This is a genomic window from Staphylococcus sp. AC872 (assembly GCF_979255425.1).
On sequence record NZ_CEEDKW010000002.1, the window covers coordinates 288,358 to 346,028 of the forward strand.

52 protein-coding genes (2 of these 52 only partly in view) are annotated in these 57,671 nt (G+C 32.7%); 5 read left to right on the forward strand and 47 right to left on the reverse strand.

The window, feature by feature from the left end:
• Positions 1-829: the 5' portion of a ribosome biogenesis GTPase YlqF gene (gene ylqF, locus ACZ267_RS04250; protein ID WP_002466050.1), read on the reverse strand. 47 nt of this gene lie to the left of the window's left edge; only the first 829 of its 876 coding nucleotides appear in the window; it begins with the start codon at positions 827-829; its stop codon lies beyond the left edge, outside the window.
• A gap of 299 nt (positions 830-1,128) precedes the next feature.
• On the opposite strand from ylqF, the gene ACZ267_RS04255 reads away from it, so the two are divergent.
• Both ACZ267_RS04255 and ACZ267_RS04260 read left to right on the forward strand, forming a co-directional pair.
• Positions 1,129-3,729 (forward strand): YfhO family protein, encoded by a 2,601-nt coding sequence (locus ACZ267_RS04255; protein WP_002466048.1) that lies wholly within the window; start codon positions 1,129-1,131, stop codon positions 3,727-3,729.
• Entirely contained in the window at positions 3,722-6,331 is a 2,610-nt protein-coding gene (locus ACZ267_RS04260) for a YfhO family protein (protein ID WP_047210775.1), read from the forward strand. Before ACZ267_RS04255 ends, ACZ267_RS04260 begins: the two co-directional genes overlap by 8 nt.
• 165 nt (positions 6,332-6,496) lie before the next feature.
• On the opposite strand, the gene rplS is transcribed toward ACZ267_RS04260, so the two are convergent.
• From rplS to ACZ267_RS04345, 17 genes are all read right to left on the reverse strand, one after another.
• Positions 6,497-6,847 carry a 50S ribosomal protein L19 gene (gene rplS, locus ACZ267_RS04265; RefSeq protein WP_002450570.1) on the reverse strand — a complete coding sequence of 117 codons (351 nt, stop codon included), beginning with the start codon at positions 6,845-6,847 and terminating at the stop codon, positions 6,497-6,499.
• A gap of 105 nt (positions 6,848-6,952) precedes the next feature.
• On the reverse strand, positions 6,953-7,690 hold the full coding sequence (gene trmD / locus ACZ267_RS04270; protein ID WP_002466037.1) for a tRNA (guanosine(37)-N1)-methyltransferase TrmD: 738 nt from the start codon (positions 7,688-7,690) through the stop codon (positions 6,953-6,955).
• Positions 7,690-8,193, reverse strand: a complete 504-nt coding sequence (gene rimM, locus ACZ267_RS04275; protein ID WP_002466057.1) for a ribosome maturation factor RimM — start codon at positions 8,191-8,193, stop codon at positions 7,690-7,692. The genes trmD and rimM overlap by 1 nt, the downstream gene beginning before the upstream one ends.
• Positions 8,194-8,360: 167 nt before the next feature.
• Entirely contained in the window at positions 8,361-8,636 is a 276-nt protein-coding gene (gene rpsP, locus ACZ267_RS04280) for a 30S ribosomal protein S16 (RefSeq protein WP_002466054.1), read from the reverse strand.
• A gap of 537 nt (positions 8,637-9,173) precedes the next feature.
• On the reverse strand, positions 9,174-10,541 hold the full coding sequence (ffh, locus tag ACZ267_RS04285; protein WP_002450574.1) for a signal recognition particle protein: 1,368 nt from the start codon (positions 10,539-10,541) through the stop codon (positions 9,174-9,176).
• Positions 10,542-10,565: 24 nt separating this feature from the next.
• On the reverse strand, positions 10,566-10,898 hold the full coding sequence (locus tag ACZ267_RS04290; RefSeq protein ID WP_002466066.1) for a putative DNA-binding protein: 333 nt from the start codon (positions 10,896-10,898) through the stop codon (positions 10,566-10,568).
• The gene (gene ftsY / locus ACZ267_RS04295) at positions 10,885-12,129 is read right to left on the reverse strand and encodes a signal recognition particle-docking protein FtsY (RefSeq protein ID WP_015365083.1); all 1,245 of its coding nucleotides are present in this window, start codon (positions 12,127-12,129) and stop codon (positions 10,885-10,887) included. The genes ACZ267_RS04290 and ftsY overlap by 14 nt, the downstream gene beginning before the upstream one ends.
• A complete protein-coding gene (smc, locus tag ACZ267_RS04300; RefSeq protein WP_079449103.1) occupies positions 12,126-15,695 on the reverse strand; it encodes a chromosome segregation protein SMC in 3,570 nt (1,189 codons plus the stop codon). Before smc ends, ftsY begins: the two co-directional genes overlap by 4 nt.
• A 152-nt stretch (positions 15,696-15,847) precedes the next feature.
• Positions 15,848-16,576, reverse strand: a complete 729-nt coding sequence (gene rnc / locus ACZ267_RS04305; protein WP_015365085.1) for a ribonuclease III — start codon at positions 16,574-16,576, stop codon at positions 15,848-15,850.
• 110 nt (positions 16,577-16,686) lie between these two features.
• On the reverse strand, positions 16,687-16,920 hold the full coding sequence (locus ACZ267_RS04310; RefSeq protein ID WP_001830184.1) for an acyl carrier protein: 234 nt from the start codon (positions 16,918-16,920) through the stop codon (positions 16,687-16,689).
• A gap of 212 nt (positions 16,921-17,132) precedes the next feature.
• Positions 17,133-17,867 (reverse strand): 3-oxoacyl-[acyl-carrier-protein] reductase, encoded by a 735-nt coding sequence (gene fabG, locus ACZ267_RS04315; protein ID WP_015365086.1) that lies wholly within the window; start codon positions 17,865-17,867, stop codon positions 17,133-17,135.
• Positions 17,867-18,787 (reverse strand): ACP S-malonyltransferase, encoded by a 921-nt coding sequence (fabD, locus tag ACZ267_RS04320; RefSeq protein WP_002466912.1) that lies wholly within the window; start codon positions 18,785-18,787, stop codon positions 17,867-17,869. Before fabD ends, fabG begins: the two co-directional genes overlap by 1 nt.
• Positions 18,780-19,766 (reverse strand): phosphate acyltransferase PlsX, encoded by a 987-nt coding sequence (gene plsX / locus ACZ267_RS04325; protein WP_015365088.1) that lies wholly within the window; start codon positions 19,764-19,766, stop codon positions 18,780-18,782. The genes fabD and plsX overlap by 8 nt, the downstream gene beginning before the upstream one ends.
• A complete protein-coding gene (gene fapR, locus ACZ267_RS04330; protein ID WP_002466907.1) occupies positions 19,759-20,328 on the reverse strand; it encodes a transcription factor FapR in 570 nt (189 codons plus the stop codon). Before fapR ends, plsX begins: the two co-directional genes overlap by 8 nt.
• Before the next feature lie 149 nt (positions 20,329-20,477).
• A complete protein-coding gene (recG, locus tag ACZ267_RS04335; protein WP_002466919.1) occupies positions 20,478-22,526 on the reverse strand; it encodes an ATP-dependent DNA helicase RecG in 2,049 nt (682 codons plus the stop codon).
• Between the two features lie 249 nt (positions 22,527-22,775).
• Entirely contained in the window at positions 22,776-24,425 is a 1,650-nt protein-coding gene (gene fakA, locus ACZ267_RS04340; RefSeq protein ID WP_047210771.1) for a fatty acid kinase catalytic subunit FakA, read from the reverse strand.
• Positions 24,426-24,439: 14 nt separating this feature from the next.
• A complete protein-coding gene (locus ACZ267_RS04345; RefSeq protein WP_002466916.1) occupies positions 24,440-24,814 on the reverse strand; it encodes an Asp23/Gls24 family envelope stress response protein in 375 nt (124 codons plus the stop codon).
• 307 nt (positions 24,815-25,121) lie between these two features.
• Here ACZ267_RS04345 and rpmB point away from each other — a divergent pair, with 307 nt between their 5' ends.
• On the forward strand, positions 25,122-25,310 hold the full coding sequence (gene rpmB / locus ACZ267_RS04350) for a 50S ribosomal protein L28 (RefSeq protein WP_002435210.1): 189 nt from the start codon (positions 25,122-25,124) through the stop codon (positions 25,308-25,310).
• An 87-nt stretch (positions 25,311-25,397) separates the two neighbouring features.
• Here the strand turns inward: rpmB and ACZ267_RS04355 are convergent, their stop codons facing one another.
• The 9 genes from ACZ267_RS04355 to ACZ267_RS04395 form a co-directional block, all read right to left on the reverse strand.
• Positions 25,398-26,036, reverse strand: a complete 639-nt coding sequence (locus ACZ267_RS04355; protein WP_002466909.1) for a thiamine diphosphokinase — start codon at positions 26,034-26,036, stop codon at positions 25,398-25,400.
• A gap of 5 nt (positions 26,037-26,041) precedes the next feature.
• Positions 26,042-26,686, reverse strand: a complete 645-nt coding sequence (gene rpe / locus ACZ267_RS04360) for a ribulose-phosphate 3-epimerase (RefSeq protein ID WP_002466915.1) — start codon at positions 26,684-26,686, stop codon at positions 26,042-26,044.
• Positions 26,687-27,562, reverse strand: coding sequence for a ribosome small subunit-dependent GTPase A (gene rsgA, locus ACZ267_RS04365; RefSeq protein WP_002466914.1), 876 nt, complete (start codon positions 27,560-27,562; stop codon positions 26,687-26,689). It abuts the gene before it with no gap.
• 139 nt (positions 27,563-27,701) lie between these two features.
• Positions 27,702-29,738: a Stk1 family PASTA domain-containing Ser/Thr kinase gene (gene pknB, locus ACZ267_RS04370; RefSeq protein ID WP_002466906.1), complete on the reverse strand. Its 2,037-nt coding sequence runs from the start codon at positions 29,736-29,738 to the stop codon at positions 27,702-27,704.
• Entirely contained in the window at positions 29,735-30,478 is a 744-nt protein-coding gene (locus tag ACZ267_RS04375) for a Stp1/IreP family PP2C-type Ser/Thr phosphatase (protein WP_015365092.1), read from the reverse strand. The genes pknB and ACZ267_RS04375 overlap by 4 nt, the downstream gene beginning before the upstream one ends.
• Before the next feature lie 5 nt (positions 30,479-30,483).
• Entirely contained in the window at positions 30,484-31,578 is a 1,095-nt protein-coding gene (gene rlmN / locus ACZ267_RS04380) for a dual-specificity RNA methyltransferase RlmN (RefSeq protein WP_002450591.1), read from the reverse strand.
• A gap of 1 nt (position 31,579) precedes the next feature.
• Entirely contained in the window at positions 31,580-32,887 is a 1,308-nt protein-coding gene (gene rsmB / locus ACZ267_RS04385) for a 16S rRNA (cytosine(967)-C(5))-methyltransferase RsmB (protein ID WP_015365093.1), read from the reverse strand.
• Positions 32,884-33,816, reverse strand: a complete 933-nt coding sequence (gene fmt, locus ACZ267_RS04390; protein WP_002466201.1) for a methionyl-tRNA formyltransferase — start codon at positions 33,814-33,816, stop codon at positions 32,884-32,886. The genes rsmB and fmt overlap by 4 nt, the downstream gene beginning before the upstream one ends.
• Positions 33,809-34,297 carry a peptide deformylase gene (locus tag ACZ267_RS04395; protein ID WP_002466196.1) on the reverse strand — a complete coding sequence of 163 codons (489 nt, stop codon included), beginning with the start codon at positions 34,295-34,297 and terminating at the stop codon, positions 33,809-33,811. The genes fmt and ACZ267_RS04395 overlap by 8 nt, the downstream gene beginning before the upstream one ends.
• 209 nt (positions 34,298-34,506) lie before the next feature.
• On the opposite strand from ACZ267_RS04395, the gene ACZ267_RS04400 reads away from it, so the two are divergent.
• Positions 34,507-34,710, forward strand: coding sequence for a TM2 domain-containing protein (locus ACZ267_RS04400; protein WP_002450595.1), 204 nt, complete (start codon positions 34,507-34,509; stop codon positions 34,708-34,710).
• A 65-nt stretch (positions 34,711-34,775) separates the two neighbouring features.
• Here the strand turns inward: ACZ267_RS04400 and priA are convergent, their stop codons facing one another.
• The 4 genes from priA to gmk form a co-directional block, all read right to left on the reverse strand.
• Positions 34,776-37,184: a primosomal protein N' gene (gene priA, locus ACZ267_RS04405; protein ID WP_002466190.1), complete on the reverse strand. Its 2,409-nt coding sequence runs from the start codon at positions 37,182-37,184 to the stop codon at positions 34,776-34,778.
• Positions 37,184-38,383, reverse strand: a complete 1,200-nt coding sequence (gene coaBC, locus ACZ267_RS04410) for a bifunctional phosphopantothenoylcysteine decarboxylase/phosphopantothenate--cysteine ligase CoaBC (protein ID WP_002466197.1) — start codon at positions 38,381-38,383, stop codon at positions 37,184-37,186. Before coaBC ends, priA begins: the two co-directional genes overlap by 1 nt.
• A gap of 216 nt (positions 38,384-38,599) precedes the next feature.
• A complete protein-coding gene (gene rpoZ, locus ACZ267_RS04415; RefSeq protein WP_002466202.1) occupies positions 38,600-38,812 on the reverse strand; it encodes a DNA-directed RNA polymerase subunit omega in 213 nt (70 codons plus the stop codon).
• A complete protein-coding gene (gene gmk, locus ACZ267_RS04420) occupies positions 38,812-39,435 on the reverse strand; it encodes a guanylate kinase (RefSeq protein WP_002466189.1) in 624 nt (207 codons plus the stop codon). Before gmk ends, rpoZ begins: the two co-directional genes overlap by 1 nt.
• A 192-nt stretch (positions 39,436-39,627) precedes the next feature.
• Here gmk and ACZ267_RS04425 point away from each other — a divergent pair, with 192 nt between their 5' ends.
• Positions 39,628-41,334, forward strand: a complete 1,707-nt coding sequence (locus ACZ267_RS04425; RefSeq protein WP_002466206.1) for an Rqc2 family fibronectin-binding protein — start codon at positions 39,628-39,630, stop codon at positions 41,332-41,334.
• A gap of 64 nt (positions 41,335-41,398) precedes the next feature.
• Here ACZ267_RS04425 and ACZ267_RS04430 read toward each other — a convergent pair whose 3' ends face one another.
• The 16 genes from ACZ267_RS04430 to ileS all read right to left on the reverse strand — a co-directional run.
• Positions 41,399-41,806 carry a VOC family protein gene (locus ACZ267_RS04430; protein ID WP_002450601.1) on the reverse strand — a complete coding sequence of 136 codons (408 nt, stop codon included), beginning with the start codon at positions 41,804-41,806 and terminating at the stop codon, positions 41,399-41,401.
• A gap of 367 nt (positions 41,807-42,173) precedes the next feature.
• Complete coding sequence (locus ACZ267_RS04435; RefSeq protein ID WP_002466188.1) at positions 42,174-42,398, reverse strand: hypothetical protein; 225 nt, start codon at positions 42,396-42,398, stop codon at positions 42,174-42,176.
• Between the two features lie 24 nt (positions 42,399-42,422).
• Positions 42,423-43,034, reverse strand: coding sequence for an orotate phosphoribosyltransferase (gene pyrE / locus ACZ267_RS04440; protein ID WP_002466194.1), 612 nt, complete (start codon positions 43,032-43,034; stop codon positions 42,423-42,425).
• Positions 43,035-43,727, reverse strand: a complete 693-nt coding sequence (gene pyrF, locus ACZ267_RS04445) for an orotidine-5'-phosphate decarboxylase (RefSeq protein ID WP_002466199.1) — start codon at positions 43,725-43,727, stop codon at positions 43,035-43,037.
• Positions 43,728-43,835: 108 nt separating this feature from the next.
• Positions 43,836-47,009, reverse strand: coding sequence for a carbamoyl-phosphate synthase large subunit (carB, locus tag ACZ267_RS04450; protein WP_002466186.1), 3,174 nt, complete (start codon positions 47,007-47,009; stop codon positions 43,836-43,838).
• Positions 47,002-48,102, reverse strand: coding sequence for a carbamoyl phosphate synthase small subunit (locus ACZ267_RS04455; protein WP_015365095.1), 1,101 nt, complete (start codon positions 48,100-48,102; stop codon positions 47,002-47,004). Before ACZ267_RS04455 ends, carB begins: the two co-directional genes overlap by 8 nt.
• Positions 48,103-49,380, reverse strand: coding sequence for a dihydroorotase (locus ACZ267_RS04460; protein ID WP_002466208.1), 1,278 nt, complete (start codon positions 49,378-49,380; stop codon positions 48,103-48,105).
• Positions 49,381-49,398: 18 nt separating this feature from the next.
• Positions 49,399-50,280, reverse strand: coding sequence for an aspartate carbamoyltransferase catalytic subunit (locus ACZ267_RS04465; protein WP_079449104.1), 882 nt, complete (start codon positions 50,278-50,280; stop codon positions 49,399-49,401).
• A 24-nt stretch (positions 50,281-50,304) separates the two neighbouring features.
• On the reverse strand, positions 50,305-51,597 hold the full coding sequence (locus tag ACZ267_RS04470) for a uracil-xanthine permease family protein (RefSeq protein ID WP_002466191.1): 1,293 nt from the start codon (positions 51,595-51,597) through the stop codon (positions 50,305-50,307).
• Between the two features lie 184 nt (positions 51,598-51,781).
• Complete coding sequence (gene pyrR / locus ACZ267_RS04475; RefSeq protein ID WP_002466195.1) at positions 51,782-52,309, reverse strand: bifunctional pyr operon transcriptional regulator/uracil phosphoribosyltransferase PyrR; 528 nt, start codon at positions 52,307-52,309, stop codon at positions 51,782-51,784.
• 399 nt (positions 52,310-52,708) lie between these two features.
• Complete coding sequence (locus ACZ267_RS04480; protein WP_047210765.1) at positions 52,709-53,836, reverse strand: low temperature requirement protein A; 1,128 nt, start codon at positions 53,834-53,836, stop codon at positions 52,709-52,711.
• 222 nt (positions 53,837-54,058) lie between these two features.
• Entirely contained in the window at positions 54,059-54,976 is a 918-nt protein-coding gene (locus tag ACZ267_RS04485; protein ID WP_015365098.1) for an RluA family pseudouridine synthase, read from the reverse strand.
• 11 nt (positions 54,977-54,987) lie between these two features.
• On the reverse strand, positions 54,988-55,464 hold the full coding sequence (lspA, locus tag ACZ267_RS04490) for a signal peptidase II (protein WP_002466200.1): 477 nt from the start codon (positions 55,462-55,464) through the stop codon (positions 54,988-54,990).
• Positions 55,465-56,019: 555 nt separating this feature from the next.
• Positions 56,020-56,496: a CHAP domain-containing protein gene (locus ACZ267_RS04495; RefSeq protein WP_015365099.1), complete on the reverse strand. Its 477-nt coding sequence runs from the start codon at positions 56,494-56,496 to the stop codon at positions 56,020-56,022.
• A 4-nt stretch (positions 56,497-56,500) separates the two neighbouring features.
• A complete protein-coding gene (locus ACZ267_RS04500; protein WP_002465494.1) occupies positions 56,501-57,295 on the reverse strand; it encodes a VOC family protein in 795 nt (264 codons plus the stop codon).
• 280 nt (positions 57,296-57,575) lie between these two features.
• Positions 57,576-57,671, reverse strand: partial view of an isoleucine--tRNA ligase gene (gene ileS / locus ACZ267_RS04505; RefSeq protein WP_079449105.1) — the 3' portion only. It continues 2,655 nt past the right edge of the window; 96 of the gene's 2,751 nt are visible here — the last part of the coding sequence; the start codon falls outside the window, past its right edge — the gene reads right to left on this strand; it ends in the stop codon at positions 57,576-57,578.

Sequence of the window (57,671 nt, forward strand, 5' to 3'; positions counted from 1 at the left end):
AATATGTGCCAATTTTAGCGTTACGGATTTCATAAATAATAAGTTCAATAACTGCTTCATAATCCACTTCGTTACCCTTTTGTAAAAGACCCCTACGACGACCAATCGCATCAAACCATTCCAATATTCCAGCTTCTTCATCAACATCAATATTGTAATGCTTTTTTAATCCTTCTAAATCTTTTTCAATCATAAATTGAAGACCATAAATAGCTACTTCGTCTAGATGAACAATGCTATCTTTAATTGCACCGGTTAGGCTTAATTTTTTACCTACCTCTTCATCTTCGAATTTTGGCCATAAAATCCCTGGTGTATCTAACAATTGTAAAGAAGTACCTACTTTAATCCATTGTTGTTGTTTCGTAACACCTGGTTTATTACCAGTTTGTGCAATACTACGATTTGCGAGCTTATTAATGAGCGTTGATTTACCAACATTAGGTATACCAACAATCATTGCACGTATCGCTCTTGGTCTTAACCCTTTTGCTTTTTCACGATCAAATTTTTCTTTAGTAGCTTGTATAGCTGCTTTCTCAACATCTTTTAAATTTTTACCATGCTTCGCATCTACAGCAACTGGATAATACCCTTTCTCTTCGAAATATTGTTCCCATTTTTCTAGTTCTTTTAAGTTTGTCATATCTTTTTTATTTAAAATAACCACTCTAGGTTTTTGTTTAATTACTTCATCAATCATTGGATTTCTTGAGCTATACGGAATACGAGCATCGACAAGTTCAAACACTACGTCAACTTTTTTTAATTGCTCACTTACTTCCCTTTTGGCTTTAGCCATATGTCCTGGATACCATTGAATTGCCATCGTTATCACCTTTCGTTACTATCAATTTTTCTAAAATACATATTGTTCAAATTATACGCTAACATCTTCATCTAGACTAGGTTTAGTTTAACACGATAAGCTTGTTAGACCATTTTACTTCATATTTTATATTTTAAGATTTTGTAAAATATCTTAAACAAAAGCATAAATACTTTTCATCATTCTTGCTATCACATACAATTTGATAATAAGCATGACTTTAAACTAACATATAAACCAGTTTGATTTTGGTAGTGTAAAACATGCTTATGTTATATATATGCAATTAGGAGTAAGACATGAAAAAATCACTTAAATACATATTCATATTCGTACTTTTATCACTTGTTGGTCATAGCTACGTTATATATAAATTTTATCATGATGGCATACTTTTTACCGGACCTAATGATGGTATGGAACAAATGGTTCCTATCCAAATGTTTCTATTCAATCAATGGAGTCACGGTAACTGGTTTTATTCATCAGATTTTGGATTAGGTGGCGACTTCTTCACCGATTTAAGCTATTACTTTTCTACAAATATACTTTTTATTATCAACGCATTAGTCATTATGTTGTTAAAGTTAGTTATTCATTTAGACACATCTCAACTATTATTTTGGATGAATAACGCACTTATCGTTTCAATTATCAAAGCAAGTATTGCACTTTATTGTACATATTTATTTGCAAAGCACCTGACAAAACATCATCTTATTAGTCTACTCATGGCCTTTTTATTTGTGATCTCACCCTTATATTTTAGATTCACCGTATATTGGCCATTTTTCAGTGATGTTTTTATTTTCATGCCTTTGTTACTTTTATCTATTGAACGATTTTTAAAAATGAAAAAATTAGGCTTATTTATTGTAACCATGTCGCTCATATTGATTAACAATTTTTATTTTGCCTATTACTTACTCATTATAGGCGCAGGTTATATCATTCTTAGAATCATCTTTAGACACCCTAACGATCTAGCCAGTCGTAAACAAGCGTTATTCATCTTTGGTATCAGTGGATTTTTATCGTTAGGTAATAGCCTGTTTATTTTTTACCATAGTGTTCAAAGTTATTTAAATAATCGTAGAGCGCCATTCTCTGGTAAAGTACCTAACTTCGAACATCTAGATGCAAATACAAATTTATTTTTTGATAATTACTTAATCGTCATTTTATTTATAACTATCCAAGCTATTTTAAGTTTCAAATTATATAAACATTTTTATTATCGACTTTTTGCCATTTTAACAATTATATTTATATGTTTTAATTTCATTCCATTTATAGACCAATTATTTAATGGATTTTCTGCACCTCAAAAAAGATGGCATTTTATCATTGCATTTAACTCAGCAATTCTCATAGGCCTTTATGTAAAATATTTTAAAACTTTATCGATTAAATCCTATCTCATAACTAATCTATTGGCTCAAAGTACTATATTTATTAGTGCAATTGCATATCATACATATGTTGCATGGATTATCTTGGTACCTATCGTATCTATCATTGGTTTATGTATTTTAATTCTAAACGATAGAACGAGTCGTACTAAATTGACTTATCTATTTATCATTGCCATTTCATTACTTAATGTGATGGTGTCGTTTGTTTTTATAAAGAATCAGATATACTTTGAAGATCATAAAGATAGAGCAAATACGTTCTACCTTAATTCCAATATGTATAGTTCCGAATTACAACGTGCATTAGTTAAGCAAATGAATCATTCTAAACGTAATGATGAGCGAATTGATTGGCGTGTCAATGAGCAAGACAACACACCTATGTACCAACATTTCAAAGGTTTAAGTTTGTATTCAAGTATCTTCCATCACAATATCCTCGATGATTATTATGATGATTTAAAGATTAACTTGGCTGAAGAATCACTGAGTCGTTATCAATCAACGAACGGTAGACAAAACATTGCCAGTCTATTTTCTATTAGATATGTCATGTTGAAAGATTATCAACATAATATTCCTAGTTACTTTAAAAAGGTGAAATCTGCAGGTCAATATTCAATTTACGAAAATACACTTAACCTACCTTCAGTTAAAGTTACAAATCATATTTATGATAAGGGATCTTTAAAGACACCTATTGATAGAGAGCATGCAATGTTAGATGGAGTCGTATTAGATAATAAAGGGGCAAATTATAATCAAAGGGCAAAAAATTTGTTAAATCAAGTTGATATATCGAGTCAAAACATTGTTAAATTAAATAAGCATCGTATTAAAGTAACTCAATCTTCAGGCAAAGTTAAGCTTCATTTACCTAAGAAATTACAAAAACGATACACTGATTTTTATTTAACGATGAAAATTAAAAGAGGTTTACCTGATAGTAATTATACGGTGAATATTAATCAATATAGTAACAATCGTCTGTACAATGATTCTGTTTATAGAATTGGCGTCGATACACAACTTTACCGAACACAACCTGATAAGAATGGTGATATTACGATTCAACTATCACCAAAAGGCACTTTCGATTTACAATTATTGAACCTAAATGGTGAAAATTATGATACGCTCAAAAAAGCACATCAATCCGCAAACTTTAATATGACATATCATGATATTAAAAATGGCGTTAAAGTTAATTTAGATAAACATTCCAAAGGCATGGCAACCATTAACATTCCTTATCGAAGCGGTATGAAAGCCTTTGTTGATGGAGAACAAGAAAAAGTTTATAAAGCCAATGGCATGATGACAGCAGTACCAGTAGATAAAAATGCAAAAACAATAGTCATAAAATATCAACCACCATTTTGGAATACAATGATATTCATTTCGATTTCAAGCATTTTTATAAGTTGGTTATTCGTTAAATACATTTATCCTAAAAAGAGAAAGAAGAGGACACATAGTGTTTAAAAAAATTGTTTCTAAGCCATTCTTATTATTAGCTTCAATTATTATTTTAAGTTGCATCTTATCATTATTCATATACATTCCATTCATTTACCGTTTCATCACTCAAGGCGTTGTCTTTAGTGGTGAGGGTGATGGCTTTAGGCAAATGATGCCTTTTCAAATGTATCTATATGAGCACTTCACACAATTCAAAGGATTTTATGATGAATCTTTTGGATTAGGTGGAGATTATGTTAAGGGGCTAGCATATTATTATTCCATGTCACCTTTAATGTGGTTAAACTTTTTAACGATATGGATATTAGAAAAAATTGGATTAGCACACCCTCACGATATTAGTTATTGGCCAGCTAATCAGCTCATAATGGCCTATGTTAGAACGGTTATTACATTTGTCTGTACGTTTTATTTCTTTAAATATATAAAGTTAAAACCAATAGCAGTTATAATGGCAACGATAATGTATGGTATGTCGACAGTAGTTCTCTACTATAACTTTACATGGTCATTTTACGGTAATTTATTAATCTTATTACCGCTTTCATTATTGGCTATGGAACGCTTCTTCAGAGAGAAGAAAATCGGGTTATTTATCTTTGTCATAGCTTTAACTTTATTTATGAACTTCTATTTTAGCTATTATCAAGCGATTGTGTTGGGCTTTTATTTTATGTATAGAGTCATTGTCATTCACCCTAAAGATATCGTAAATAGATGGCAAAAATGCTATCTACTCATCATAGGGGTTTTATTAAGCGTAATGAGTAGTATTTTAGGCTTATATACTGGATTGTCGTCATTTTTTAATAATGACCGAGCGCAAAATCCTAAACTTGAAACACCACTCTTTACAGATCTTGTTAATACTAATTTTAATATTTTTTCAGATGGCTTTTATATAACCATTACCTTTATTACTATTATTGCTTTATTTTCATTCAAATTATATCGTCATTATTATTTTAAATTATTTGCGATTGTAACTTGGATATTACTTATTGGTTCTCTATCTCAATATTTTGATAGTGCTTTTAATGGTTTTTCAATGCCGCAAAGACGTTGGGTATACGCTTTAACTCTATCTTCAAGTGCTTTAGTCGCATTATTCATTCAACATATCAGTGAGTTATCTCTTAAAAGATATAATCTCATTGCTATCCCTATTACAATTTATGGAATTGTTTATTTTGTATTAGCTGAAAAAACAATATATTGGATTCCAGTGTCTATCGTGTTGATATGTTTATTAGCTATATTGATTAAGAAACCACAACTTCAATCAAAAAAATGGATTCAAATCGCACTCGTATTAATGATTTTCATACAACAACTTGGAATTGAACATATCACAATCAAAAATACCATTGAACCGTATCAAACTACAATGAAAACAATTGACGATCCTAGCTACCGAGGTAAAGTATTAAATAAAACCATTCAAAATATCAAAAATTCTCAATCAAATCCACTATCACGAATTGATTATATGTCATTTTATGGTTTGAATTCACCATTTATTTACCACTATAATGGCATCTCACTCTATTCAAGTATATTTGATGGAGGCATATTGAAATATTACGATAAAATGATGCAAATCAATATGCCAGTGGATAAAAACAGTACCTACCGCTATTTAGGCAATCGAGCCAATTTAATGGCTATTTGGGGTGTGGAAGATCGCCTTAGACACCCTAAAGATTTAAATATGCCTTATGGTTTTGAAAAGAAAAAGCTAATCAAAGATAAAGGTGATCAATGGATTCATTCTCATAATACGATTAATTATCCAGCAGCACATGTCACAAATAAAATTTATGATTCAAGTGATTTAAAATCACCTTTAGATCGTGAACAAGCTATGATTCAAGGTATTGTATTGAATGATAAAAGTTCAAAACCGAATACATCGTTTAAACGAAATCCTAATCTTTTATCTCATGCTGACATTAAATTAAATCATGCTAAACAAATCAAAAATCATCAAATAGAAGTTACTAAAAATAATGGTGGTATGCAGCTTCAACTACCAAAATCTTTTACTCAACGTTATAAAGATTTATATATAGAAATGGATGTTGAGTTATTAGCACCTGACAAGAATCATCGTGTTAGTGTTAATGAATATAGTCAAGATAGGAATCCTCTTACTTATAAATATCGTAGATTTGTTAGTCCTGTCACTATGAGGGTAAAATCATCAAATCTATTAAATATCAAGCTATCGCCAGGTAAATATCGTCTTAAAGTTAACGGTATTTATGGAGAAAACTATCAAACTTTACGCAAATCAGAGAAGCACTTGAAAAAAGTGGATATCCATAAACAAAGAAATGGATATATGATTAAAAAAGATAAAAAAGAAGATGGCTATTTAGTCATGCCTATTCCTTATGCCAAAGGGATGAAGGCAAGTATTGATGGTCACGCAGTGGAAGTTAAAAAAGCAAATGGTATTATGACAGCTATACCTGTTAAAAAAGGCCAAGAACTGATTCGATTAACATACACTCCACCACACTTTTATTTATTAATTGTTATCTCAATTGTAGGTATTATCATTAGTATGATATTTGCTAGAAGTATTAAAAAGAATCATTAAATTATTGATAAATAGTTGGTCGAAGGGCACAATAATGAGTCCTTCGACCATCTTTTTTATATAAAAATAAATAAAAAAAGCATTAAACTGTGTCTGAAATGACAACAGTTTAATGCTTTATGATTGAATCTGATATGATTCAATTTTATTGATCGAATTGGCTGATTAACGAATTTCTTGAATTCTAGCAGCTTTACCACGTAAATTACGTAAGTAGTATAATTTAGCACGACGTACTTTACCGCGACGTTTAACTTCAATTTTTTCGATTTTTGGAGTGTGTAATGGGAATGTACGTTCCACACCTACACCTGAAGAAATTTTACGAACTGTGAAAGTTTCTGAAATTCCTCCACCACGGCGTTTAATTACAACACCTTCGAATACTTGGATACGTTCACGTGAACCTTCAATGATACGAACGTGTACACGTAAAGTGTCACCTGGACGGAATGAAGGTAAATCTGTACGTAATTGTGATTTAGTTACTGCTTCGATTAACTTATGATTACTCATTATAAATTCTCCTCTTCAACCTATGTTCTTGCCTAGACAAATGTATAGCAGCGGATCATAGTGATTTTTAGTGTTTTTTCACACTTAAATTATGTTAGCACAACGTTAGTCTTTTTTCAATTGGTTTTTGTATGTTTGTATTATTTTTTTATCTTTATCCGATAAATCATATTGCTCTAATAAATCGGGTCTCTTGTTCAAAGTACGGATTAATTTTTGTTCATGACGCCATTGATCAATATGAGCATGATTTCCAGATAATAAAACATCTGGCACTTTCATTCCATTATATTCACGTGGTCTAGTATATTGTGGAAATTCTAATAACCCATCAGAGAATGAATCATCTTGGTGTGACTGTTCGTTTCCAAGTACACCTGGAATTAATCTAACAATAGCATCAGTCATCGTCATTGCAGGTAATTCCCCACCTGTTAATACATAATCGCCCATGGAAATTTCGTCAGTTACTAAATGTTCTCTTATACGTTCATCATAACCTTCATAGTGACCACATATAAACACAATATGTTTGGCTTCACTTAATTCTTGAGCAATGTCTTGCGTAAATGGACGGCCTTGAGGGCACATTAATATAACGCGAGTATCATCGGTCCTATTGATGTCTTCCATCGCATTAAACACTGGCTCAGGTTTCAATACCATACCTTGACCTCCGCCAAAAGGATAATCATCTACTTGATTATGTTTATTTACTGAATAATCCCTAAAATTGATAGTATTCACATTTATAATATCTTTGTCTTGTGCTCTTTTTAAAATAGAATGATTTAATACCCCGTCAAACATTTCTGGAAATAAAGTTAAATAATCGATTTTCATTAATCTAACAATCCTTCCATTGGTGTGATGATAACTGTTTTATTTTCTACATCCACTTCTTTAACAACATCTGCTATGTAAGGAATTAAATATTCTTTATCCCCTTTAACAACCCACACATCATTAGCACCAGTTTCAAAAATACTAGTGATGCGACCGATTGGCTGTTGTTCATCGTCAAATACAGTACAACCTATAATATCTGAATAATAAAATTCATTTTCTTCAAGTTCAATGTCTTCATGATCTCGTTCTTGATATAATAAAGCACCTTTAAGATATTCTATATCATTGATGTTATCGATACCTTCAAACTTCAACATATGAAATCCTTTGTGTGTACGATAAGACGTCACAGTTAATTCTTTTTCTATTTGATTTAATTTTGCTGTTAACACTTCACCTGGTTGAAAACGTGTATCAGTAAAATCTGAGTTAGATTTTACTTTAACTTCTCCTTTGATTCCATGGGTATTGACGATTTGTCCTACTTCGACTTCCATAATGACTAACCTCCTTATATATTTATATATTGTTAATTAATGGTTTTACTATATCATTGATTAATATGTTATACATGCATTTTTATCATTCTGTTAAAAATAAAAAAGGACACCAATATATGGCGCCCTTTCAACTAAATATATAAACACATCACAAGTGACTATGATTATTTAGCGTATTTTTGGTCATCGAATTTTTTCAAAATACCTTCTCTTGATAAGATATTATGAACTGTATCAGTTGGTTTTGCACCGTCTTTTAACCATTTTAATGCTAATTCTTCGTCAATTTTAACTTCTGGAGCATTAACGTGTGCTGGATTGTAAGTACCGATTTGTTCGATGATACGACCATCACGTGGTGAACGAGCATCTGCAACTACGATACGATAGAATGGATTTCTTTTTGAACCTAAACGAGTTAAACGAATTTTAACTGCCATTATAAAACTCTCCTTTAAACATTTCAATTTTTATTTTCTACAAGAATAAATAATAACAGGAATACTAAACTTTGTAAAGACATTTTGCTTTACCAACACTTTTTTCTTTCAGAAAAATTAGTGTTGGTTATGCTTGAGCCTTGGTCTCAAGCGTTTCATCTTTATTAAATTAATGGAATGAATTGTAGATTTGGTTATGCATTAGCTTTAGCTTTAGCTAAGGCGTTCCCTCCCTTTCAGAAAAATTAGTGTTGGTTATGGGAGTGAGACAGAAATAATAATTTTTATTTCGATGTCTCACCCCGGCAAGGCTGACTAGGATAGAAAATCGTTTTGAATAAGCGTATTTTCTTCCAGTCAGCTACTGCAATATATAAATTTAGTCCATGATATTTATCTCAAGCGTTTCATTTTCATTAATCTCACGAAATGAATTGTTTTTTAGTTACTAACTTAAATTTTATTAAGTAAGTCGTTCTTTCTTATAAAAAGAAAAAATTCCAACAGACGTATATCTGTTGGAACCACAATATTATATTAGAAAGGTAAGTTCATACCTTTTAACATATTTTCCATCTGGCTACGTTTGGCTTTCTTACCTTTACCGCCACCAGTAAATTGTTTCATCATTTTCTTCATGTCATTAAATTGCTTCATTAAACGATTGACTTCTTGTAAAGAACGCCCTGAACCTTTTGCGATACGTTTTTTACGAGAAACGTTCAACATCGCTGGATTCGCTCTTTCACTAGGTGTCATTGATTGAATGATAGCTTTAATATGATCGATTTGTTTATCACTCATATTAAGTTGATCTAAGCCTTTCATCTTATTCATACCAGGAATCATTTTCATGATGTCGTCTAATGGCCCAAGATTTTTAACTTGATCAAGTTGTTCTAAGAAATCATCCAATGTGAAAGAAGAGTCTCTCATTTTCTTTTCTAAATCTTTAGCTTTGTCTTGGTCAACATCTTGTTGCGCTTTTTCAATTAAACTTAAAACATCACCCATACCTAAAATACGAGAAGCCATACGTTCTGGATGGAATAATTCTAAACCATCAAGTTTTTCACTCATACCTACAAATTTAATTGGTTTTTGAGTTACTGAACGTATAGATAATGCAGCACCACCACGAGTGTCACCATCTAACTTAGTTAATGTCACACCCGTTACATCTAATTGTTCATCAAATGATTGTGCAACATTAACCGCATCTTGACCAGTCATTGCATCGACAACCAACATAATTTCATCTGGTTTAGCAATTTCTTTAACTTCTTGTAATTCATTCATTAATGCTTCATCAATATGCAAACGACCTGCTGTATCGATAATGACAAAGTCTAAATGTTCTTCTTTAGCATGTGCTAATGCATTTTGAACGATTTGTTGTGGTTTAACTTGATCTCCTTCACTATAAACAGGAACATCTAGTTGCTTACCTACTGTTTGTAACTGATCAATGGCAGCTGGTCGATAAATATCACCAGCAACTAACATTGGTTTTTTATTATATTTTTTTCGCATTAAAAGTGCTAATTTACCTGCAGTTGTAGTTTTACCTGCACCTTGCAGACCAACCATCATAACAACTGTTGGTGGTTTGTTAGCCATTTTAATCGTAGAATTTTCGCCACCCATTAAATTCGTTAATTCATCTTGAACAATTTTAATCACTTGTTGTCCGGGTGTTAATGACTGCATCACATCTGAGCCTAATGCTCGTTCTGATACAGTTTTGACGAAATCCTTTACGACTTTAAAGTTAACGTCGGCTTCTAATAACGCAAGACGAACTTCTCGCATCATTGCCTTGATATCTGCTTCTGTAACTTTACCCTTACCACGCATTCTTTGCATTGATGCCTGTAAGCGATCCGACAATCCTTCAAATGCCATAATTATTCCCTCCTCTTTTTATCACTATTCTAATTCTTCTAATTGATCTATATATTGCTTTAATAATTCTGGTTTATCAAGAGATTGTTTCATTTTGTCATAAATATCTCGTCGTTGTTCAAACCTTTTGTATAATCCTAATTTAGTTTCATAATCTTCTACTAAATCGCCAGTTCTTCTTATATTATCATAAACTGCTTGTCTACTCACATTAAAAGTATCAGCAATTTCACTTAATGCATAATCTTGTAAGTAAAATAATTCTAAGTAGTTTCTTTGTTTATCAGTCAGCAAAGATTGATAAAAATCAAAAAGATAATTCATTCGTAGTGTTTTTACTAAATCATTTTGGCTCATGAGATGCATCTCCATTATCAGATGGAGATTCTGCTAATTCATCTGGAATCTCTTCATTTTGTTCAATCATATCAGCAAATAATCCATAAACATAGCTTTCTGGGTTGAATGGTTGTAAATCATCTAACTTCTCACCTAAACCTACATATTTAACAGGTATTTTAAGTTCGTTTCTGATTGCTAATACGATACCACCTTTAGCAGTACCATCTAATTTAGTTAATACGATACCAGAAACATTCGTTACTTCTTTGAATGTACGAGCTTGTGATAATGCATTTTGACCTGTTGTAGCGTCTAAGCAAAGTAATGCTTCATGCGGTGCGTCTGGAACAGCTCTACCAATAACACGTTTTACTTTTTCTAATTCTTGCATTAAATTAGATTTATTTTGTAAACGACCTGCAGTATCACAAATTAAAATATCTACTTGTTTATTTTTAGCAGCATTGATTGCATCATACATTACAGCGGCTGGATCTGAACCTTCACTTTGACTTATAACTTCTACGCCAACTCGTTCTCCCCAAACTTTTAATTGTTCGATAGCACCTGCTCTAAATGTGTCACCTGCAGCAAGCATGACTTTTTTACCTTCCATTTTGTAACGGTAAGCTAATTTACCAATCGTCGTCGTTTTACCTACACCATTAACACCGACCATTAAAATAACATTTAAACGTCCATCTTCAAGATTCATTGCTTCTGATTTATCATCTTCTTGGTGATAAATTTCGACAATTTTTTCAACGATAACTTCACGTAAATCTTCTGTTTCTTGAATGTTACGACGTTGTGCTTCAGCACGAAGTTCTTCAGTTAATTGCATCACTGTATTAAAACCAACATCGGCTGTAATTAACATCTCTTCTAATGCTTCGAAGAATTCTTCGTCAACTTTTCTATATCGCGCTATTAAATTATTTAACTGTTCTTGGAAATTTTCTCTAGATTTTTCTAAACCAGCTTTAAATTTCGCACCAATTTTTTGTGCTTCTATCTCTTCAAAGTCTTCAATCGAAATTAAGCCATCTTCATCAAAATCCGCTTCACTTAATTTTCTAGGTTTCTTTTTAGGTTTATCTTCTTCTAGTTCATGTTGAGATGTATGTTGTTCCTCATCCATCTGTTTGGAAGGGTCATCTGAAACCTCTTCACTAGATAATTCCTTTTCAATATCTTCTTCTCTTGGTCCTGAAAATTTATCTTTTAAGCGTTTAAAAAAGCTCATGCTTCTTCCTCCTTCATAACCTCATCTATTGTATTTAGGTTAACACTCACTAACTTTGATACTCCTGATTCTTGCATTGTTACACCGTAAAGTCGATCTGAAAATTCCATCGTGCCTTTACGATGTGTAATAACGATAAATTGTGTTTGATCAGATAATTCATTGAGGTATTGTGCGTATCGAATCACATTGGCTTCATCAAGTGCCGCTTCTACCTCATCTAATATAACAAATGGTGCAGATCTTACTTTTAATATAGCAAATAATAAAGCAATTGCACTTAATGCGCGCTCTCCACCACTTAATAAAGATAAATGTTGTAGTTTCTTACCTGGAGGTTGAACAATAATATCGACACCCGCTGCTAAATAATCATTTTCTGTTAATTGTAATTCAGCTTGCCCACCACCAAATAGTTGTTTAAAGACATCACTAAAGTGACTTTGAACAGCATGGAACGTTTCTTTAAATCTGTCTTCTACTTCTTTATCCATTTCATTGATAATCTGTTCTAAAGTGGATTTAGCTTCTCTTAAATCTGTTCTTTGATCATTTAAAAATGTATATCGTTCATTTAATTCTTCAAATTGCTCAATCGCATTCAAATTAACAGGACCTAATTCGTCAATTGACATTTTAGTTAGTTTAACCTTTTTACGTAGCTGATCAATATCGTCTTCATTGTCATAGAGCGAACGTGCACGCTCAACAGTAAGTTGATATTCATCATTCAAATGATCAATCGCATGATTAATGAGTACATCTAATTTAGATTGATTAGCTTTAATATCTTGATAGTGATTTTCGATAGATAATAAATCTTGATGACATTCTTGTAGCTTACTATCATTGTCTTCAATCATCTGATTTAAGTCAACTCGTTGTTGCTTCATTTGATCAAGTTGTTCTTTTAATTCAGAGCGTGTTCGTTCTTTATCAGCAATTTGTGACTTGATTTTATCAAAAGCTTGTTCACCCATCATTTCATCTGAATTGAATAATTGAATTTTCTCTTTAACTGTATCAAGTTGTTGTTCTGTACTTTCCAATTGTTTATCTAAGCGTTCGATTTCTTGCTGTTGTCCTTTAATTCGTTCTTTGACAACTGCTAGATCGGATTGCTTTTGATGTAATTGTTGCTGAGTTTGAGTCGTCGTTTCTTTTCCTTCTTTAGATAGCTTGGTATATTTTTCTATATCTTCTTCTAAATGTTTAAGTTGTGCTTGAATTTCTGAAAGATGATGCTGTTTTTGCTCAAGTGTTGCTTTACTTTTATCACTTTGATAACCATCATTTTTTTCAAATTCAAACTCTTCATGTTCATCTTTTAAATGCGTTTCTTGTTTCTTCAAACGATCAAGCTCTAACTCATAGCCATGTGCTTTTTCCTTTAAATTATTATAACTTTGACTTAACTCAAAGTATGTTTCACTTAACTTTTCAGATTGCGCTTGATGTGTTTGGAATTGTTTCTCAAACTCGTGTGTCTGCTTCTGATAATCTTTTAATTGGTGACGCATAGTTGTGAGCTCATCTTTTTGTGTTAAGATGCTTTTAGTTTTGCGGGCACCCCCACCAGTCATGGAACCACCTGGATTAACAACATCGCCTTCAAGTGTCACAATTCTTGTACGATAACGAATCGATCTTGCTAAATCATTCGCATGTTTTAAATCATCTACAATAATAGTATTACCTAGTAAATTTTCTACGATATTTTTATATTTAGAAGATACTTTTACAGCATCTGAAGCAATGTTAACAAAGCCCTCAGAAGCTTGTGCTGTTGATTTAATATCTGTAGCCAAATATCTAGGTTGAATAACATTTAAAGGTAGGAAAGTGGCACGCCCTAAACTACGTTGTTTTAAAAATTGTATCGCCTGACGACCATCTTTTTCATCTTCTACAATGACATGTTGTAATGATGCGCCCAAAGCAGTTTCAATCGCTTGTGTTAATTGAGAAGGAACGTCTATAATTTCCGCAACTGCACCGTGAATACCATTTAATTCTTTATCTTTAGCTTTAAGTATATGTTTAACGCCATTAAAGAAGTAAGTGTAATCTTCTTCCTGAGTAGCGAGGCTATCAATTCGCGATTTTAACTTTTCATTATATCGATACGCTTGATACAATTTATTTTCGAATTCTGTTTGAAGTTGCTTTGATTCAGTTAATTGTTTTTCGATATTTTTAATTTGTTGTTCAGTATTATGCATGTCTTTCTGAACTTGTTGATATTCTTTATCGGTATTTGAAATATTATTTTGAATATCTTTTAATTGATTAAATGCTTCAACTAATCTGGAATCTAAACGCGATTTTTTCGCTTCGTTTTCATTAATTGTATGTTCTAAAAAGCGTATATCATTATTGACATCTGATTGTTCGGACATTAACGTATAATATTTATTTTTAATTTCTTCTAATTTCTCATCATGTTGTTCATCGGAAACATATAGCTTTGATTCTAACGCTTGTATCGTTTTATTTAATTCTTTTTGCTTTTGTTTTAGCTGGTCTAATGTTTGTATAGCTTGGTCTTTTTCGGATTTTAGATTGTCTAATTGAGACATTAAATTGTCTTGTTCTTCTTCAAACCTTGCATTTGTTTCAGATTGGTTCTTTTTTCTTTCCTCAAGCACATTAAGTTGACCAGAATACTTCTCAAATTCTTCAGTAGCTTTTACTAAATGATAATTTAATTGTTCTATATTTTGATCTAGTTCTTGTCTTTGACCTTTATACTTTTGTAACAATTGGTTAATTTGACTTTGTTCAGCCTCTTTATTCGCTTGCTTACTTTTTAAATCATTGAGTTGTTCATCTAACTGACCATTATCCTGTGTATATTGATCAATATCATGAACAGTCACAATCACATCGCTTTTTTTCATTTCAGATGACAATTGTTTATATTCTTTGGCAATCGCTGCTTCCTCTTTTAAAGGTTCAACTCTTCCTTCTAAATCATAAAGAATATCCTCTACACGTGACAAATTATCTTCAGTTTGATCTAATTTTTGCACAGATTCTGCTTTCCGTTTTTTATATTTTAAAACGCCTGCTGATTCTTCAATAATCTGTCTACGATCAATCGGTTTAGCATTTAAAATCTCATCCACTCTACCTTGAGATATGATTGAGAACGCTTCTTTACCTAAACCAGAATCTAAAAATAAATCAATGATATCTTTTAAACGAGCACGATCATTATTTAAATAGTATTCACTTTCGCCACTTCTATAAAGACGTCGCGTAACCTCTACCACTTCTGCATCTATTTGTAATTTCTTTGAATGATTATCTAACTTTAATTTTACTTCTGCAAAATTTTGAGGTTTACGATGTTCAGCACCTGAAAAGATAATATCTTCCATTTTAGAACCACGAAGTGATTTCGCTGATTGTTCGCCTAATACCCATTTGATTGCATCCGTAATATTACTTTTACCGCTACCATTTGGACCAACAATAGCTGTTACGCCTTTATCAAACTGCACATCAGTATGGTCTGCAAATGATTTAAATCCTACGGCGTCTATTGATTTTAAATAAACCATGTTATTCTCCTTATCCAAATCCTAGTTGATCCATATCTGTACAATCAACTTAATATATGATGCAAAGTTATTAACGTTACATCTTCCTTTAAAGTTTAATCTTAATTGATATTAATGATTTCAATTAAGACGATATGTTAATTTATAAATTACTATTTATTCTTCATTTGTTTATAAGCACGTTCAGCTGCCTTTTGTTCAGACTCCTTCTTAGTTTTACCTTGTCCTTCTGCAACAGCTTGCTTTTCTAAAATAACTTCTGATGTGAATAAACGGTGGTGTGCTGGACCTTCTTCTTTGATTAAGCGATAAGTAACATCACCTTTATTTTGTCTGTGCACAAATTCTTGGAACTGTGTTTTAAAATCGACTACACCATCTAATTCATCATCTTCTACATATGGGAATATAATTTTTTCTGCAAAGTCCCACACTATATCTAATCCTTGATCTAAATATAAGGCGCCAACGAATGCTTCAAATGCATCAGAAATAAGTGAAGGTCGTGTTCTACCACCTGTCTTCTCTTCACCTTTTCCTAATAAAATCAGCTCATTTAACTTTATTTTATTTGCAAATATTACAAGTGAAGGCTCACATACGATAGTTGCTCTCATCTTTGTTAAATTACCCTCAGGTAAATCTGGGTGTTTATCAAATAGATAACGTGAGACCGTCAATTCTAATACCGCATCACCTAAAAATTCTAATCTTTCATTATGGTCTAAGCGATCCATATTAAAATCATTAATAAAGCTAGAATGAGAAAATGCCTGTTGGTACAATTCTATATTATTATATTCAAAACCTAGTTCATGCATTTTCTGTGCAAATTGCTCTCGAAAACGGTTAATCATTTCTGTCTTTTTATGATTGGTCATTAAATATACCTCCTTAATTTATGATATGTTAACTCTAATTTTACGTGAAATCGCACCAAAACAAAAGAAAAAATCTGAGCCGACACAATGACGACTCAGATATAGGTTTATTATTTTTCAAGACTATTGATATACTTAACAGCATCACCAACAGTGTTGATTTTTTCAGCTTCTTCATCTGGAATTTCAGTACCAAATTCATCTTCTAATTCCATTACTAATTCAGCGATATCAAGTGAGTCAGCGCCTAAATCATCTTTGAAAGATGCATCTTCAGTTACTTTATCAGCATCAACACCTAAACGGTCAACGATGATATCCTTTACTTTATCGAAGTTTTCCACGTCGATTCACCTCCTTTAAAAGCGTCTATCCATAGACTACTATATTTTCCCATTTTAGAATATAAAATACAAGTAGAATTTGGTTGCAAGACAGAAATTCTATAGATTTCGTTGTCTTGCACCCGCAAGGTTGACTAGTTCAATCATGGCTTTTGACATGAGTGGACAGTCAACTGCTAGATCCTGTACATTCGCAACATGTAGGTATTCTCCTACATGTACATACCGCCATTTACATGAATCGTTTGACCAGTAATGTATTTTGCTTTTTCTGAAGCTAAGAATGCAACAGTATGAGCGATATCCGTATCTTCACCAAAACGTGATAAAGGAATTTGATCTAACATTTGTTCTTTCAACTCATCACTTAAAGCATCAGTCATATCAGAAACAATAAAACCAGGTGCAACAGCATTTACAGTAATCCCTCGTGATGCTAATTCACGTGCAGCAGATTTAGTTAATCCTACCACACCTGCTTTAGTAGCTACATAGTTCGCTTGGCCTGGATTACCAACCGCTCCTACTACGCTTGATAAATTAATAATTGAACCACTACGTTGTCTTAACATTTGAGGCGTAACCTTTTGGATACAATTGAATACACCTTTTAAGTTAGTATCAATCACATCATCCCATTCTTGTTCTTTCATACGCATTAATAAATTATCACGTGTAATACCTGCATTATTAACTAATACATCAATAGAACCAAATTGACTCACAACTTCTTTAATCATTGCTTTTACTTCGTCACCGTTAGCAACATTCGCTTGAATCGCAAAGCTTTCGACACCTTTTTCTTTAATTTCTGAAACGACTGCCTCTGCTTTATCTTGGTTACCTGCATAATTGACTGCAACATTATAACCTTCTTCAGCTAATTGAATTGCAATACTACGACCAATACCTCGTGAAGCCCCTGTTACTAAAGCATTTTTAGCCATTATTCATTCCATCCTTTCACATCTTCAAGTGTTTGAATTGATGTTAATTTTACGTCTCTATTAATTTTTTTAATTAAACCAGATAATACTTTTCCTGGACCAATTTCAATAAAGTGATCCACACCTTGTTCGATTAACCATTCAGTTGATTTGATAAATTGAACTGGTGAGTATAATTGTTTTACCATATGGTATTTGATAACCTCAGCATCCGTTTCGCCTTCAGCATTGTAATTTTGAACGACTGGAAACTTAGCATCATGCCATTCAAATTGATTAATATATGCCGCAAAATCTTCTTCTATAACATTCATCATTGAAGAATGGAACGGTCCAGAAACAGCTAATGGTAATACACGTTTTGCACCTAATGATTTACCTTTTTCAACTAATTCATCAATTAATGTTTTATGACCTGAGACAACGATTTGACCAGGTGAATTTATATTAGCTGGTTCAATTAATTGGTCTTCTGTTGATAAATCTTTACAAATTTTATCAACGTCATCAAAGTCTAAACCTAAAACAGCAGCCATACTACCTACACCATTAGGGAATGCTTGTGCCATAAGCTCACCACGTTTACGAACAATCTTAACGGCATCTTCAAATGATAAAACACCGCTTGCCACTAAACTTGAATATTCACCTAAACTATGACCCATAGTATAATCTGCATCGATATGATTTAAAGCTTCTAATAATGCAATACTGTGCGTTAATAAAGCTGGTTGTGTATTTTCAGTTTCACCTAATTTACCTTCTTCATCTGTAAACATAGTTTCCAATAAATCAAAATCTACTGATTCTTGTGCTTTATTTAATACTTCTGTAGCTTTTCCATCTACATTATATAAATCTTGTGCCATTCCGACTTTTTGTGCACCTTGACCTGGGAAAATAATTGCTGTTTTACCCATTAGTTCCACCTACCGTTTCTCTCATTGTTTGTACAATTTGTTGTTCTCCCGCAATTTTAGCCTGACGGATAGCTGAATAAAACGCTTTAGCATTTGAACTTCCATGTGCTTTAACAACTGTACCATCTAAACCTAATAATACTGAACCACCATACTCTGAGTAATCCATTTTTTGAGAGAATTGATTTAAGTCTTTTTTTAGTACTAAGGCAGCTATTTTATTTTTGAAGCTACTAAGTAATGTTTCTTTTAACATTTTACCAATTGATTTAGCAGTACCCTCTAAGTTCTTAAGAACCATATTTCCTGTAAAACCATCTGTAACGACGACGTCTACGTTACCATCCATTAAAGTTTTTGCTTCAACATTACCAGTAAAATTAAAGTCATTTTGCGCTTCCATTAACTCATAAGTTTTCTTAGTTAACGTATTACCTTTAGCTGCTTCTGTACCAATATTCAATAATGAGACTGATGGTTGTTTGATACCTCTAATTTTTTGTGCATAGATATTACCCAACTGTGCATATTGTAATAAATGTTCTGGTTTAGCATCTGCATTAGCACCTACGTCTAAGAATACAAACCCTTTACCATCTATCGTAGGTAAAGTAACCACTAGTGCTGGTCTTGATACACCTTTAATACGTCCAACAATGAATAAACCTGCTGACATTAATGCACCTGTATTACCAGCTGATACACATCCATCCGCTTCACCAGATTTAACTGCTTCGGCCATTTTAACCATTGAACTATCTTTTTTACGTTTAATTGCACGTACTGGTTCATCTTCCATTTCGATTTTTTCAGTGCAATGTCTAAAATCGATGCGTCCATGATTTAATGTATATTGCTCTTGATCACCGAATAAGATGATTTCTAAATCTTTAAAATCGTCAACAGCTTTTTTAACAGCTTCAAGTACGATTCCAGGTGCGTCATCTCCGCCCATCATATCTACTGCAATTTTAACCATTTAATTCATCCTCACTTATATAGAACATTTTAAATTTACCATTAAAAACTAATTTATCTTTCACATAAGAATTTACTTCTATTAAATAATGTTTGTTCGTTTGATTGATTACGTTTGCTACTGCTTTCACTGTATCATTTAATTTAACTTTATCCAGAAATTTAACATCGCTTTCTTGTGTTAAAACCGTCGGATTATGTATAAGTGCGACACACAAGGAATTTGCCTGTGCAAATAAAACGTGGCCACGCGCGATTTGTGATTTAGAGAAAACGGAATCGCTTGTAATTTCAATCATCGAAGTAGCTGTATCATTGGGTTTCAATTGAACTAAATCACCTATAATTTCATTAGCCTCAATCGATTTAATTTGATCATAATTATGTTCTGCTACTAATTTTACTCGTTTTCTTAATTCTGGAATATTCAGATGTGTTCGATCAAGTCGAATTGTTTGAATACTCACTTGGAACATTTCACACAGTTCATTGTCTGTGATAAAGGGGTTGTTTTCAATGGCTTGCTGAATCGCCTGTCTACGTTCATTTTTCTTTAATTTCACTTTCTCACCCCTCATTTTAGTACCAAGTCTTAAACATTCCTCACATATCATAACACTTCCTATTTCAATCCCTCAACAATTAACTATAATACATATATAAATTTATTTATTGCTAATTAAATTCCTCATTTTTGAAAGGAAGAATTCTATCAATCAAAGCTCATATCAAGTAAATTATCTTCGATAAAATGTCTGAGATGATCATAATTGGAATTGAAAAATTCACCCGATTGAATTAATTCACCAGCTTCATCTCTTGCTACTTCTAACATTCGATAATCTTCCACAATGTTCGCAACTAAGAAATCTGGTAAACCACTTTGCTTTACACCGAAGAAATCGCCAGGTCCTCGCATTTCTAAATCTCGTTCACTCAATTCAAATCCATCTGTTGTTTGAGTCATAATTGTCATTCTTTCGATTCCAGTTTCAGTTTTGGGTGAAGCAATCAGTACACAATAACTTTGATGTTCGCTTCTTCCTACTCGTCCACGTAATTGATGTAAAGTTGATAACCCGAAGCGGTCCGCATCATAAATCATCATAAATGTTGCATTTGGTACGTTAACGCCTACTTCAACCACTGTTGTTGAAACTAAAATATCAATCTCATGTTCACTAAAACGGTGCATGACTTCATCTTTTTCTTCATTGCTTAGTTTACCGTGTAATAGACCTACTTTATTTTCACCATAATATTGTTGTAAAGATTCAAATAGTTCTACCACATTCTGTACATCTTCTAAATGTTCTGAGCTCTCAATAAGCGGACAAATAACATATGCTTGTCTTCCTTTTTTTAATTCATTTGTCATTTGAGTTAACACTTGTTCATATTGCTCATGCTTAGCCCAACTCGTAATAATTGGTTTTCTACCTTTAGGTAACTGTTTAATAGATGAAACGTCCATTTCTCCAAACACTGATATTGCTAAAGTTCTAGGAATGGGTGTTGCCGTCATAAACAAGACATTGGTCATTGCACCTTTTTCTCTTAATCGCTGACGTTGATTCACACCGAAACGATGTTGCTCATCTGTAATCACTAAACCTACATTATCAAAGGTAACATCGTCTTGTATTAAAGCATGTGTCCCAATTAAACAATCAATCGTTCCATTTTCAAGTTGTTCTAATAAAATACGACGCTTTTTACCTTTTACTGAACCTGTTAATAAAGCAACATTCATTGTGTCACCAAATAATTGAATTAAACTTTCAGCATGTTGTTCGGCAAGTATTTCTGTCGGTACCATAAGTGCTGATTGATATCCTGCTGTTTTTAAAGCATACATACAAATCGCAGCTACAACCGTTTTGCCTGATCCTACATCTCCTTGTAATAATCTATGCATGCGAATAGGTGCTTTTAAATCTCTAAATATTTCATTAACACTCGTCTTTTGGGCATCCGTTAATTCGAACGGTAGACTATCAATAAATGCTTTTACCTTTTGAATATCATACTCAATTTCTATAGCATCGTCTGACGCCTTTTCTAGACGATTCAACCATTGCATGCGTAATTCAAACATAAATAATTCTGTAAATGCATAAGTACGTCTTGCTCTAAGCAAGTCTTGTTTACCTTGGGGATGATGTAGATGATTAAGTGTGAATTCTAAAGTTTCTAATTTATACTTATTTCTGAGCTCATCTGATAACCATTCATGTATCACCACATCATTTAAAGACTGACGAATATGATCACGCAATTGTTTTTGTTTAATACCTTCTTTAATACGGTAAACAGGCTCTAATTGGGTATCGTTAAGATTGTCCTGTTGATTAAAGAACATTCTATTGCCGTTTATTTCTTGTTTTGAACGATTCCATTTTCCTTTAACTGTCACAGTACCATGTAATTCAATTTTCTTTTTTAAATAAGGTTGATTAAAAAAGACGCATTTGACTGCTATTTGATTTACCATAATATGTACGGTTAGTTTAGATTTGTTTCTACCAAAAAATGCTACTGTTGGTGAGGAATAAACTTCACCTTGAACAGTTACAGTACTTTGATCTTCTGCCTCGTTTAAATCTATTACAGTATTGTCCTCATAACGCGTTGGTAGATATAGTATGAGATCTTCTACAGTATTAATATTTAATTCTTGTAATACAGCTAAACGCTTTGGTCCTATCCCTTTAATTTGATTCAACGGATAAGGACTTTCTATTAAATTGACTTTCGCCATATTCGATCACCTTATTATGTATTAATCTTTAATATGTTACGTTATTTAAATAATACATTCATTCTACCATTTAGTTACTTCATTGGTTGATTAAAACGCTTTGGAGTTTTTAAGTTAACATAATTATTTTATAGACACCAAACTAATGATTCTCTATGTTTTGATTATTAACAAAAATAAAACGAGATAGAAGTAATCAGAGTATCCTTCTGATTATACTTTCAATCTCGTCTTATTTATGAAATATATTTATTCAACAGCAAATAAATACTGATATATAGGTTGTTGACCGTTATGATTTTCAATTTCAACATCTGGATACGTAGATTCTATCCATTCAACAAGTTGATTTGTTGTTTGTTGATTTGCATCTTCACCAGCAATAATTGTTAAAATCTCACTATCTTCAGAAAGCATTGCTTCTAACAATTGTTTAGTAGCGGTAAATTGATCAGCATCACTTGTTATAATTTTATCTTCTGCAAGCCCCATAAATTCATCTTTTTTAATTTCAACACCATCAATTTTAGTGTCTCTAACTGCAAATGTAACTGAGCCAGATTTAACGACATCTAGTGCAGTAACCATATGACTCTTATTATCTTCTAATGATGAACCTTCGTCATATTGGAATAAAGCTGCAATACCTTGAGGAACAGACTTAGTAGGAATCACTACTGCTTCTGCGTCAACGATTTCTGCGGCTTGTTCACTTGCCATTAAAATGTTTTTATTATTAGGTAATATAATCGCACGCTTACATTCTGATTGTTCTATGACTTTTACTATATCCTCTGTAGACGGGTTCATTGTTTGCCCACCACTGATAATATGTGTAGCACCCATTGATTTGAATAAATCCGAGATTCCATCTCCCATAGAAATAGTAATAATAGCTGTTTCTACAGTTTGTGGCTCATCATTTTTATGATTATTTGCCTCTTTTTTAATTACTTCGCGATGTTGCTCTCTCATATTTTCAACTTTAAGTTTAATTAATTCACCGTATTGTTGACCATAATTAAATACTTGTCCAGGATACTCAGTATGAACATGTACTTTCACAATCTCATCATCATTAATCACTAATAATGAATCTCCAAATTCGCTCATATCTTGACGGAATTCGTCTTCTTCAAATTCTTTCTTGTCTTTACCAAAACGTACCATCATTTCTGTACAATATCCGTATACTATATCTTCTGTATTAATTACACCATGAAAATCATGTTCGTCATTAACCAATGTATCTGTATCTAATTTAGGCTTACTAGCTTCAACCGTTTCACCGTTTAAACCTTTTAAGAATCCTTCGTAAACAGATAATAGTCCTTTACCACCACTATCAACAACACCTACTTCTTTTAATACTGCAAGTAGGTTTGGTGTATTGTCTAATGATTTCTCAGCAGCTTCAATCGTCGCTTCCATGATTTCAACACAGTCCTTTGATGACTCAGCTTTATTCATAGCTGCTTGCGCTGCATCTTTAGCAACGGTTAAAATTGTCCCTTCAACTGGTTTCATTACAGCCTTGTAAGCTGTCTCAACACCTGCTTGAAGACTTTCAGCTAACTGTTGTGCATCAATTTCAGATTCTGTCTCGATATTTTTACAGAATCCTCTAAATAATTGAGATAAAATAACGCCAGAGTTCCCTCTTGCACCCATTAATAAACCTTTGGAGAAAGTTTTGCCTAGTTCTCCAATGTTTTGAGATAAATTATTTTCAACTTCTTCACGACCAGAAGTGATTGTGAGATTCATATTTGTCCCTGTATCTCCATCTGGAACTGGATATACATTAAGCGAATCCACTAAATCTGCATTATTAGATAAATTTTGTGCCCCTTGTATAATCATATCGGCAAATAATTTACCATTGATTTTGCTAATCATTTCACGTTGTCCTCCTAAATCTTTTTGCCCGTTTGGTTTAATCTAACACCTTGTACAAAGATATTAACTGAATTCACTTTTACATTAAGCGTTGACTCTAATGTATATTTAACAGTTGACTGAACATTGTTCGCCACTTCTGAAATTTTCACACCATAACTTACTATAATATACATGTCTATATCAACATTTCCGTCCTCTTCACGAACTTTAATGCCTCTTGCATAATTCTCATGGCCTAAAATTTCTGCGATGCCATCTCTTACTTGCTGTCTAGATGCCATACCAACAATGCCGTAACATTCAACAGCTTTTCCACCTACAACTGAGGCGATGACTTCATTCGAAATATCAATTTTACCGTAATCATTTGAAATTTCTAATGTCATATTAATATTCCTCCTGAAAAATAAAGTTATGTGTTTCTTAACTTATATAGATAAGCAATCTCTTTGCTAGTCTGCATTAATTATTATTACTAATTCGTTCGAATTTTTAATGTTTAAATTTCCTATTTCTTTAAAGTATCATACTATATTACTCCACAGCTTACAATTATATCATAATTTATCAAGTGTTTGCGTATATAATTCATGATTTATATAATTATTTATTGCCAATCCTAAACAATTGTGGTATCTTAATAAAGTATATAAGTAGTGACGTGTATTTATATTTATTAAAGGAGGTACTTTCATGGGTAAACAATGTTACGTAACAGGTCGTAAAGCTTCGACTGGTAATAATCGTTCACACGCTTTAAATGCGAACAAACGCAGATGGAACGCTAACCTTCAAAAAGTTAGAATTCTTGTTGACGGAAAACCTAAAAAAGTTTGGGTTTCTGCACGTGCTTTAAAATCTGGTAAAGTTACTAGAGTTTAATAAATATAATGCACATATAAATAGTCCTTATGTGGAGGACATATTTTAAAAGAACTTAAAGGATATCCTTTAAGTTCTTTTTTTATACTACAAATCTTTACTTCTAATTTGTAACACAAGTCCATTCTGAATTTCGATTTTTGCATTTGGATTTTCAACTTCATTAGATATAGTTAATGTAGATCCTCTTACCAACTTTTCCTTATCCAAATTATATTTAAATCCTGCCAACGATAATACAGGTTCTCCACTCACAGGTATGAAAGAAACATATTGATAATGAGTATGTGGTGAAATAGTGTACATACCAGAAGTCAGTAATATAATTTCATTTTGCTCATCAATTATTTTAAAATTGATGCCTTTATGAATATATTCTGATTTTAACAAAATTTGAACCACACCCATAAAATGATCTAATCGACCACCAGTAGCGCCATATATATGAATATCTTGATACCCTTCTTCAACAGCTTGAGCAACACCTAAGCCTAAATCTGTATCATCTTTTTCAGCTTTAACAGGATGAATATTCAATTGTGTTGCTAAAAGTTGACGCTCTTGATTATTAACAGAATCAAAATCCCCCACAGAAAACACAGGATCGATTTGATTCTGAATTAAAATCAATGCTCCCCTATCTATACCAGCCCATGCTTCTTGATTATGATGTTGAAATAGATTTTTAGGAATATTTCTATCTGAGCACAATAAATTGATTTTCATTTCAATCAGCCCTTTAACTTTTGTGTAACTGCTTGATAATCATCTTGTTTGAAGAAGTATGAACCTGTCACTAACATCGTAGCTCCATTTTTAACGCAAACTTCGGCAGTCTCTGCATTAATTCCACCATCAACTTCAATATCAAAAGTAAGTTGCTTCTCATTTTTCAAAGTATTTAATTCCAGTACTTTATCCACGCAATCTTCAATAAATGATTGACCGCCAAATCCAGGGTTTACTGTCATAATTAAAACGTAGTCTACTGTATTGATAATAGGTAAAATTTGGCTAACTGGTGTTCCTGGATTGATCACTACGCCAGCCTTCTTGCCTTTGTTTTTAATTTGTTCGATAGCTCTGTGGATATGTGCAGTCGCTTCCAAATGAACAGATATTAAATCTGCACCATGATCTGCAAATAATTCGATATATTGTTCTGGATTTTCAATCATCAAATGAACATCAATTGGTAACTTTGATTGTTGTCGAACTGCGTCTAAGATAGGTATGCCAATAGAAATATTGGGCACAAATTGTCCATCCATCACATCAAAATGTAAGCCATCTACACCTGCTTCTTCAAGCTTAACTAATTCATCCTTTAAATTTAAAAAATCTACTGATAATAATGAAGGTAATACTTTTGTCATTTAATATCGTACCTTTCTTTCTGAAATTTCATTGAATAACTGTAAATAATGTTCATATCTAAATTGAGCAATATTCCCTACATCTAATTCTTCTTTGACATTACATTTGGGTTCCTTCAAATGATTACAATTACGGAACTTACATTCTTCTCCATATTGTGCAATTTCGATAAAGTAATCTTTAAGTTCATCTTTATCAATATGATCAAAATCTAATGCACTAAACCCTGGTGTATCTGCAATAAAACCATTGACTGTTTCATGTAATTCAACATGTCTTGTTGTATGTTTACCACGATTCAAAGATTTTGAAATATCATTAGTATCAAGATTTAGTTCAGGTTTAAATCGATTTAAAAATGTTGATTTACCAACGCCCGATTGACCACTTAATACAATTAAACCTTCTCCCCATTCTTCTACCAAAGCATGTTGATCATCATTGATACCAACGAATTGAGTTGGATAACCTATTTCTTCATATATAGCTAAATAACTATTAATTTTTTCAATTTGATTGTCGTCAGCCATATCTTTTTTGGTAACTAAAATTCTAGCTTCTAAACCATATGAATGTGCTATGACTAAGAATCTATCTAACAATTGGGTAGAAAACTGTGGTTCAACAGCACTCATGACTATTACTAATGTATCAATATTACTGACAGGTGGTCGTTTTAAAGCATTCCCTCTTTCATGAACATGCTGGATGTAACCTTCCGTTTCATTTTGAACATCAAAGTCAACGATATCGCCAACAATTGGTGAAAATTTCTTTTTTCTAAATAAGCCACGAGGCTTGGTATTAAACCTAGTGCCGTTCACATCAACTTGATAAACACCACTTATCAATTTTACAATTCGACCAGTCTTCAAAAGGACACCTCTCAATTTTATTTTACTGTTATTAGTATATCAAAATCATAACTATTTATATATCTTTCTATGTATAAAAAAAGACGATGAGTATCATCGTCAACTCATCGTCTTACCTATAGTATTATATTGAAAAGATTTAATCATCATACCCTACATCTTTATCAGCAACTACTTTATTATCTACTCTGATAGTATAACCAGCAGTTTTACCTTTTTGGATTTTCATTGGAATATTGATAGATTTATTATCTTTAATTTCAAAAGATTGTGTAGCCTTAGAACCATCATTATCTTTATCTCGAATATAAACTTCTACTTTTTGACTTTTCCCTTTTTTACCAGAGTAAGGTACTTCAACAGATTCATTATAATTTTTTACGTCTTTGGATGAAGCGTCATCCGAATCATCGTCCTTAGATTTTTCGTCATCCGAATCTGACTCTTTACCTTTTGAAACCACTAATGAAATTGTAGAACCTTCATCAATGGATTTACTCTTAGGTGATTGTGAGATAACATTGTTCTTTTTGACACTATCACTATACGTTTCAGAAACTTTAACTTTAAATCCTTTTGATTCAAGTGCTTTTTTAGCTGTAGAATATGATTTATTTTCATAATTACTAACGTAAACTTGTCTAACACCCAATGATTCATAAATTTTTATATTATGATCATTTAATTTTACTTGTTTATTAGCAGCAACATTTTGGTTTGCAATATAACCTTTTGGCGTATTTGCATTATAGGTTTGTTCAACTGCAACATCTTTAAGTCCTACTTTTTCAAGTTTATTCAGTGCTTCATTTTTTGATAATCCAACGACACTTGGCATTTTGACCATTTCAGGGCCTTTTGATAAAACAATATCAATTTTGTCACCACGTTCTACACGTTCACCCTTACCTGGTCGTGACTTAATCACTTGGTTTTCAGGATATTTATCACTATAATCTCTTGAAATGTCTCCAATTTTTAAATGATGATTTTTTAATATTTTCTCAGTTTGCTTTTCAGTTTTGCCTGATATATCTGGCATTTCCTCATATTTACTACCGAATACAGCCATGCTGACAAAGGCAATCAAACCAATCAACAATAAAGCAAAAATAAACGCAAATAAAAACTTCTTTTTCTTAGAGCTTTTTTTACGAGGTGGCTCATAAATTGGGCTCTCCATACTTTGAAATTGTTGATGATTGACTGGTTGATCCATAATTGGAATTTGCATTGTCTCTTCGATATTTTTTTCTTTTGGTGTATCATCAATTTTTTTAGAAATCTCATCTTTTGAAAATGCCATTGTCTTTGTTTTCGTTTGATCTAACTCATATTTTTCTTCATTCGAACGATTTTCGTGTAGTACACTACTTAAATCATCGCGCATTTGTTGAATGGTACGATATCTATCAGCTCTATCTTTTTCAGTTGCTTTAAGTACAACGTTACTCAATGCTTGTGGTACCTCTTCACGCTTTTCAGTAGTGATATTGGGAATCGTGTCTTGAATGTGTTTAATGGCAATACTTACTGCTGTTTCACCATTAAATGGTGGTTCACCAACAAGCATTTCATAGAGTACAATACCTATTGAATAAATATCAGTACCTTCGTTAGTTGATTCGCCTTTAGCTTGTTCGGGTGATAAATACTGTACCGTACCGAGCACATGGTTTGTTTGGGTCAATGACGTTTCACTTATGGCTTTAGCAATCCCAAAATCAAAGATTTTAAGTGTTTTATTTTTATCTATGAGAATATTTTGCGGTTTAATATCTCTATGTACAATTCTATTATCATGTGCATGTTTGATACCTTCAAGTATCTGTTGTGTAAATTGGATTGCGGTTTCTAAACTTAAAGGTCCATGATTTTGAATATATTCAGACAATGTTGGCCCTTCAATATATTCCATCACTAAAAAGTAACAGTCATCCTCTTCGGCTACATCATACATGCTCACAATATTTTTATGTGCTAATTGTGATGAATTATGAACTTCTCTTTCAAATCGACGCAGTGTTTCTTCCTTTTCTCTCGGAGGTATGGAAATTGCTTTGATAGCGACCTTGCGCTTAAGAATAAGATCTTCGGCAAGATAGACAATGCTCATGCCACCTCCGCCTAGTTTATCGATGACTTTGTAGCGTTCATTGATGAGTTTATCAATCATACTCTATCACCCTCGATAGCTGATAAGATAAAACTGATATTATCTTTTGAATCATGTGCGAATGCGACACGCATAATTCGTTCACCATGCTCTTCTAATGATGCGTCTTGTTTTAATTCCTCTTGAATTTCTTCATTTCTAACATAATCTGTTAATCCATCAGAGCATAATAATAAGAAATCATAAAATTTTAAACGCTTAATAAATAAATCTGGTGATACTCGTTTATCAGTGCCCATGACTTTTGTAATAATATTTCTTTGTGGGTGACGGTAAGCTTCTTCTTCTGTGATTTGACCTGTCATCACTAAATGATTAACAAATGAGTGATCACTCGTAATTTGATCGATTTGTCTACTGTTTATAACGTATGCACGAGAATCACCCACATTGGCAACGACAACTGATTTATCAAATACTAATGCACAAACACAAGTCGTTCCCATACCATAATAATTAGGGTTTTCTTGGGCATAATTGTACAAATCAAAATTGATATCTTTAATATTTGTACGCAACCATTCTTCAGCTTGATGTTCTTCGATTAAGTTTTCTGATTCAAAACGTTTTTGTAGTTCATAAGTAACAAACTGACTTGCAATTTCACCAGCTCTATGACCACCCATACCATCACACAATACTAACATTTGTTGGTTGGTTTGGTTATAAAAAATACCACCTGCATCTTCATTCTTATCTCTATGTTGTCCAGTATCAGTGAAAAATTGTGCATTTAGCATTGCTCTTACCTCGTTTCTACTTGTCGTTCCTTCGCTCTTAATTGACCACATGCTGCATCAATATCTGACCCTTGTTCACGTCTTATTGTAGCATTGATTCCTAAACGTTTTAACTCTTTTTCAAATTTAAAAATGTCATCTTTAGGTGTTTTAACATAATTCCTTTCAGGAACATGGTTTACAGGAATTAAATTTACGTGACAATTTAACCCTTTAATAAGATGTGCTAGATCTCTTGCATGTTCCAATTGATCATTAACACCACCGAATAATCCATATTCAAATGTAATTCGACGATTCGTCTTCTCTTGATAATATTCAATTGCTTCCATTAACTTTTCAACATTATACGCTCTGTTAATTGGCATTAATCTTGAACGCACTTCATCTTTGGCACCATGTAAACTTACGGCAAAGTTAATTTGAATATCTTCTTCTGCAAAATCATAGATTCTAGGAATAATACCTGATGTTGATACAGTTATATGACGTGCACCAATATTTAAACTATTGTCATCATTGACAATACGTAAGAAATCCATCATTTCATCATAATTTTCAAATGGTTCGCCGATACCCATAATAACAATTTGAGAAACGCGTTCTTCTGTTTCATCTAAAGCCTTTTGTACCGTAAGTACCTGTGACACAATTTCACCAGCTTCTAAATTACGCTTTAATCCACCTAATGTTGAGGCACAGAATGTACAACCAATACGACAACCTACTTGTGTTGTTACACATACAGAATTCCCATATTCATGACGCATTAATACCGTTTCAATTGTATAGCCATCTTGCAATTCAAATAAGAATTTAATTGTACCGTCTCTACTTTCTTGTTTAACCACTGTTGTTAGTGTTGTCATAGCAAAATTATCTTTTAAAAGTTGTCTTAAATCTTTTGATAAATTTGTCATTTCATCAATGCTATCAACACGTTTTTGGTATAACCATTCAAATATTTGTTTTGCTCTGAACTTTTGTTGGCCATGTTCGATAAGCCAATTTTGCATTTCATCGTATCTTAATGAATAAATAGACTGCTTCTCAAAATCAGGAAGGAATTTATTTTTCTTTTTCTTTTTATCAGTAATCATGTTAACTTTCCTTTCTTTTAATTCTAGCGATAAAGAATCCATCTGAGTGGTAGTCTTGGGGGAATATTTGTAATGTTTTCACCATTTCACCTGTCATTGGATGTTGGAAGGGTTCAAACTCGAAATCTTTATTTTGTTTTAAAAATGTATAAACGACATTTTCGTTTTCCATTTGTTCAATCGTACATGTTGAATAAATAATTGAGCCACCCGGCTTCACATTATGTTTAACATTCTCCAATATTTGTAACTGCAATTCAACTAATGATTGTATAGAATTTTTCGATTGAGTATATTTAATTTCGGGTTTATGTCTTAATACACCAAAACCACTACAAGGTGCATCTACTAGAATTTTGTCATATTGCGTTACATAAGGTTCTGTAGCATCATGTTGATAGGCTTCAATATTTTTCAATCTAAGTTTTCTTATATTGAAATCAATTAATTTGATCTTATGGTCATGAATATCAGTTGCATCTACATGCCCTTCCGGCGATAAAATTTCGGCGATATGACACGCCTTACCTCCAGGTGCACTACATGCATCTAGGACGGAGTCATTTCTGTTTAAATCCATAATATGTGCAACAAACATAGAACTTTTATCTTGAATTGAAACTAATCCATCTTTAAACGCTCTTGAATTAACAATAGGTTTACCGGAAATATGGAGACAGAATGGTAAAACATCATCTCTATCAACAATATAACTTTCTTTTTCTAACGCACTAATAATATCATCAATAGAACCTCTCGTTATGTTGGCTCTTACAGTGGTCGCTACTGGTTCTAAAAATGACTGTGCAATGGCTTCTGTTTGCTCTAAACCGTAATGTGTTACCCAATGATCAACAAGCCATTTTGGTAAACTATATTGAATTGCGATACGTTTTTTATCATCTTGTATATCTTGAACATCAGGTAATTCACTTCTCATGATGTTACGTAGAATACCGTTAACTACATTACCGGTATAATAGCCACCTTCTTCTTTGGCAATCTCAACCGCTTCATTAATAATGGCATGATCTGGCACCTTATCTAAATATACATATTGATAGATACTCATCCATAGTAACTCACGTACCCAACCTTTTATCTTCGTTTTTAGGAAAGGTTTCAAATAAAAATCTAATGTATATTTGCGTTTAACTGTACCGTAAACAAGTTCAGTGAAAAGGCCTTTATCTAAATCACTAATCTCATAAGTAGAAAGCACCTCGTTAATTTCTAGATTACTATATGCACCTTCATCTAATATTGCTTGTATCGTCTCAAATGCGAGACCTCTTATCGAATTTGTCATACTAATTTCTTCCCAACTAGTGATTCTTGAACACCACTTAAATAATTTGCTACTTGCATACGTTTTTTACCGGCTAATTGTATATCAGTTAAAGCAATACATTCTTCTGAAGCTGTTGCAACAATAATCGCTTTCTTAGTCGTTTCAACAATCGTTCCAGGTTCGCCTTTTTTTCCAGAAACGATGTGCGCACCATATATTTTTAAATTTTTATCATCCATGATGGTATAAGCTACTGGCCAAGGAGACAAACCACGAATATGATTATGAATTACCTGTGCATCTTGGTTCCAATTAATTTTTTCATCTTCACGACTAATATTAGAAGCAAATGAAGCTTTAGCTTCATCTTGAACAATACTATCGTTTGTACCATTTAAGATAGACGGTAAAGTTTCTTTAAGTAAATCAGCACCTAAAAAACTTAGCTTATCATGCATAGAACCAACATTATCATCTTGTTCAATTGCAATTGCACGTTGTGAAATAATGTTTCCTGCATCTAATTTTTTCACCATATACATTATCGTGATTCCTGTTTCCTTTTCACCATCAATAATCGCTTGATGAATCGGTGCACCGCCACGGTATTTAGGTAATAAAGATGCATGTACATTAATAGCACCCAATTTAGGTGAATCTAATAAAGATTCAGGTAAAATTTGCCCAAATGCAGCTGTAACAATTAAATCAACATCCATGTCTAATAAAGTTTGTAATTCCTCAGAATCTTTTATTTTTTCAGGTTGATATACTGGTATATCATGTTCTAATGCTACCTTTTTAACCGGTGGTGGTGTCATAACGCGTTTTCTACCTACTGGTCTATCTGGTTGCGTTACCACTGCAACTACTTCTTGTTCTGCGATAAGCATTTCTAATACTTTTGTTGAAAAATCAGGTGTCCCCATAAAAATTATTTTACTCATATTCGAAATACGCCTCCATTTCTTCTTCACTTAATATACGTTTAGCCTTTTCTGTGAAAAATATGCCATTGAGTTGATCTATCGTATGTAAAATCATTCTAGCTACATCATCATATGCTGTAAGTTCAACAGTGTTTCCATTAACATCATTACTTTCTACAACAATCATTTTGTTACGTTCAACTTCACCAAACACATTTGGCAAACTGACTGACCCTTCTAAATCAGTAATAGTTTCTTCGGATTGATTTTTAATTTTCGGGTTAATCAGTTGTAGCAATCCTTCCATTTCCATATCCACAATCGCCACTTGTTGGTTAATGCCAATCTGATTAGCACTTAGTGCAGACCCTTCCAAAGCGTATAGGCTATCTTCTATATCCATTAACGTTTGCTTTAATTGATCATCGAAATGCTCTACTGGATTTGCAGGTTGATTAAAAATTGGATGCTCTGATTTCACTAATTTTTTTACTGACACATTTAACGCTCCTCATTAAAATTCATCAAACCATTATAACTTAATTAGCACAAAATTGCGACCTCTCTTAATCAGACTAAAGAATGAGGTCAATGTCTTTGACTTTAATATTATATTTTATAAAATATAAATGAGTAGTATGTTTTGAAAATAGAAAAGTCTTTCAAAATCATTAATTAAAATTTTACTTAAAGTGAGGTGTAACTAATATGGAAGTCAATAAAGTGATTTACATTTTATTAGCCGTATTCTTAGGAAGCTTTGGAATTCATAAATTCTATGCTGGTAAAACGATGCAAGGCATCTTACACATCTTATTCTGTTGGACAGCGATTCCTCATGTATTAGCAATTATTAGTGCTATTTTAACATTATTCAAACCAGCAGATGAAAACGGTAATGTGACAATGTAATTCTGCCTTGTTACCTAATGGAAAAAGCCATTGTGTGTCATCTTTGATGTCACACAATGGCTTTTTTACATCATCATTTGCGGATTAATGTCGATTTTTAATGCTAATTTGTCCTTAACATATTGTTCATGATAGTAATCGTCTAAATATTGAAGTGCTTTATGAAGTTCTGGCTCTCGTTTGTATTTTACTAAAATTTGGAAACGATACTCATTATTAATTCTAGATAGTGCTGCAGGTGATGGCCCTAAAACAAGCGATTGATCTGTAAGGTGTTGTAATAGGATTTTATGAATATGCTTAGAAGCTTCCATTACTTTTTTCATTTCTTTATGTGAAATCGTGAAGTTAATTAAAAAGTAATAAGGCGGATATTTTCCTAGTTTGCGATAAGTCATCTCTTGTTGATAAAACGTTAAATAATCATTTTTCTTAACATCTTCAATGGCATAATGTTCTGGATTATACGTTTGAATAATTACTTTACCTTCTTTTTCATGTCGACCTGCACGACCTGCCACTTGTGTTAATAATTGATATGTTCGTTCACTCGCTCTGAAATCAGGTAAATTGAGCATGGTATCTGCATTGAGCACCCCAACAAGCGTGATGTTTGGATAGTCTAATCCTTTGGCAATCATCTGTGTGCCTAAAAGTATATCACCTTTACCATTCTCAAAATCAGTAAGTAATTTTTCATGGGCACCTTTACGAGAAGTTGTATCAACATCCATTCGTATAATTTTTGCCTCTTCAAATTCTTGTTGTAATAATTCTTCCACTCTTTGCGTTCCAGTACCAACTTGTCTAATATGTTCACTTTCACAATTAGGGCATTGATTAGGTGGTGTTTCTTGGTACCCACAATAGTGACATTTTAGTAGATCCGTGGTCTTATGATACGTTAAGGAAATATCACAGTTTGGACATTGCGGTACATGACCACAATCACGGCATAACATAAATGAAGCATAGCCTCTTCGATTTAAGAATAATACAATTTGTTCATTATTATCTAAACAATGTTGAATCGCATCTCTTAACGTTGATGAGAACATCGAACGGTTACCTTCCGCAAGTTCTTCACGCATGTCTACAATATCAATTTCTGGTAATGCTTGATTGTTCACTCGATGAGGTAATGATAGTAATTGATAAACATCTTTTTCAGCACGCGCATATGATTCTAAACTTGGTGTCGCACTACCTAAAATCACTGGGCAATGGTGATAACTGCTTCTCCATTGAGCAATATCTCTAGCATGATATCTTGGATAATCTTCTTGTTTATATGTAGACTCATGTTCTTCATCGATGATAATTAGTCCTAAGTTTTTAAATGGCGCAAATATACTAGAGCGTGCACCGACACTAACTTGTGCACGTCCATCACGAATTTTTTGCCATTCATCGTAACGTTCTCCATTTGATAAACCTGAATGTAATACAGCAACATCATCACCAAAACGACGTTTGACTCTTAATACCATTTGAGGTGTTAAAGCAATTTCTGGTACAAGCATCATAGCTTGTTTACCTTGATTTAAAGCTGATTCAATTGCTTGTAAATAGACTTCTGTTTTACCAGAACCTGTCACACCATGTAATAAAAAGGTTCTTTCTTCGTTGGCATCTATTTTCTCTTTGATTGCATCAAAAGCGATTTGTTGGTCATGTGTTAATTGACGATTATCTTCTTTCTCAAAAATTCGATTCGCAAATGGATCTCTTTCTATTTCAGCATCATATTTTTCCAAGTATCCCTTCTTAATAAGGGTATCTAAACTCGATTTAGAAAATCCCATTTCTTCAATTTCTTTTAAAAACACATCTCTATGACGTTCGTCTAATAAATACGCATATAAATCATATTGTTTAATCGCTTTTTCCAAATGATTAAGTACCTCATCCGGATTTCCTATTTCTGTCACTTTAACAGCACGTTGCGTTTTCTTTTTAATATTTTGGGACAAAATGGTTATTTCTTTAATGATGTCATGCTTTAATAAACCATTCAATGCTTCTAAATCATCATTTTTTTGAGCATCTTTATAGAAATAATAGCCTTCTTTATTAAATCGATTTAAAAGTGGTTCAGGTATATCATTACCTTTCAGAACCTCAAAAGCCTTTTGATATTTAGCTTTAATTGCATTTGGTAACATCACTTCTAAAACAGATATACGTTTCGTTAAATGATAATGACTAAGCCATTCACTGAGTTCAATTAACTCAGGCGTTAACTCTGGTTTAATATCTTGAATTTCTTTAATTTCCTTTAGCTTACTGATATCAATACCTTCATCAGGCTGACTTTGAATACTCATCACATAGCCTTGGATTGTTCTCGGACCAAAAGGCACAATCACTCGTACACCTACTTGAACAAATGATTGCAATCGTTCGGGAATGATATAATCAAACTTAAAGTCGACGCTTTTCGAAGGTATGTCCACAATAACCTTAGCTATCATTATTGCCACCTAGTTTCTAATTCGTCTAAAATATCGTTGGCAATTTCAACTTTTTTGCCTTTCTTAATATTGATCATATCTTGATTTTTAAAATGCATCGTTAATTCATTTTCATCAGAACTAAATCCAATTGAGTGGTCCCCCACATTATTAGAAATAATCACATCTGCATTTTTTCGTTTTAATTTATCTTGAGCATACTTCTCAATATTCTGCGTTTCTGCTGCAAAACCTACTAAATACTGATTGGTCTTATGCTCACCAAGATATTTAAGTATATCTTGTGTTCGTTTGAATTTTACAGTTAAATCACCATCTTGCTTTTTCATTTTATGATCTAACACTTCTGATGGCGTATAATCTGATACGGCAGCCGCTTTCACAACAATATCTTGCATATCATATCGTTTAGCGGTTTCCTGAAACATCTCTTCTGCGCTTTCAACATGAATAACTTCAATACCTTCTGGATCTGCCAATTGTGTCGGACCAGTTACCAACGTGACATGTGCACCACGTTTTTTTAACGCATTAGCAATAGCAAACCCCATTTTTCCAGAAGAGCGATTAGATACAAATCTAACAGGATCAATGACTTCAATCGTTGGCCCTGCAGTAACTAGTGCGTGTTTGCCATTAAATGAACTTTCCACTTGAATCTCTTGTTGATGGAAATATTGATTGATGACTGAAACTATTTGTAAAGGTTCTTCCATTCGTCCTTTAGCCACATAACCACACGCTAAGTACCCATCACCTGGCTCAATAAATTGGTACCCATCAGCTTTGAGTGTTTCAATATTATGTTGTGTGCGCTTATTTTCATACATATGTACATTCATGGCAGGCGCAATAAACGTTTGTGTTTCTGTTGCTAATAAGGTTGACGTAATCATATCGTCTGCAATACCCACACTTAACTTCGCAATTGTATTTGCAGTTGCTGGTGCTACAATAATCACATCTGCCCAATCACCCAATGCTACATGTTGAATTTCTTGCGGGTTTTCTTCTTTAAAAGTATTTGTATATACTGGATTTTTACTTATAGACTGAAAAGCCAATGGTGTTACAAATTCTTGTGCATGATTTGAAAGCATAACACGCACTTCGTAACCAGCTTGAGTAAGTTTACTTGTTAAATCAATTGCTTTATATGCTGCAATACCGCCTGTTACTGCTAATAAAATATGTTTCATTATCAATTTCTCCTTAAAACATTCTCATTTCACTGAATTCATTTCTTTAAATGAGGATATTCACACAATTTATATTCGCATTTATGTTCAAATTTATATTAATTATACACAAATTGTCGCTAATATTAAAAAAACACACCTTATCTACATGATATATCCATCACAAGATTGTAATGAAATATCTTCAAAAAGGTGTGTCACAAAATTAGTATATGATTATCCTAAAAATTCTTGCGGGATAACTGGTGATACTTTGCCATCTGCAATTTCTTCTAATGCTTTACCGACAGGTTTAGCTGAATGATATTCACTTTCTAAAGCTGTTTCTGGTCTTTCGTCTAATTCACGAGCTCTTTTTGCGGCAGTCGTTGCGATAAGGTATTTAGATGTAATTTTACCTGTTAATTGGTTTAATGGTGGGTTTAACATTATTTTTTAGCCTCCAGTATCATTTTTCTATATTTAGCTTCTATACGTTCACGTTTAAGGTGTTCAGCTTCGACAATTGACTGAATTTTGTTTTTCGCTAATTCTACTTCGTCGTTTACCACTACATAATCGTATAAGTTCATCATTTCTACTTCTTTACGTGCCTCGGCAACACGGCTTTGAATTTTCTCATCTGATTCAGTGCCTCTACCAACTAAACGATCTCTTAAATCATCAAGACTTGGTGGAGCAAGGAAAATAAATAATGCTTCAGGGAATTTCTTTCTAACTTGTTTTGCACCTTCAACTTCAATTTCTAAAAATACATCATGTCCTTGGTCCATTGTATCTCTAACATATTGAACAGGCGTCCCATAGTAATTACCTACATACTCGGCATATTCAATAAATTGATCATCTTTTATTAATGCTTCAAACTCTTCTTTCGTCTTGAAAAAGTAATCTACACCATCAACTTCTCCCTCGCGCATGCTACGAGTTGTCATCGATATAGAATACTTATACGAAGTGTTTGGATCTTCAAATATTTTTTTTCTAACAGTTCCCTTACCAACACCAGAAGGACCTGAAAGAACAATTAACAATCCTTTTTCATTATCCATGCCTTACGACCTCTCTAAGCTATTCTTCTATTATTTAAATATGATATCATATTGCACTTGAAATTGTATAGAGATACTTTGGGCAGTTATCCTCATTTTTCAAATATTCAATGTTTTGAACACGATGTATGACCATTAGCACGATGCATGTTACAATAATGAGAATGAATAAAATGAAGGTGGCAGATAATTATGGCATATGATGGCCTATTTACAAAAAAGATGGTGACTTCTTTACAAGATTTAGTTACTGGACGAATCCATAAAATCAATCAACCAGAAAATGACACAATCATCATCGTTGTTCGCCAAAATCGTCAAAATCATCAATTACTTTTATCCATACATCCTAGCTTCTCTAGATTACAATTAACGAATAAAAAATATGATAATCCATTTGATCCCCCAATGTTTGCACGTGTCTTTCGTAAGCATTTAGAAGGTGGCATTATTAAATCCATTCGTCAAATTGGTAATGACAGAAGAGTTGAAATCGATGTACAAAGTAAAGATGAAATCGGTGATACGATACACCGCACAATTATTTTAGAGATTATGGGCAAACACAGTAACTTGATCTTAGTAGATGACGACCGAAAAATTCTTGAAGGATTTAAACATCTTACACCGAATACAAATCAATACCGTACAGTTATGCCTGGATTTAAATATGAAGCTCCACCTACACAACATAAACTTAACCCTTATGATGTATCAGGTGAAGATGTTTTAAAATATATCGATTTTAATGCAGGTAAAATTGCTAAACAGTTACTTAATACATTTGAAGGTTTTAGTCCTCTAATTACAAATGAAATTGTAAGTCGACGTCAGTTCATGACGCCTGAAACCTTACCAGAAGCATACGATGAAGTGATGGCTGAAACGCTTGAAGCTCCTACGCCTGTATTTCATAAAAATCATCAATCAGGTAAAGAAGATTTCTATTTCATGACATTAAATCAATTTTATGATGATATGGTTACCTATGAATCACTAAATGAATTACTCGATCGTTATTATGATGCGAGAGGTGAACGTGAACGAGTCAAACAACGTGCTAACGATTTAGTTCGGTTCGTTCAACAACAACTTCATAAATATCAAAATAAATTAAGTAAATTGTTACAAGAATACGAAGGTACAAAAGATAAAGATAACTATCAACTCTATGGTGAATTGATTACCGCTAATATTTATCGTATTAAACAAGGTGATGAATCTGTAACTGTTCTTAATTATTATAATAATGAGGAAATCACTATTCCTCTCAATCCAACTAAATCTCCATCAGTTAACGCACAATATTATTACAGACAATATAATCGTATGAAGACACGTGAACATGAACTTCAACATCAATTACAATTGACTAAAGAGAATATTGATTACTTTACAGGTATCGAACAGCAACTTGAACATATTACTGTCAATGAAATTGATGATATTCGTGATGAATTAGCAGATCAAGGATTTATGAAGCAACGTAAAAATGTTAAGAAGAAGAAAAATGCTAAAATTCAATTACAATCGTATTTATCATCAGATGGCGACACTATTCTAGTTGGTAAAAACAACAAACAGAATGATTACCTTACAAATAAAAAAGCACAAAAAAATCATATATGGTTCCATACCAAAGATATACCGGGTTCACACGTAGTCATACTTAACGACTCACCGTCAGAGGAAACGATTAAAGAAGCGGCGATGTTAGCCGGATATTTCTCTAAAGCTGGTAACTCTGGACAAATTCCTGTTGATTATACAGAAATTCGCCATGTGCATAAACCTTCTGGCGCTAAACCTGGATTTGTTACTTATGATAATCAAAAAACATTATATGCTACGCCTGATTACGACCATATACAAAAAATGAAATCTGACAGTTTAAATTAAATAAAGTAAAAGCACTGATTATGCATCATTAAATGCTAAAATCAGTGCTTTTTTATGTTATAGATTAATGTTTTTCTGGTAAAGCCAATTGGAAACTGACACCAAACTTATCTTGTACCCATGCAAATTCTCTATACGGAGGCATTTCTGTTTTAGGCATCAAAATGGCGCCCTCTTTTTTCAGACCGCTAAATAATCTTTCCATTTCCATAGGATCTTTAACAGTGACATAAAGTGACATCGCAGGGTTCATAGGTAATTCTTCACCATTGTTCGCATCAATAGCCATAAAAACTTGGCCATTGAGTGTAAATATTGAATGTTGGACGGTACCTGGTGTGCCTGGTCCATCTTCATCGTATTTAACCATTGTTATAATTTCACTGTCTTCAAATAAACTTGTATATAAATTGATAGCTTCTTCAGCTTGATCATTAAACATTAAAAATGTTGTTATTTTTGGTATTTCCATTTTAATCCCCCTAAAGGTATGTTTATTTTTCTTTAGTATAGTTTAACATGTGTAACTATTATTTTCTGTTATAGACCTTTTAAATCAGTGAATTCATAAAACTTTTCCAGCATATAAGTTGATAAATTTTGACTTATTATCATGAACAGTTAAAATTAAACTAAGTGAAAAGGAGGCCATAACATGACACATGTACTTATACCTTTATTAATATTAGTAATTGTTCTACTCATTGGATGGCTATTAACTAAAATATTCATTCGTTAATACAATATAGAGCGGTGTCCAATCTTTGTTTAAACACATTGACTGTACACCGCTCAACTATTATTATCACTTATTAACATGTAAATTCTCTAGAGCCTACTTACAACTCGCCTTTAACACGTAGGTTTTGCTTTGCTTTTTTAAATATATCACTTGAATGCACAAACGCATCTCGACTCATCTCTTTCTGAAATTGAGTCATTGTTGATTCTTGAGTCTGAACATTGGTATATACATCTTCACGATAGTCCTCTTCTCTAGATAAAAATGCATTACAATGCTTTAAGGATGTGTATAAATCATTATCTTTTTCATGTTCTTTCATGATCATCCCACCTATATACTTATCTTATGATAAGTTATCTCGCCATTCAACTAATGTCTTAATATCATCTTCAGAGATTTCTCCTTGCTCTTTAGCAACTTCAATTAACTCATTATAATTACTTAAAGTATAGAATGGTATTTTTGCTTCGTTAAATGTTTCATCAGCTTTGGCTAATCCATAGGTAAAGATAGCTACAACACCTAATACTTCTGCACCACTTTCTTTTAATGCATCTACTGCTGTAATTGAAGAGCCACCAGTTGAAATTAAGTCTTCTATAACAACAACTTTCTTCCCTTCACTTTTCGCACCTTCGATTTGATTTTGTTTACCATGACTTTTACTTTTAGAACGCACATAGTTCATTGGTAATTCCATTTTTTCAGAAATATATGCAGCGTGTGGAATCCCTGCTGTTGCAGTTCCTGAAATCACTTCTACATCTTCAAATTTTTCATTAATTAATTGGATTAAACCATCTCTAATCGCGTTACGTACGAGTGGAAACCCTAATGTAACACGATTATCACAATAGATAGGTGATTTAATTCCTGAACTCCACGTAAATAAATCATTGGGTGAAAGCGATACTGCCTTTATATCTAATAATGCCTTTGCAATTTCTTTAGCCATTTAACCTAACCAACTTTCTTTAATAATTTGATAACTTTTAACTGGATCATCACTCTGTGTTATAGGTCGTCCAACGACAATATGTGTTGAGCCTAATTGTTTTGCTTGCTCGGGTGTCGTGATACGCTTCTGATCGTTTTGAGCTGAACCTTCTGGTCTAATACCTGGTGTAACCTTCATAAAATCTTTTCCTAGTTGAGCAGTAATTAACTCCGCTTCAAGAGGTGAACATACCACACCATCTAAACCTGCTTGTTGGCTTAATTTAGCATAATTTAATACAGCCTCTTCAATTGTTGTTTGAATGTTTTGTTCTTCATGTAACTGCGTCTCTGTAGTAGAAGTCAATTGAGTCACCGCAATAATTTTTGTATGTTTATTGTGTTGTCGTAACCCTTTAATGGCCGCTTCCATCATTGCCTTTCCACCAGCTGCATGCACATTGACTAAATCAACATCTAGCTTAGCTAAACCTTCCATAGCTTTGCTCACTGTGTTTGGAATATCATGTAATTTTAAATCCAAGAAAATACTATGTCCTCTATCTTTAATAGATTTAATTAGTTTAGGTCCAGTTTGATAAAATAATTCCATACCTACTTTGACAAATAATGGTTCATCGAATTGATCTAAAAATGCATTTACTTTATCAGCTGATTCAAAATCTAATGCAATAATTGGTAATTGTTTCATCGTGTAACTCCTTATATTGAAAGTTCTTCAACCATAGACTCAAAACTATGAATTGAAGAACTTATCTAAAATTAAATACAGACTTTAGTTTATTTAATTGATTTTTATTTACATATTTCTCATTGTGAATGTCATACTCTCGATGACGTTAGTTAACGCACTTGCAGTATCAAGTGAAGTAAGACATGGAATACCATTTTCTACTGTAGTACGACGAATTTGGAATCCATCTCGTTCTACTTCTTTACCTTTAGTCATTGTATTAATCACGATTTGCACATCACCATTTTGAATACGAGTGAGTAAATCATTTTCGCCGCCGATTTTGCCTACAACTTCTACTGGAATATCATTTTGATTTAATTTATCAGCAGTCCCCTTAGTTGCTAAAATCTTATAGCCGACTTCATTGAGACGGTGTGCAATTTTGACAATTTCTTCTTTATCTTTATCACTTACAGTCATCAACACAGTTCCATGGTCTTTAACTTCAAATCCACTACCTGTTAACCCTTTGTATAGCGCTTTCTCTAATGTTTGATCTTTCCCCATCACTTCACCAGTTGATTTCATTTCAGGTCCTAAAGTGATATCAACATTTTTCAATTTATTAAAGCTGAATACCGGTGCTTTAACAAATACCCCTTCTGAATACGGTTGAATACCTTCTTTATAACCAAGTGAAGATAATTTTGTACCCATAATGGCTTGCATTGCTAGTTGAGCCATTTGAATATCAGTGATTTTACTTAAGAATGGTACAGTTCGGCTTGAACGAGGGTTCACTTCTAGTACATAAACACCGTCATGTGCTATTACAAACTGAATGTTAATTAACCCAACGATATTTAAACCTTTCGCTAATCTAATCGTATAATCTTCTAATGTCTCAATTTCTTCTTGAGATAAAGTTTGAGGTGGATACACAGCGATAGAGTCACCACTATGGACACCTGCACGTTCAATATGTTCCATAATACCTGGAATAATCACTGTTTCACCGTCAGAAATAGCATCGACTTCGATTTCTTTACCAGTTAAGTATCTATCAACTAACACTGGATGCTCTGGGCTTGCTTTAACTGCTTGTGTCATATAGTTTTCTAATTCTTTATCATTATCAACGATCTCCATTGCACGACCACCAAGTACATATGAAGGTCTTACAACTACTGGATAACCAATATTACGTGCATTTTCCAATGCTTCTTTTGGTGAAGTCGCAGTTTTACCTTGAGGTTGTGGTACATCAATCGTATGCAATAACGCTTCAAATTCTTTTCTATCTTCAGCTCTGTTTAAATCTTCTAAAGATGTACCTAGAATTTGCACACCATGTTTAGCTAATTTGTCCGCTAAATTAATTGCTGTTTGTCCACCAAACTGTACAACGACACCTTTAGGTTGTTCTAAATTAATGATACTCATCACATCTTCTTCAGTAAGAGGTTCAAAGTATAATTTATCTGAAATAGAGAAATCAGTTGATACCGTTTCAGGGTTGTTATTAACGATAATTGCTTCATAGCCAGCATTTTGAATAGCCCACACAGCATGTACTGTTGCATAGTCGAATTCAACCCCTTGCCCTATACGAATTGGACCAGATCCTAAAACTAAAATTTTCTCTTTGTCTGTTACAATGGATTCATTTTCAGTTTCGTATGTCCCATAATAATATGGTGTTGTTGATTCGAATTCAGCAGCACAAGTATCCACCATTTTGTATACTGGCGTAATATTGTTTTTAATTCTTAATTGATAAACATCTTCTTCTGTCATATCAAAACGATGAGCAATGACTTTATCACTGAAACCATAATCTTTAGCATATTTAAGATATTCTAAATCACCTTGATGTGCTTTCAATTCATGTTCAATATTAATAATATTCTGGAATTTATTTAAGAAGAAGTAATCAATTTTAGTCATATTATGAATTTCTTCTAATGTTGTACCACGACGAATGGCCTCACCGATGAAGAATAATCTTTCGTCATCCTGATGACTAATTCTTTCTTTAATGTAATCTAAATCAAAACTTTCTCCATTTGGTAATCCTAAGTGATGCACACCATATTCTAAGGAACGAATCGCTTTAAGTAATGATTCTTCGTAAGTACGGCCGATTGCCATTACTTCACCAGTTGCTTTCATTTGTGTACCTAATTCACGTTCACCTTTTTCAAATTTATCAAATGGGAAACGTGGAATTTTGGAGATTACATAATCCAATGTTGGTTCAAATGCAGCATATGAAGTACCTGTAATTGGATTTAACATTTCATCTAATGTTAATCCAACAGCAATTTTTGCAGCTAGTTTGGCAATTGGATACCCTGTTGCTTTAGATGCTAATGCTGATGAACGAGATACACGTGGATTGACTTCAATAATATAGTAATTAAATGAATCTGGATCTAACGCTAATTGAACATTACATCCACCTTCGATGCCTAAAGCACGAATAACTTTTAATGAAACGTCTCTTAGCATTTGATATTCCACGTCTGATAATGTTTGACTTGGTGCAACCACAATGGAATCACCTGTATGGATACCCACTGGATCAATGTTTTCCATATTACATACTACAATGGCGTTATCATTTTTATCACGCATAACTTCATATTCAATTTCTTTAAAACCGGCAATGGATTTTTCAATTAAACACTGTGTTGCTGGACTATAGTGTAAACCATTTGTTACAACTTCTTTTAAATCATCATCGTTATAGCAAATACCGCCACCAGTACCGCCCATTGTAAAGGCTGGTCGAACGATTAATGGATAACCCACTTCTTCTTTAAATTTAAAAGCTTGTTCAACTGTATTTACAATATCACTTTCTGGTACAGGAACATCTAAATCATTCATCAATGTTCTAAATAGTTCACGGTCTTCAGCTTGTTGAATTGATTCTAATTCAGTTCCCAGTAGTTTCACATTATTAGCAGCTAATACACCACTATCATGTAACTGAATCGCCATGTTTAACCCTGTTTGACCACCTAACGTTGGTAATAAAGCATCAGGTTGTTCTTTACGAATGATACGTGCGATAAAATCATGTGTTAAAGGTTCAATATATACTTTATCTGCAATTTCTTTATCAGTCATAATCGTAGCTGGGTTAGAGTTAACCAAGATAACTCTATAACCTTCTTCTTTAAGTGCAAGACAGGCTTGAGTTCCTGCATAATCAAATTCCGCAGCTTGGCCAATAATAATTGGGCCCGATCCTACTACTAAAATTGTTTGAATATCGTTACGCTTAGGCATTTACATTACGCTCCTTTTCGATGAACTCATTCATCATAGTAATAAACTCGTCAAATAGATAATTAGAATCACTTGGGCCTGGTCTTGCTTCCGGATGATACTGAACTGAAAAGGCAGGTAACGTTTTATGTCTTAACCCTTCAACTGTACCATCATTTAATGCAATATGAGTGACTTCTAAATCTGTATTTTCTAATGAATCTCGGTCAATTGAATAACCATGGTTTTGACTTGTAATGTCAACTTTACCTGTTTTTAAGTTTTTAACAGGGTGGTTTGCACCTCTATGTCCAAACTTCATTTTGAACGATGTAGCGCCTTGAGATAAAGCAAATAATTGGTGGCCTAAGCAAATACCAAAGAATGGAATTTTGCCAAGAATGCCATTAATCATTTTTACAGCCACATCAATTTCTTCTGGGTCACCAGGGCCGTTAGATAGCATTACACCGTCTGGAGACATTTTGATGATTTCTTCAGCTGTTGTATTGTACGGTACAACTGTCACATTACATCCACGCATATTTAGTTCTCGTACAATATTTTGTTTTTTACCAAAGTCGAGTAAGACAACACTCAAATCTGATCCTGTAGATACATAAGGTGTTTTAGTAGAAACTGTCGACACTTCATCTCTAGGTAATTCAGTCGTTTTTAAATGTTCTACTAAGCTTTCAATGTCAGCTTTGTTATCTGTGAATCCGGCTCTTAATACACCGTGTTGACGAATTTTACGTGTAATACTTCTTGTATCGACACCTGAGATACCTGGTATTTGATATTGTACTAATACTTCATGTAATGTCTTTTGATTACGGAAGTTACTAGGATGTGTACTCGCTTCTTTCACTACAACACCATTCAATGTTGGTGTTAAAGATTCAAAATCATCTCTATTGATACCGTAGTTTCCAATTAATGGATACGTAAATGTAATAATTTGACCTGTGTATGAAGGATCAGAAATTGTTTCTTGATAACCTGTCATAGCTGTATTAAATACAATTTCACCAATTGAAAGTTCATCTGAACCTAATTGATATCCTTCATAATAAGAGCCGTCTTCAAATACTAGATAACGTTTTGAAAGCATCTATTTTTCCTCCTTAAATACTACTTCACCTTTAACCATTGTTAATACTGGATGTCCATATACTTTTTCACCAATAAATGGCGTATTGTCAGCTTTAGATAAGAAATCTTCACTTCTAATTTCTTTTTCATTTTCTAAATCAATAATTGTGATGTCAGCATAACTATCTTTATGCAATTTACCATAATTAAGATTAAAGATAGTTGCCGGTTTAATAGTTAAGTAATCGATTAACTGTTTTAATGACCAATTACCATTTCTAACAAAGTGTGTGTATAATAATGGAAATGCAGTTTCACTACCTACAATACCGAATGGTGCTTTTGTCATTGGTTGTTCTTTTTCTTCTTTCGCATGAGGCGCGTGATCGGTTGCAATACAATCAATTGTTCCGTCTAATAAACCTTCTAATAAGGCATCACGATCTTCTGTACTTCTTAAAGGTGGATTCATTTTATAATTTGCATCATCACCTGGCACATCATTTTCAGTTAATAATAAGTGATGTGGTGTTACTTCTGCAGTTACATGAATACCTGCTTTTTTAGCGTCACGAATGACACGAACACTCTCTTTAGTAGAAACGTGACATACATGGTAATGACAACCAGTAGCTTCAGCTAATAAAACGTCTCGCGCAATTTGAACAGATTCACATACATTAGGAATACCTGGGATACCTAATTCTTCACTACGTTTACCTTTATGCATAGCACCACCATAAATTAAACTATTATCTTCACAATGAGCTACGATTGGTTTTTTCACTTTTGCCGCTTGCTTCATAGCAGCATACATCATACTTGCTTGTTGCACACCTACGCCATCATCAGTAAAGGCAAACACGCCTTCATCCGCTAAAGCTTGGAAATCCACTAATTCTTTACCTGCTTGTCTAGTTGTTATAGAGGCATATGGTAAGACACGAATTTGTGCTGAATCTTTAATTTTTTCTCTTAATGCTCTTACATTTTCCACTGAATCTGGAACTGGTCTAGTATTTGGCATTGGACAGATAGTTGTAAAACCACCTCTTGCAGCCGCTTTCGTACCTGTTTCAATTGTTTCTTTATGTTCTCCACCTGGTTCACGTAAATGTACATGTACATCTACAAATCCTGGTGCTATTAAATTTCCTTTAGCATCTATAACTTCAATATTTTCGGATGAAGAATCAATTTTACTACTAATTGTTTTAATTCTTTTACCGTCAATTAGAATATCCGTATTTTTTAATTTTCCATTTTTAATAATTTTACCGTTCTTAATTAGTTTCATGATTCAAATACCCCTTCCTTATTTTAAAAGCTCATCAATGACTGCCATTCTCAAATACATGCCATTTTCCATTTGTTTAAAAATACGTGATTGAGGTGCCTCTACTAGGTCACTTTCAATTTCTACACCTCTATTGACTGGAGCTGGATGCATGACAATAGCTTCTTTCTTTAATTTATCATATCTTTCCTTCGTTAACCCATATTGTTGATGATAATTGTCAGCTTCAAAGTTAGCTTTTCCTGTAATGCCGTGTCTTTCATGCTGAACTCTAAGTAACATCACAATATCAACTTTATCAATCACATCATCAATACTAACGTATGATGCTTCTATTCTATCATCTACCCATTCATCAGGACTCGCGAACATGACATTTGCACCTAATGCTTTTAAACTATGGAAATTACTTCTAGCAACACGAGAATTTTTAATATCACCACAGATCAATACATTTAAGCCTTCGAATTTTCCATATTCTTCATATATAGTCATTAAATCAAGTAGGCTTTGTGTTGGGTGTTGTCCACTACCATCACCACCATTGGCAATTGGTATATTCAGTCCTTCTAAATCTTCGTAATATGCATTTTGAGAGTGTCTAATTACTAATAAGTTTACACCAATACTTTCTAATGTCTTACAAGTATCGTAAAGTGATTCTCCCTTTTGTACAGACGACGTACTCGTTTCAAAATTCACTAAATTCAATCCTAATTTTTGTTCGGCAACTTCAAAGCTACACTTTGTTCTTGTTGAATTTTCAAAGAACAAATTAGCTACAAAATGATCTTTGTATTGTGGTACATTAACTTCTCCAGATTTAAACTGACTTGCTTTTTTAACTAAGCTATAAATTTCATCGTTTGATAAATCTTCCATTGATAATAAATGTTCCATTGTTTGCCTCCTCAGAATATCTAACTATTTTTTAGGTAAGATTAAATTTAAGATAATGCCTGATAAAGCTGATAATGCCATTCCTTCAAGTTGTAAGTTAACGCCGATGCCTTTTAAATTGATTAATAAATTTCCAATACCAACGACTAAGATGACTGATGCTATAACTAAGTTTCTATTGTTAGCAAAATCAACATTGCTTTCTACAATCATTCTCAAACCACTTGCTGCGATAATGCCAAATAATAGTATGGACACACCACCCATAACCGGTGTTGGTATAGAAGAAATAAGTGCTGTAAATTTACCAATGAATGCAAGTACGATTGCGATGACTGCAGCACCACCAATCACATAAATACTATAAATTTTCGTAATCGCTAATACACCAATGTTTTCACCATAAGTTGTGCTTGGTGGTCCACCTATGATACTTGCAACCATCGTTGACACACCGTCACCAATGATTGATTTATCTAGACCTGGATCTTTAAAGAAGTTTTTACCTACAATTTTGTTGATTACCATTTGGTGTCCAATATGCTCACTGACAGTTACAAACACGACTGGAATCATGACTAGCACCAAACCTAAATGGAAGGAAGGTACATAATCTTTAAATGGTAAGTAAATATCTGGAAATGCTAACCATTTTGCTTTTGCAATCGGTGCAAATTTGACCAATCCCATAAAGATAGAAACGATATAACCGACAATGATTCCTATTAATACAGGAATTAATGATAAGAATCCTTTGAAGAATCCTTGCACAACGATTGTTACTATGAGTGTGATTAATGCCACTAGTAAATAACTTAAGTTATAACCTTTCATATCCGCAGAGTTTTCGTACATTGCCATGTTAACTGCAGTTGGCGCAAGACTTAATCCAATAACCATTATTACAGGTCCAACTACAACTGGTGGAAGTAAGTGCATTAACCAACCTGTACCACTAAAACGAATTAAGATACCAATAATGACGTACATTAAACCACTCATGAAGAGCGCGACTAACATGTCTCCTAAACTATGCGTACTTAATCCTGTAATGATTGGTGTGATGAAAGCAAAACTAGAGCCCAAATATGCTGGTATTTTAGCTTTAGTAATGAGTATGTATAACAATGTTCCAATTCCTGATGCAAGTAATGCTGCTGAAATAGGCAGTCCTGTTAAAAATGGTACAAGTACCGTCGATCCAAACATCGCAAATAAATGTTGTAAGCTTAAAAACGCCCACTGTGCTGGTTTTGGTTTATCTTTAACATCTAATACTGGTTGTACCGTTCTTTCAAACATTTGTTCATTTTCCATGGTGATTCATTTCCTTTCATAAAAAAATCTCTTTACATACAGTTATGCAAAGAGACTAAAGCGAATGATATGAAGTATTTAAGCTATATAAATACAGTAGTTAACATAATGTTTTTATCGTAACTACTTTGCTCATATATTCATTTCACCTTTTTCAGTCTCTCGTACTGCTTTAAAAGGGATATTATTCTATTATAACTGCATTACTTGAATCCTTTTCAGTTAAGTACACTTTAACGGATTCATCTCGTGCAGTTGGTATGTTTTTTCCTACAAAATCTGCGCGAATTGGAAGCTCTCTGTGGCCTCGATCAACTAGCGTAGCTAAACCAATTTTAATTGGTCTTGCATGTAATAAGATGGCATCTAATGACGCTCTGACAGTTCTTCCTGTGTATAAGACGTCATCAATGATAATGACAACTTTTCCTGTAATGTCTACATCTATTTCAAAAGCTTTGTCGAATGATTGCTTTGAAACATGATCAATATCATCACGGAATTGTGTTATATCAATTGTGCCTGTTGGTACAAGTTGTTGCTCTATCATATTTATTTTTTCTTGAATACGATAAGCTAAATATGCACCACGAGTTTTAATGCCTAGTAAAACTAAATTCTCAGTACCTTTGTTATACTCTAATATTTCATGTGCAATTCGAGTAACCGTACGTTGAATTGCTGCTTCATCCATTATGATGCGTTCAGACATTGTCTCACCTCTATCTCTTATTCATATCAAAAAAACCTCACGTCTTTAACAAAGACATGAGGTTGATATATAGACAATGCGTGATATAAATTTAGTCCTGATGCAACTAAACAGTATTCCACACATATTCTTAACCGTTTGATTTGCAAGCATTCAATAATAAATCGTTAGTATTAGGTCATTGAATTGATTACAATCATGTATATCAGTATCATTTTCATGTCTTTGAAGCCTCTCTGGACTTATCTTTAAAGACTACTTTTATATTTAAACTGTTATTAGTTTAATCCTAAAGTTACAAATAGTCAACGTCTTTTCCAATAAAATACTTGATTGATTATAATTTTTTAAATATTTATTATATGACGTCTTCAACATCCCATATGGAAGTTTATTTAATCACAGACGTTGTACGTTTTTGATATTTTTATAATACAATAGCATAACTAAAGTATTCGCAATCGCTATGCTAATAATCATAATATCTTGGTTATCTTTTAATAATATACTAATAATAAATGATACAACCAACATCATAGCACCAATCATAATATATTTGATGTTTTTAAGTTCTTTATGAAAATATGTCGTATTAATCCAAACCCCAATATAAAATAATAAGATACTACCATGCATCATACAGATTTCAAAAATGGCACTTAACTGATGCGAGTCACTAAAAATAACAGCAGCATTTAATATACCTAATGCTACATTAATCAATAAGTGTGTATAAACCAATTGGAAACCAATCGTTGTTTGATGTAAATTAATATGACTTTCAGTCACTAACCAATACGTTCCAAATAAACTTACGACAATTAAAAATTGAAATATATAAATATAGTTAAAATGCTCTATACTAAATATAGATGTTAATCCAACTAAAACCTCACCAAATATAATAATCGTCAACAATGAGAATCTTTCAACTAAATGTGATAAATTCACAGGTGATTGATATAAATATTTTCGGTATGGAATCAAGCCTGTTGAAGCAATAAATAATCCTAAAAATCCTGGAATATAATGAATACTTTTCGGTAATACAAGTGATACAAATGATAGGATTGCAACGATTAATGCTACTAATGCAAATGCCTGACACGTTTTATAATCAGGTTTATGTTTTGTTTTAGTTAAATGTAAACCATATTGAATACTAATACTTAGATATAGAATTCCAACACATAAAAAGAATGGAAAGAATGTTTTTTCAAAATCAGGATATAAACTATTCGATAAAAAGACTAATACAAACAAGTTAAACATCATAAATATGACATCTTTAGTTGTCGTTTCTCCAAATCTATTCGTATAAAATGTTTGATGCGACCATAATATCCATAAAAACACACTCATAATGATATACTTTAAAAATAATTCAGATGATATGGTCCCCTCGTGTACATTTAAAATGACATGTGCCATCTTTTGCATCGCATAAACAAATATTAAATCGAAGAATAATTCATGAAATCCCGCACTTTTCTCTTGTAAATGTCGAGATTGATACGATGTTTCCATTTAATTTGTTCCTACTTTCACTTTGTTTTCAACATATCATAGCATATTACATGTTAAGTTTATATATTTTATTTTGAAGAAAGTACAACTCATTTTATGATTACTCTATAAATAACACCTTATATCATCTAACATATTCCTTTTGAGTATAAAAAAAGCCCCTAAATGACAATGACATATCATTTAGGTGCTTTGATAGTATTTATTATTTTATACCTTTTACTAAGCGTCTCTTTTTCTAATATCGGCTAATAAATCTTCAAATTCCTGAGGTAATTCTGCTGTTCTTTCAATATATTCATGTGTAACCGGATGCTCAAAACCTATCACACCTGCATGTAAGGCTTGACCACCTATATCTAATGTTTTTTTAGGACCATATTTAGGATCTCCGACTAATGGAAATCCAATGTATTTCATATGAACACGAATTTGGTGCGTACGTCCTGTTTCAAGTTCACATTCTATTAAAGTGTAATCTTTAAAATGTTCTAAGACGTTAAAGTGTGTAACTGCTTCTTTGCCATCATCTACGACCGCCATCGCTTGACGATCTTTCTTATTACGTCCAATAGGCGCATCTACTGTTCCATAGTCATGTGGAATATTTCCATGTACAAGTGCAATATATTTACGTTTAACTGATTTAGCCATTAATTGTTCAACTAATCCACGATGCGCAATGTCATTTTTAGCAACCATTAATAAGCCAGATGTATCCATATCAATTCTGTGAACAATACCTGGACGAATTTCACCGTTTATACCAGATAAATTTTTAATTTGATACATCAATCCATTTACTAACGTACCAGTGTAATGGCCTGGTGAGGGATGCACTACCATACCTTTTGGTTTATAAACAATAGCAACATCATCATCTTCATAAAAAATATCAAGATTTAAATTTTCCGGTGTGATATCTGCTTCTACGACTTCTTGTTCAGTCACGACGATATTGTCATTTTGCTTCACTTTATAATTGGGTTTGACTACTTTGTCATTTACTTTCACAAGATCTTCTTTAATCCAATCTTGAATTTGGCTACGTGACCAATCACTGTTTAATTCTGGTAATACTTTATCTAATCTCTGTCCAACATGATTACTATCTGTAATCGTATATTCATACGTTTCCATAATCAGACCTCCTAACCTTTATTTGTTGTATCTTTAAGTAGCGCAATAATAACTAATATCACACCAATTGTTAAACTTGAATCGGCTACATTGAAGATAGGAAAATCATATCCAAAAATATTTGTATCAATAAAATCAACAACTTCTCCATTAAATAAACGATCAATGAAATTTCCTAAAGCACCTGCAAACAATAAACTTATCGCTAACTGCATAAATAAATTATATTGCGCTTCTTTAATAAAGAACAATACAAGTACAATTAAAATAATCACTGTAATAATATAAAAGAAAAACATTTTACCACTTAATATACCCCAAGCAGCACCATTATTTCTATGTGACGTTATATTTAAAAAATTGGGTATCACTTCGTAAGAATCGCCTATTTTCATTGAACTAGCAATAATCCATTTTGTCACTTGGTCAATGACAATGATTAAAAAGGCTACGAGTAATGAAATACCGACATAATATTTCTTTTTCATTCATGTTCCTCCATTCATAACCATTCATCACTTTTTTTACAACAACATTCATTATATCTTAAACATGAATATAAAAACAGGTTAGCTTCATAATAAATAATTGATACAACAAACAAATGGAAGTGGGATAGAAATCATTAAGAACCACTAATCATTGATTATGTAGTGGTTCTTACGCATTAGCCACAGCTAATGTGTACTTTAAAATAGAAATACATGAGTGAAACTCATGCATAAGAAACACTAATTTCTAAAGAAAAAGTATTTCTTTATCGTTGTCCATCCCCAACTTGCATTGTCTGTAGATTTTCTTTTCGAAATTCTCTATGTTTGGGGTCCGTCCCCCGGCAAGGTTGACTAGAAATGAAAAGCTTGGTACATTAGACCGTCTTTGTAATTTATTACTTAGACGGTTTTATGCATGAACTTTAGTTCATGTATACCGCTAAAGCTTAATTTGAACACATGAGTCAATACGCATGTGTAAGTCAACTACTGCCTTAATATCAATGTAACTTGAAATATATTGATGCCTAGCCTAAACTCATTTCATCATTACGATATATGTTGATTCTCTTTAGGATGAATATATTGATATTGATCAACGTCATTCGCTGGTATTGTTCTATTTGATATTTCATACGGCTTTTTAAAATTCATTTCTGAAACGTACAATGATTGATCATCGTTCACTTTTTCAATGTAGGCTACATGACCATATTTTCCTTCAGTTGTCTGTAGAATCGCACCTTCTTTAGGATGTTGATTGACTTTATATTGATCTTTTTTAGCATTTTTCGCCCAATCTTTAGCGTCATGCCAAGAATTTGCAATTTGATGATGGTCTTCTCTCACTTTATCGAACACATAATAAGTGCATTGTCCTTTTTGATACGTATTATATTTCATCGGATTAAACTCTAATAAATGATTTTTAGGTTCAGTCATATCTTGATTATTTAAACCATCAAAAATTGCTGCTAGCGTTAGACCTATCGTTATAAATAACATCCAAAAAATACTTTTCTTCACTTCATCACTCTTCTTTTATAAAATTAAATCTAAAGTAGATACCATCTGGTCCTTTGATATTTAAATGTGTTGTCTCTGGATAATGAAAGTCTACAAGCGCTAAACCATACGAGTGCGCATTATCTACACGTTTGGTTCCAGAAATCCATTGATTTAATGCTAAATGATGATGATAATGTTGAGATGATAAAAAGAGCGAATAATCATCCATATATGCAGATTCTTCTAAACCAAAATAATTTAAATAGTATGGTTTAACTTCAGAAATACGAATCGATTTCAAATGCAAGGTACCAATTTTAGCATCATCTGGTATACCTTGCCATTTTTCATCTGATACTTCATTTAATAAACGTGGTACATTAATCGGTACGATATTAAGTAACACTTTGTCATCTTCATAATGCCATTCTTCAAAATCTTGATCTACATAGAATTTCAAACCATTTCCTTCTGGATCTTCGATAAAAAGAGATGTAGCCACACTCTGCTCTCCACCATTTACTGGAATTTCATAGTCACTTAATTGTACTAACAAATCTGCTAAATCTGATAATGAAGGTAGTATTATACCAACATTAAATAAGCCTGCTTCTGACATTAGTGGTTCTCTACCGTTAGCAATTTCATTTAAAATAATGAAATGATTAGACATGCCTACTTCATATTGAATACTCGTCATTGTTTCGTTTACGATATTAAATCCTAAAATCTGTTCGTAAAATGGTTTGAGTGCATCTTTATCTCTCACATTAATCGTTATTCCGTTGACAAAATTTGCATCTTTATTATGAAACATTCCATGTACCTCTTTCAAAATAACTTATCTGTATAACTTTCTTTACTTATGAATTATGACTCATATTTTAAATATTATGCAAAAAAATCAAAACAAAAGCAACTTAATTGCAATTCATATCAATACTAATTAAGTGATGATGTGTTCATAATGTATTAGGCTAATTTCGATAATACTTTCTAATATTTAATAATACCCATAATATCCCAAGTCGTTATAAAATAAAAACTGTTAGCAAAGTCATCCGACTTTGCTAACAGTTTGAATACAATTTTACCTATTAAATTAATGTCTTAACTACTTCTTGGCAACGTGGACATAAGTGATCTAATTCGCCAACAGAACCTAATTGATCACTATAGTTCCAACATCTTTC

What these genes read in the sequence shown, in the direction of transcription:
- ACZ267_RS04255 (WP_002466048.1), top strand. Translation starts at nt 1,129, where the DNA reads ATGAAAAAATCACTTAAATACATATTCATATTCGTACTTTTATCACTT.
- rplS (WP_002450570.1), bottom strand. Translation starts at nt 6,847, where the DNA reads ATGAGTAATCATAAGTTAATCGAAGCAGTAACTAAATCACAATTACGT.
- trmD (WP_002466037.1), bottom strand. Translation starts at nt 7,690, where the DNA reads ATGAAAATCGATTATTTAACTTTATTTCCAGAAATGTTTGACGGGGTA.
- rimM (WP_002466057.1), bottom strand. Translation starts at nt 8,193, where the DNA reads ATGGAAGTCGAAGTAGGACAAATCGTCAATACCCATGGAATCAAAGGA.
- rpsP (WP_002466054.1), bottom strand. Translation starts at nt 8,636, where the DNA reads ATGGCAGTTAAAATTCGTTTAACTCGTTTAGGTTCAAAAAGAAATCCA.
- ffh (WP_002450574.1), bottom strand. Translation starts at nt 10,541, where the DNA reads ATGGCATTTGAAGGATTGTCGGATCGCTTACAGGCATCAATGCAAAGA.
- ACZ267_RS04290 (WP_002466066.1), bottom strand. Translation starts at nt 10,898, where the DNA reads ATGAGCCAAAATGATTTAGTAAAAACACTACGAATGAATTATCTTTTT.
- ftsY (WP_015365083.1), bottom strand. Translation starts at nt 12,129, where the DNA reads ATGAGCTTTTTTAAACGCTTAAAAGATAAATTTTCAGGACCAAGAGAA.
- smc (WP_079449103.1), bottom strand. Translation starts at nt 15,695, where the DNA reads ATGGTTTATTTAAAATCAATAGACGCCGTAGGATTTAAATCATTTGCA.
- rnc (WP_015365085.1), bottom strand. Translation starts at nt 16,576, where the DNA reads ATGACCAATCATAAAAAGACAGAAATGATTAACCGTTTTCGAGAGCAA.
- fabG (WP_015365086.1), bottom strand. Translation starts at nt 17,867, where the DNA reads ATGGCTAAAAATGCTTTAGTAACAGGGGCTTCACGAGGTATTGGTCGT.
- fabD (WP_002466912.1), bottom strand. Translation starts at nt 18,787, where the DNA reads ATGGGTAAAACAGCAATTATTTTCCCAGGTCAAGGTGCACAAAAAGTC.
- plsX (WP_015365088.1), bottom strand. Translation starts at nt 19,766, where the DNA reads ATGGTTAAAATTGCAGTAGATATGATGGGCGGAGATGACGCACCTGGA.
- recG (WP_002466919.1), bottom strand. Translation starts at nt 22,526, where the DNA reads ATGGCGAAAGTCAATTTAATAGAAAGTCCTTATCCGTTGAATCAAATT.
- fakA (WP_047210771.1), bottom strand. Translation starts at nt 24,425, where the DNA reads ATGATTAGCAAAATCAATGGTAAATTATTTGCCGATATGATTATACAA.
- ACZ267_RS04345 (WP_002466916.1), bottom strand. Translation starts at nt 24,814, where the DNA reads ATGACATTAGAAATTTCAAATGATTACGGTAAAATTGATATTTCGAAT.
- rpmB (WP_002435210.1), top strand. Translation starts at nt 25,122, where the DNA reads ATGGGTAAACAATGTTACGTAACAGGTCGTAAAGCTTCGACTGGTAAT.
- ACZ267_RS04355 (WP_002466909.1), bottom strand. Translation starts at nt 26,036, where the DNA reads ATGAAAATCAATTTATTGTGCTCAGATAGAAATATTCCTAAAAATCTA.
- rpe (WP_002466915.1), bottom strand. Translation starts at nt 26,686, where the DNA reads ATGACAAAAGTATTACCTTCATTATTATCAGTAGATTTTTTAAATTTA.
- pknB (WP_002466906.1), bottom strand. Translation starts at nt 29,738, where the DNA reads ATGATTGATAAACTCATCAATGAACGCTACAAAGTCATCGATAAACTA.
- ACZ267_RS04375 (WP_015365092.1), bottom strand. Translation starts at nt 30,478, where the DNA reads ATGCTAAATGCACAATTTTTCACTGATACTGGACAACATAGAGATAAG.
- rlmN (WP_002450591.1), bottom strand. Translation starts at nt 31,578, where the DNA reads ATGATTACTGATAAAAAGAAAAAGAAAAATAAATTCCTTCCTGATTTT.
- rsmB (WP_015365093.1), bottom strand. Translation starts at nt 32,887, where the DNA reads ATGACAAATTCGATAAGAGGTCTCGCATTTGAGACGATACAAGCAATA.
- fmt (WP_002466201.1), bottom strand. Translation starts at nt 33,816, where the DNA reads ATGAGTAAAATAATTTTTATGGGGACACCTGATTTTTCAACAAAAGTA.
- ACZ267_RS04400 (WP_002450595.1), top strand. Translation starts at nt 34,507, where the DNA reads ATGGAAGTCAATAAAGTGATTTACATTTTATTAGCCGTATTCTTAGGA.
- priA (WP_002466190.1), bottom strand. Translation starts at nt 37,184, where the DNA reads ATGATAGCTAAGGTTATTGTGGACATACCTTCGAAAAGCGTCGACTTT.
- coaBC (WP_002466197.1), bottom strand. Translation starts at nt 38,383, where the DNA reads ATGAAACATATTTTATTAGCAGTAACAGGCGGTATTGCAGCATATAAA.
- rpoZ (WP_002466202.1), bottom strand. Translation starts at nt 38,812, where the DNA reads ATGTTAAACCCACCATTAAACCAATTAACAGGTAAAATTACATCTAAA.
- gmk (WP_002466189.1), bottom strand. Translation starts at nt 39,435, where the DNA reads ATGGATAATGAAAAAGGATTGTTAATTGTTCTTTCAGGTCCTTCTGGT.
- ACZ267_RS04425 (WP_002466206.1), top strand. Translation starts at nt 39,628, where the DNA reads ATGGCATATGATGGCCTATTTACAAAAAAGATGGTGACTTCTTTACAA.
- ACZ267_RS04430 (WP_002450601.1), bottom strand. Translation starts at nt 41,806, where the DNA reads ATGGAAATACCAAAAATAACAACATTTTTAATGTTTAATGATCAAGCT.
- ACZ267_RS04435 (WP_002466188.1), bottom strand. Translation starts at nt 42,398, where the DNA reads ATGAAAGAACATGAAAAAGATAATGATTTATACACATCCTTAAAGCAT.
- pyrE (WP_002466194.1), bottom strand. Translation starts at nt 43,034, where the DNA reads ATGGCTAAAGAAATTGCAAAGGCATTATTAGATATAAAGGCAGTATCG.
- pyrF (WP_002466199.1), bottom strand. Translation starts at nt 43,727, where the DNA reads ATGAAACAATTACCAATTATTGCATTAGATTTTGAATCAGCTGATAAA.
- carB (WP_002466186.1), bottom strand. Translation starts at nt 47,009, where the DNA reads ATGCCTAAGCGTAACGATATTCAAACAATTTTAGTAGTAGGATCGGGC.
- ACZ267_RS04455 (WP_015365095.1), bottom strand. Translation starts at nt 48,102, where the DNA reads ATGCTTTCAAAACGTTATCTAGTATTTGAAGACGGCTCTTATTATGAA.
- ACZ267_RS04460 (WP_002466208.1), bottom strand. Translation starts at nt 49,380, where the DNA reads ATGAAACTAATTAAGAACGGTAAAATTATTAAAAATGGAAAATTAAAA.
- ACZ267_RS04465 (WP_079449104.1), bottom strand. Translation starts at nt 50,280, where the DNA reads ATGGAACATTTATTATCAATGGAAGATTTATCAAACGATGAAATTTAT.
- ACZ267_RS04470 (WP_002466191.1), bottom strand. Translation starts at nt 51,597, where the DNA reads ATGGAAAATGAACAAATGTTTGAAAGAACGGTACAACCAGTATTAGAT.
- pyrR (WP_002466195.1), bottom strand. Translation starts at nt 52,309, where the DNA reads ATGTCTGAACGCATCATAATGGATGAAGCAGCAATTCAACGTACGGTT.
- ACZ267_RS04480 (WP_047210765.1), bottom strand. Translation starts at nt 53,836, where the DNA reads ATGGAAACATCGTATCAATCTCGACATTTACAAGAGAAAAGTGCGGGA.
- ACZ267_RS04485 (WP_015365098.1), bottom strand. Translation starts at nt 54,976, where the DNA reads ATGGAAACGTATGAATATACGATTACAGATAGTAATCATGTTGGACAG.
- lspA (WP_002466200.1), bottom strand. Translation starts at nt 55,464, where the DNA reads ATGAAAAAGAAATATTATGTCGGTATTTCATTACTCGTAGCCTTTTTA.
- ACZ267_RS04500 (WP_002465494.1), bottom strand. Translation starts at nt 57,295, where the DNA reads ATGTTTCATAATAAAGATGCAAATTTTGTCAACGGAATAACGATTAAT.